This is a genomic window from Paenibacillus chartarius, assembly GCF_042432825.1.
In the GTDB taxonomy this organism is placed as follows: Bacteria; Bacillota; Bacilli; order Paenibacillales; family NBRC-103111; genus Gordoniibacillus; species Gordoniibacillus chartarius.
In genome coordinates this window covers 1-51,876 of sequence record NZ_JBHLWN010000125.1, presented here as the reverse complement: position 1 = coordinate 51,876, position 51,876 = coordinate 1, and the positions used below count along the sequence as shown (strand labels likewise).

At 55.8% G+C, this 51,876-nt stretch carries 32 protein-coding genes and 1 pseudogene; 24 read left to right on the top strand and 9 right to left on the bottom strand.

What is annotated here, in order from left to right:
- The first annotated feature begins 383 nt into the window (after positions 1–383).
- From ACFFK0_RS30580 to ACFFK0_RS30515, 14 genes are all read left to right on the top strand, one after another.
- A complete protein-coding gene (locus ACFFK0_RS30580; protein ID WP_377475232.1) occupies positions 384–872 on the top strand; it encodes a hypothetical protein in 489 nt (162 codons plus the stop codon).
- Positions 872–1,378, top strand: coding sequence for a hypothetical protein (locus ACFFK0_RS30575; RefSeq protein WP_377475230.1), 507 nt, complete (start codon positions 872–874; stop codon positions 1,376–1,378). Before ACFFK0_RS30580 ends, ACFFK0_RS30575 begins: the two co-directional genes overlap by 1 nt.
- 106 nt (positions 1,379–1,484) lie before the next feature.
- The gene (locus ACFFK0_RS30570) at positions 1,485–2,834 is read left to right on the top strand and encodes an ABC transporter substrate-binding protein (RefSeq protein ID WP_377475228.1); all 1,350 of its coding nucleotides are present in this window, start codon (positions 1,485–1,487) and stop codon (positions 2,832–2,834) included.
- A 118-nt stretch (positions 2,835–2,952) separates the two neighbouring features.
- Positions 2,953–4,734: a cache domain-containing sensor histidine kinase gene (locus tag ACFFK0_RS30565; protein ID WP_377475227.1), complete on the top strand. Its 1,782-nt coding sequence runs from the start codon at positions 2,953–2,955 to the stop codon at positions 4,732–4,734.
- Between the two features lie 6 nt (positions 4,735–4,740).
- Positions 4,741–6,357, top strand: a complete 1,617-nt coding sequence (locus ACFFK0_RS30560; RefSeq protein WP_377475226.1) for a response regulator transcription factor — start codon at positions 4,741–4,743, stop codon at positions 6,355–6,357.
- 157 nt (positions 6,358–6,514) lie between these two features.
- On the top strand, positions 6,515–8,374 hold the full coding sequence (locus ACFFK0_RS30555) for a GH32 C-terminal domain-containing protein (RefSeq protein WP_377475224.1): 1,860 nt from the start codon (positions 6,515–6,517) through the stop codon (positions 8,372–8,374).
- Between the two features lie 38 nt (positions 8,375–8,412).
- Entirely contained in the window at positions 8,413–9,321 is a 909-nt protein-coding gene (locus ACFFK0_RS30550) for a carbohydrate ABC transporter permease (RefSeq protein ID WP_377475222.1), read from the top strand.
- Positions 9,322–9,342: 21 nt separating this feature from the next.
- Positions 9,343–10,170 (top strand): carbohydrate ABC transporter permease, encoded by an 828-nt coding sequence (locus tag ACFFK0_RS30545; RefSeq protein ID WP_377475238.1) that lies wholly within the window; start codon positions 9,343–9,345, stop codon positions 10,168–10,170.
- Positions 10,171–10,198: 28 nt separating this feature from the next.
- Positions 10,199–11,173 carry a carbohydrate kinase family protein gene (locus ACFFK0_RS30540; RefSeq protein ID WP_377475220.1) on the top strand — a complete coding sequence of 325 codons (975 nt, stop codon included), beginning with the start codon at positions 10,199–10,201 and terminating at the stop codon, positions 11,171–11,173.
- A gap of 25 nt (positions 11,174–11,198) precedes the next feature.
- Positions 11,199–12,701: a glycoside hydrolase family 32 protein gene (locus tag ACFFK0_RS30535; protein ID WP_377475218.1), complete on the top strand. Its 1,503-nt coding sequence runs from the start codon at positions 11,199–11,201 to the stop codon at positions 12,699–12,701.
- 494 nt (positions 12,702–13,195) lie between these two features.
- Entirely contained in the window at positions 13,196–13,651 is a 456-nt protein-coding gene (locus tag ACFFK0_RS30530) for a VOC family protein (protein ID WP_377475216.1), read from the top strand.
- Between the two features lie 12 nt (positions 13,652–13,663).
- On the top strand, positions 13,664–14,368 hold the full coding sequence (locus tag ACFFK0_RS30525) for an SDR family NAD(P)-dependent oxidoreductase (RefSeq protein WP_377475214.1): 705 nt from the start codon (positions 13,664–13,666) through the stop codon (positions 14,366–14,368).
- Positions 14,369–14,592: 224 nt separating this feature from the next.
- Positions 14,593–15,258 carry an NAD(P)H-dependent oxidoreductase gene (locus ACFFK0_RS30520; RefSeq protein ID WP_377475212.1) on the top strand — a complete coding sequence of 222 codons (666 nt, stop codon included), beginning with the start codon at positions 14,593–14,595 and terminating at the stop codon, positions 15,256–15,258.
- 45 nt (positions 15,259–15,303) lie between these two features.
- Entirely contained in the window at positions 15,304–15,660 is a 357-nt protein-coding gene (locus ACFFK0_RS30515) for a winged helix-turn-helix transcriptional regulator (protein ID WP_377475210.1), read from the top strand.
- A 10-nt stretch (positions 15,661–15,670) separates the two neighbouring features.
- Here ACFFK0_RS30515 and ACFFK0_RS30510 read toward each other — a convergent pair whose 3' ends face one another.
- The gene (locus tag ACFFK0_RS30510) at positions 15,671–16,549 is read right to left on the bottom strand and encodes a LysR family transcriptional regulator (protein ID WP_377475236.1); all 879 of its coding nucleotides are present in this window, start codon (positions 16,547–16,549) and stop codon (positions 15,671–15,673) included.
- A gap of 112 nt (positions 16,550–16,661) precedes the next feature.
- Here ACFFK0_RS30510 and tkt point away from each other — a divergent pair, with 112 nt between their 5' ends.
- The 3 genes from tkt (at position 16,662) to ACFFK0_RS30495 (ending at position 20,849) form a co-directional block, all read left to right on the top strand.
- The gene (tkt, locus tag ACFFK0_RS30505) at positions 16,662–18,653 is read left to right on the top strand and encodes a transketolase (RefSeq protein ID WP_377475208.1); all 1,992 of its coding nucleotides are present in this window, start codon (positions 16,662–16,664) and stop codon (positions 18,651–18,653) included.
- Positions 18,654–18,689: 36 nt separating this feature from the next.
- Positions 18,690–19,355, top strand: a complete 666-nt coding sequence (gene fsa / locus ACFFK0_RS30500) for a fructose-6-phosphate aldolase (RefSeq protein WP_377475206.1) — start codon at positions 18,690–18,692, stop codon at positions 19,353–19,355.
- Between the two features lie 393 nt (positions 19,356–19,748).
- The gene (locus tag ACFFK0_RS30495) at positions 19,749–20,849 is read left to right on the top strand and encodes a GGDEF domain-containing protein (RefSeq protein ID WP_377475204.1); all 1,101 of its coding nucleotides are present in this window, start codon (positions 19,749–19,751) and stop codon (positions 20,847–20,849) included.
- 135 nt (positions 20,850–20,984) lie between these two features.
- Here the strand turns inward: ACFFK0_RS30495 and ACFFK0_RS30490 are convergent, their stop codons facing one another.
- Complete coding sequence (locus tag ACFFK0_RS30490; RefSeq protein WP_377475202.1) at positions 20,985–26,333, bottom strand: diguanylate cyclase domain-containing protein; 5,349 nt, start codon at positions 26,331–26,333, stop codon at positions 20,985–20,987.
- A gap of 383 nt (positions 26,334–26,716) precedes the next feature.
- Here ACFFK0_RS30490 and ACFFK0_RS30485 point away from each other — a divergent pair, with 383 nt between their 5' ends.
- On the top strand, positions 26,717–31,414 hold the full coding sequence (locus tag ACFFK0_RS30485) for a rhamnogalacturonan lyase family protein (protein ID WP_377475200.1): 4,698 nt from the start codon (positions 26,717–26,719) through the stop codon (positions 31,412–31,414).
- 318 nt (positions 31,415–31,732) lie between these two features.
- Entirely contained in the window at positions 31,733–32,899 is a 1,167-nt protein-coding gene (locus ACFFK0_RS30480; RefSeq protein WP_377475198.1) for an oligogalacturonate lyase family protein, read from the top strand.
- A 99-nt stretch (positions 32,900–32,998) separates the two neighbouring features.
- Here the strand turns inward: ACFFK0_RS30480 and ACFFK0_RS30475 are convergent, their stop codons facing one another.
- The 6 genes from ACFFK0_RS30475 to yicI form a co-directional block, all read right to left on the bottom strand.
- Positions 32,999–33,883, bottom strand: a complete 885-nt coding sequence (locus ACFFK0_RS30475) for a carbohydrate ABC transporter permease (RefSeq protein WP_377475196.1) — start codon at positions 33,881–33,883, stop codon at positions 32,999–33,001.
- Between the two features lie 16 nt (positions 33,884–33,899).
- Complete coding sequence (locus ACFFK0_RS30470; protein WP_377475194.1) at positions 33,900–34,790, bottom strand: ABC transporter permease; 891 nt, start codon at positions 34,788–34,790, stop codon at positions 33,900–33,902.
- A gap of 66 nt (positions 34,791–34,856) precedes the next feature.
- Positions 34,857–36,563: an extracellular solute-binding protein gene (locus tag ACFFK0_RS30465; RefSeq protein ID WP_377475192.1), complete on the bottom strand. Its 1,707-nt coding sequence runs from the start codon at positions 36,561–36,563 to the stop codon at positions 34,857–34,859.
- Between the two features lie 179 nt (positions 36,564–36,742).
- Entirely contained in the window at positions 36,743–38,188 is a 1,446-nt protein-coding gene (locus tag ACFFK0_RS30460) for a response regulator (protein WP_377475190.1), read from the bottom strand.
- Positions 38,185–39,921, bottom strand: a complete 1,737-nt coding sequence (locus ACFFK0_RS30455; RefSeq protein ID WP_377475234.1) for a sensor histidine kinase — start codon at positions 39,919–39,921, stop codon at positions 38,185–38,187. The genes ACFFK0_RS30460 and ACFFK0_RS30455 overlap by 4 nt, the downstream gene beginning before the upstream one ends.
- Positions 39,922–40,064: 143 nt before the next feature.
- Entirely contained in the window at positions 40,065–42,395 is a 2,331-nt protein-coding gene (yicI, locus tag ACFFK0_RS30450) for an alpha-xylosidase (RefSeq protein ID WP_377475187.1), read from the bottom strand.
- A 132-nt stretch (positions 42,396–42,527) separates the two neighbouring features.
- Here yicI and ACFFK0_RS30445 point away from each other — a divergent pair, with 132 nt between their 5' ends.
- The 4 genes from ACFFK0_RS30445 to ACFFK0_RS30430 all read left to right on the top strand — a co-directional run bounded on the left by ACFFK0_RS30445 (position 42,528) and on the right by ACFFK0_RS30430 (position 46,972).
- On the top strand, positions 42,528–43,409 hold the full coding sequence (locus ACFFK0_RS30445) for an AraC family transcriptional regulator (RefSeq protein ID WP_377475185.1): 882 nt from the start codon (positions 42,528–42,530) through the stop codon (positions 43,407–43,409).
- A gap of 152 nt (positions 43,410–43,561) precedes the next feature.
- Positions 43,562–44,527: an AAA family ATPase gene (locus tag ACFFK0_RS30440; RefSeq protein ID WP_377475183.1), complete on the top strand. Its 966-nt coding sequence runs from the start codon at positions 43,562–43,564 to the stop codon at positions 44,525–44,527.
- 26 nt (positions 44,528–44,553) lie between these two features.
- Positions 44,554–45,663 carry a DUF58 domain-containing protein gene (locus tag ACFFK0_RS30435; protein ID WP_377475180.1) on the top strand — a complete coding sequence of 370 codons (1,110 nt, stop codon included), beginning with the start codon at positions 44,554–44,556 and terminating at the stop codon, positions 45,661–45,663.
- Positions 45,647–46,972 (top strand): DUF4129 domain-containing protein, encoded by a 1,326-nt coding sequence (locus ACFFK0_RS30430; protein ID WP_377475178.1) that lies wholly within the window; start codon positions 45,647–45,649, stop codon positions 46,970–46,972. The genes ACFFK0_RS30435 and ACFFK0_RS30430 overlap by 17 nt, the downstream gene beginning before the upstream one ends.
- Positions 46,973–47,298: 326 nt before the next feature.
- Here ACFFK0_RS30430 and ACFFK0_RS30425 read toward each other — a convergent pair.
- Positions 47,299–47,618, bottom strand: a pseudogene (locus ACFFK0_RS30425) (IS110 family transposase); the annotation flags it as partial.
- Positions 47,619–48,084: 466 nt separating this feature from the next.
- Here ACFFK0_RS30425 and ACFFK0_RS30420 point away from each other — a divergent pair.
- A complete protein-coding gene (locus ACFFK0_RS30420) occupies positions 48,085–51,858 on the top strand; it encodes an Ig-like domain-containing protein (RefSeq protein ID WP_377475176.1) in 3,774 nt (1,257 codons plus the stop codon).
- The last annotated feature ends 18 nt before the right edge of the window (positions 51,859–51,876 follow it).

Below are 51,876 nucleotides of genomic sequence, written 5' to 3'. Positions count from 1 at the left end.
CTTGAATTAATAGTACCTTATTTCCCTAGATACTCTCCAATCCAATTAGGGGGCTTAATAGGAATGACCCCAATCGTCGGCCGATAGCGCCTTCAAAGTCCGTAATATTGCAGCAAAACCGCGTAACCGGCAAAATAGGTCCCTTACAAACCGTTAAACTTCAGACGGAAGCGTGAAAAGTGGGCGAAGGAACGGCAATTTCGATGCATTAACGTGCGGCGGATGAAATTGTAATGTACCTACAATTAAATAGTCATGTCTGCCATGCTGAGCCGCAAATCGCCTATTCAACAGTCGAGTTAATATCAGAGGAAACGGCGTCGGCAGCAAACGAGCATAAATCAAAGCATTCCAGGGAATGGTTATAGAAAACAAACAGGGGTGTGGACGCTTCCGTGGTCATCGTTATTTTCGTTTGCATAGCATGGTTCTGCATTCTCATTCAGGCGATGCTCGCGAAGAAGCTGCCGCTAGCCGTCAACTTCCTGCTGTTTATGGTGCTCGAAGCCATTCTGACCAACAAGCTGACGATTATTGGCTATAACATGAATAAATTTCAGATCAATACGCACAGCATGCCGCACTTCATCTCGTTGATATTGCATAACGATTTTACCGTAACATTCGTCTTGATCACTTTCGCCAATGTATTTCTGAATACGTCCCGATCCGTTCTGCGCTGGGCGATTACGATCTATACGTTTCTGTTCCAGCTGCTGATCGGTGCGATGCTCCGCTGGAACGGCGTGCTGACCGATAACGGGTGGACGACCGGGATGGAATCGGTGATAATCCTGTCGATGATGGCGGTTACGCTGCTGTTGGGAGGTCTGTTTCGGCGGATGGCATTCAAAGAAGGATGGGTCAGATAATGGACGACGTCGTTTACAGCACACAATTCGATGGGAACGAATGGTTCGTCATCGGCTTGACCGTAATCGGCTTTGCGGCGATCTGGATCGTTCCGCGGCGGTTCTCGCCGCTGCAAACGACGTTTACTTTGCTGATCGGGGTTGCCTTCGGTCTCGTGTTCGATCATACGATCGAGGTGCCGCCGTTCGATTTCTACGACTTAGGCGACCATTCCCGCTACGAGCTGTTTGATATGATCTCTTACATCATGTACGCGCCGTTCGGCTACTTGTTTATTTACGGGTATGAGCGGCTGCGGATGTTCGAATTCATGACAATCATTTATTTATTGATATGGGCGTGCATGGCTACGGGGCTCGAAAAGCTGGCCGTTATAGCCGGCGTGTTTCATTATAAGCACGGGTACCAATGGATGTACTCGTTTCCGATCTATATCATGGTGCTGAGCGTTCATCTGCTCATGTACCGACTGGCATTCGCACGAGATCGGCATCAGCGGTTGTGAGCATATTGCAAGTGCAAAGCAGAGAAAATTGAATTTCAAGTCCCCTCGCCTTTGTTAAGATAAGGACATGAACGAACGACATAGTTACAAGAGAGGGGACAACAAAGTGAAGAAAACATACCGACTGATGTGCAGTGCGGTTCTGCTCGGCGGCATGCTGGCCGGCTGCTCAAGCTCCGGTGAAAGCGCTAAACCTGCAGGGGAGACGAAGCAGGCCGACGCATCCGTGAACAAGGCGGAGAAGGTAAAGCTTACGTTTTGGCGGAATTCGGGCAACGATACGGAGAATGCAGCCTACGAGAAGCTCGTTGCAGCCTTCATGGAGAAACATCCGAACATCTCCATAGACATGGTACCGATTCCGTACTCCGATTACGATACAAAATTGCGGGTGTCCATCGCTTCCGGAAGCCCGCCGGACATTATGGCGCTCGATGCGCCGACGCTCGCTTCCTACGCCGACGCGGGAGCGCTGAAGCCGCTGACCTCGTATTTCAAAGCGGACGGGAATATGGACGATATTCCGAAATCGACTCTCGCCACGTACACGTATCAGAATGAAATATATATGGCGCCGTTAACGGAATCGTCGATTGCGTTGTTCTACAATAAGAAGCTGTTCCAGGCCAATGGCATTCCGCTGCCGTCCAAAAATCCGGACGAGCCTTGGACATGGGAGCAGGTGCTGGATGCGGCGAAGAAGCTGAACGACCCTGCCAAGGGCGTCTTCGGTATCGATCCGGCGCAGGGCTTCGGCAATGCCGGCGCCACCGCTTATTTCAAATATCCGATCGTTTGGCAGTTCGGCGGGGAAATCATGAGTCCTGACGGCAAGACGGCGAAGGGCTATCTCGATTCCGCGGCAACGAAGAAGGCGATTCAGTTCTTCTCGGAGCTGTATAACAAAGAGCAAGTTTCCGCGCTGGAGTACCCGCCGGAGCCATTCCCGAACGGCAAGCTGGCGATAACGATCGACGGCTCGTGGTCGCTGGCGAATTTGAAGGAGAAGTACCCGAGCTTCAAGCTGGGTGAAGATTACGACATCGCGCCGCTGCCGAAGGGCACGAAGCAGGCCGTTGCGAACGGAAGCTGGGCGCTCGGCATCTCGGCGAAAAGCGGCCATCCGGATGAAGCATGGACATTCATCAACTTCGTAACCGGAGCGGAAGGACAAAAGATTTATTGCGAAATGACGAAGGACATTCCGTCCCGATATTCCGCCGCGAAGCAATTCCCCGAGCTGAACGAGTATCCGAAGAACATCTTCGTCGTGCAAAATCAGAAGTACGGCAGACCGCGTCCGATTACGCCGATCTTCCCGCAAATGGCCGATGCCGTCAATAAAATGTTCGAAGACGTGACAATCGGCAAGCGCAATATCGATACGGCCGTTGCCGAAGCCGTTACGGCGATCGACAAGGCGTACGCCGATGCGGAAGCGCAGAAGAAAAAGTAAGCGATGCGGCAGGAGACGAATCATTTCGATGATCGTCTCTTTGTCGTTGTGAGCCGGCTAAGGTGCGGTGTATAGTAAAACCATAATACGAGAGGCTTGGTCAGCGCGGGGGGAACTCATGTTTTTTTCATTAAGGAACCGGTTGATGGCCGTGTTGTCGAGCTTGCTGATTGTTCCCTTTGCGGCACTTGCGTATATATTAAGCGGCGAGGCGACCCAAATTATTAAAGCTTCGATCGAATCCTCAACGACGCAGACGATCGAGCAGTTCGCCTCCCATGCGAGCACGCTGCTCGTGCAAGTGGAGGATATGGGCAATCAGGTGATGAGCAGCCGGACGACGCAGGAGTGGCTGAAAATTCAAATCAACCCGGACCATTCGCTGCAGGATCTAGTGCCGGCCAAGCAGCGGCTGCGGGAAACCTTCTCTTCGTATGCCGTCAACAATTCGAGCGGAATATCGATCAGTGTGTTTACCGAGCAGTCGGGAGGGCTGTGGACGTCGGACCGCAGCTACCTCAATAGCGCTTGGTATTCGGCTTATGAAACGGCAAAGAGGAAGTGGACTTCCGCCCACAAAGATACGGACCAGTCGGATGACATCATGCGTTCCCGTTCGGTCAACAGCTTGCTGCTGCCGCTCGTACATCTTCAGTCGTTTCGCCAGGCCGGGTTCATCAAAGTGAATTACCCGAGCTCTTTGCTGAAGAACGCGATTGAAAAAATTCGGATCGGGAATACCGGCAAGGTTGTGCTGCTGACGCATGAAGGCACGAGCGTGCTCAATCAGGATCTGTCCGGGGATACGGACGTTCTGGAGAGGGCGATGAAGCAAATCGCCGGCTCGTTCGGTACGCAGATAAGCGGCAGTTTTCCGATTCGGTCCGGCGGCGAGACGAATTTGCTGTTCTTCCGCAAGCTGCCGGCTCAGGATTGGACGATCGTCGGCACCGTACCGGAGGCTGAAATGTATGAGAAAATTACGCAAATCCGCCAAACGATACTCGTTGTGACCGTCCTGCTGCTCGTGCTCGCCATGATCGCCGCCTTCTGGCTGTCGTTCGGCATTACGAAGCCGCTCAGCATATTGGCCAAAGCGATGAAGCATGTGGAACGGGGCGAGTTCGGACAGGCGCTGCAGTTCATGCCGAAGGTCCGCAGAGGGCACAGCGAAGTCGATTACGTAACCGGAGTGTTCGAGCAGATGACGCACAGGCTGCGGCACTTGATCGAAACGGAGTTTGAAACGAACGTACGCAGGAAAAATGCCGAGTACAAGGCGCTGCTGCTGCAGATCAATCCGCATTTTTACAATAACACGCTGGAGATTATTAGCGGCTTGGCGGCGATGAAGCGCGAGGATCTGGTGATGGACGCCACGGAAGCGCTCGGCAAAATGATGCGGTATTCGCTGAATTTGCACAGCGATCTCGTGCGAGTCAGCGAGGAGATGGCCTACATCCGCGATTATTTGTTCATTCTTCAGCTTCGTCACGAGGAGCGGCTGCGCCTCGTTATTGAAGAGGACACAGCGGCCGGACCTTATCTGATCCCCAAATTCATTCTGCAGCCGCTCGTCGAGAACGCCGTCAAATACAGCTTGGAGAAAGACGGTATCGCGCAGGTGTATCTGAAATCGCAGGTACAGGAAGATCGACTTCTGCTGACGGTCAAGGATAACGGGATCGGCATGACTGCGGAGCTTGTGCGCGATTTGTACGCCGGCTTGAATAAGGGCGATCCGGTCGCCATTCTGGGGAGTGCCGGGCACAGCATCGGACTGCGCAACGTGCTGTCGCGATGCCGGCTGCAGTACGGCAGCCAATTTCAAGTCGATGTTCAAACCGGGTTAGGCGTCGGAACGGCGATTACGCTGCTTATGCCGATTGTGAGGAGCTGACGGTGAATGTACAGGATGATGCTTATTGACGACGAAGTCGGCGTACGTAACAGCATTAAGGCGAAGATCGATTGGGCTTCCGCAGGCTACGAGATCGCGATGGAAGCTTCGGGAGGCGCGGAAGCGCTGCAGCTTCTTGCCGGCGGCCCGCTGCCGGATGTCGTCATGACCGATATCCGGATGCCCCAGATGGACGGGATCGCCTTCATTCACGCTTGCAAGAGCGAATATCCCGGCATGCCCATCATCGTGCTGTCGGGCTATTCGGATTTCGAATATATGAAAGCGGCGATTCAGCTCGGCGTCAAGGATTATTTGCTCAAGCCGGTTGTGCGCAGCGAGCTGCTGGCGCTGCTCGCGAGGCTGTCCGGGGAGCTCGAAGAGGGCCGTAACCGGGAAACCCGGCAGGCGCAAGAGGAGCTGATCCACCATCAAGCGCTGCAGACGATGCGCGAGCAAGCCATCTGGCAATTGGTCAAGGCCGAAGGGTTCAGCCAATCCGCGATGAAGGAGCGCATGCAGCGGCTGCGGCTCCCCTCGCTGGCCGTCGACGATGTGGCGGCGCAGTTCGTTACGGTGGAAATGCGGATACCGCCGGGTCGGCTGGACGATTGGAGCGAACGCAAGGACTTGCTGTACCTCGCCTTCCAATTGCTGTGCCGCGAGTCGGCGGAGCGATGGGAGCAGGTGATCCCGTTCTATGACGCCGGTCGTCCGTCGATTCTGCATTACCTTGTGCTGCTGCACGGCGATACGAACCGCGATAGCTTCGTGCGAAGCTTCGTGCGCGAGCTGAAACGCAATTTGAAGAGCTATTTGAAGGTAGACAGCGTCGTCGGCATCGGGGAGCCGATTCTAGGGCTCCGTCAGCTGAAGGACGGCTACGCCTCCAGTATGCTGTCCTGGAGCCGGAGCACGATCGATTCGGCGCATACCGGGAGCCAAATGCTGGAGCTGACGCATGCGTTCACGCCCGAGGCGGAGCGGAAGCTGGTGCAATCGATCGAAAATGTCGATATGAAGGCGTTCATCCACCATATGCAGACGATTTTCGCGGACGGGCAGCATACGCCGATGTTTGTATTTACGTTTATGGCGCTGCGGATGATTTTGCTGTTTCATTCGGTTGCCAAAAAATTTGAGCTCGGCGACACGTCGCTGCAAAACTATTTATGGAGCTGCCAGCTGACGGTGAGGGATTACTCATCCCGGGAGCAGGTGCTGGAGCAGCTGCACGAGATGGCGCAGCTCGTCATGAACGAGGTGCAGAAGACGCGCTTTTCCAGCGGCCAGCAGATGATGGAAGCAATACGTAAATATGTGGATGAAAATTTCTGCTACGAGCTGACGCTATCTTCGCTGGCCGACATGTTTCACCTGAATGAAACGTATTTGTCCGGACTGTTTAAGCAAAGCGCCGGCATGACGTTCAGCGATTACGTGACGAAGCTTCGGCTGAGCAAAGCTGTGGTCCTGCTTAAGGATCGTGAGTTGAAGCTGACCGATATTGCGACTCTTGTCGGCTATTCCAGCTCCAGCTATTTCAGCACGGCGTTCAAGAAGTATTACGGGAAAGGTCCGAAGGAGTACCGGGAAGAGCTGCTCCGCAGCGATGCGCAGTGACATGCGCCGGACACAGCTTGCGAGCCCCTGCTTATGCAGCGGGCTTTTTTTGATCCAAAGAAATTGAAAAACGATATCCGAGCATATTGGAATCTTTGCGAATACGGCTCCGTTACAATGACGATATCGGCACGGATGACGAATGTCTGGAGGTAGCATGAGAAAGAGCAAGCGGTTATGGTTAGCCGGCGCTGCTTCAGCGCTTGTATGTGGAGGAATCGGAGGGGCGGTGCTGATGGATCGTTACGAGGATGTGCGAATATCGTCCGAAGCTCGGGGGATTACGTATTCGAGTGATCCGAATGCGTATAAGGAGCCTTACCGTCCGCAATATCATTTGTCGCCCGTCTCCGGCAATTTGAGCGATCCGAACGGGATGGTTTATTTCGAGGGCGAGTATCACCAATTTTATCAGAACAGCGGTCAATGGGGGCATGCCGTCAGTCGCGATTTGCTGCATTGGGAGCATTTGCCCGTAGCGCTTGTGCGGGATTCGCTTGGGGAAATATGGTCGGGCAGCGCCGTCGTCGACGCCCGCGATACGAGCGGATTTTTCGGCGGCAAACCGGGCTTGGTGGCCATATTCACGCATTTCAAAGGCGGCGTCCAATCGCAGAGCATAGCGTACAGCTCAGACCGTGGGCGGACGTGGACGAAATACGAAGGCAATCCGGTTCTTCCGAATCCCGGACTGAAAGATTTCCGCGATCCGAAGGTGTTTTGGCACCAGCCGACGCAAGCGTGGGTGATGGTCGTTTCCGTCGACAACCGGGTGCGTTTCTACACGTCGCCCGATCTGAAAGCGTGGACGATGAGCGGCGAATTCGGCAGCGAACACGGCTCGCACGCGGCGGTGTGGGAATGCCCGGATTTGTTCGAGCTGCCTGTCGAGGGAACGAAGCGGAAGCGGTGGGTGCTGGTTGTCAGCATCGGCAACAACGACGCGACGAAGGGCTCCACCGCGCAATATTTTATCGGCAGCTTCGACGGGAAGACGTTCCATAACGACAATCAGCCGTCCGACGTGCTCTGGACGGACTATGGGAAAGACTTTTATGCGGCGGTGTCGTATTCGGACATCCCGGCGAAGGACGGACGCCGCATCTGGCTCGGGTGGATGTCCAATTGGCGGTATCCGTTTGCGATGCCGACCGGGGGCTGGAAAGGAAACTTGTCGATCCCTCGCGAGCTAAGGCTGAGAAATATCCCGGGGCAGGGCTTGCGGCTGATTCAGGAGCCGGTCAAGGAACTGCAAGCGCTGCGAGGCAAGCAGGTTACGCTGCCCAAACAGCAGCTCGCCGCCGGACGCAATCCGTTTGCCGGTATTAGAGGGACGTCCTACGAGCTGGCGGCGGACTTGACCGTACAGCCGGGAGCGATAGCGACCTTCAAGCTGCGGCAGGGAGCCGGCCAAGAGACGGCCGTCAGTTACGACGCGGCTGCGGAGAAGCTTAGTCTTGACCGCACGAGGTCGGGCAGCACCGCATTCGAGAAAGGCTTCGCCGAGGTCATGACGGCGCCTCTCCGGCTGAAGGAAGGCAAGCTCAAGCTGCGCATGTTCGTCGATGAATCCAGTATCGAGGTGTTTGCAAACGACGGTGAAGCCGTCATGTCCGCCATCGTCTTCCCGGATCCGACGAGCAGCGGCTTGGAGCTGACGGCGGATGCGCCGGAAGCGGGGGGCGTCATTCTGAACGAAGCTCAGTATTATCCGTTGAGATCGGTATGGCGCGATGAGGATCCCGACGGCGATAAGCCGCTGCGAATCGTGCTTGGCAAAGCTTCTTTGGATGTGCCTGCAGGCGAGGCGATGCGGGTCGAAGCGGCCGTCATTCCGCTCGGCGTTCCGCAGACGCTGCAGTGGCGGTCCAGCGACGAAGCCGTCGCCGTCGTCGCGGCCGCGGAAGGCGGAGCGACTGTTACCGGCGTGAAGCCGGGGCAGGCGGAAATCCAAGCCGTGAGCGGGGATGGCCGCATCATGTCGAAGCTGAACGTGTTTGTGTTCGAACAGAAATAAGACCTAACATCCGGTGTGTGGTAGAGGAGAGATGTACGATGGATTCCACGTTACGACCGAAGCAATCATCGCAGCGATTCCGCAGGCACGAGCAAGCGACGGCCTTCTGGTTCCTTGCTCCGGCGTTCGCCCTGCTGCTCGTATTTGTTTTTTATCCGATGCTTCAAGCTCTTGCCATCAGCTTCAGGAACTACTCGCTGGTCGGAGCGGGCAACGTCTTCGTCGGGCTGGACAACTACAGACAGCTGCTGGGCGACAGAGCTTTTTACAACAGCTTGATCCATTCTTTTCATTTCGCCTTGATCGTCATACCGGTTCAGACGAGCATCGCGTTAGGAATGGCACTGCTCGTTCAGAAGAAGACGGCTGTGTCCGGGCTGTTCCGCACGCTGTTCTTTATCCCGGTGATCATTTCGACCGCGGTTGCGGCGACCGTCTTCAAACTGATCTACAACAAAGATTACGGCCTGCTGAACAGCTTTCTTAAAGCGCTCCATCTGCCGATCACGGAGTTTTTATCCGACCCGGATACGGCGATGAACGGCATCATTGTACTGGGCATATGGAAGGGTGCGGGATTTTTCATGATTATTTTCCTGGCCGGGCTGAATCAAATTTCCCCGGAGCTGTACGAAGCGGCCCGGATCGACGGTGCTTCGCGGCTGCAGCAGTTTGTCCGCATAACGCTGCCGCTGCTCAAGCGGACGACCGCCTTTGTCGTCATCATTACGACCATCGATGCGATCAAGCTGTCGGGACTCGTATTCGTCATGACGAACGGGGGGCCGAACGGCTCTACGGAGACGATCGTGTACTACATTTACAAGCAAGCTTTCACCCAAATGAGAATGGGCTATGCGACCGCCGCCGCCTTCGTGCTGTTCGCGATCGTCCTGACGATTTCCTTGATACAGATGAAGCTGTTCAACAAAGACGCGGAGCAATAGGAGGCGGCAACCTTGAATAAAGTGTATGGACTGTTAACGATGCTGTTGATGATCCTCATCGCGCTGATCTCGATCGGACCGATCGTGTGGATGGCAGCCGGGTCGCTGCGGCCGTATCAGGAGCTGTTCAAATATACGTCGATTGAGCTGCATTTGCTCGTTCCGGTCGAGTGGACGCTGAAAAATTACCAGAACGTCATCTATAACCCGCGCAATCCGTTTCTTCGTTATATCGGGAACACGTTCGTCGTAGCTTCCGCAGTAACGGCGCTTGTTCTGCTGATTAACTCGATGGCCGCCTTCGCCTTCGCCAAGCTGCGGTTTCGCGGCAAGCCGATCGTCTTTGCCCTGTTCATGTCCGCGATGATCATCCCGGGCGAAGTGATGCTGGTGCCGAACTATTTGCTTATGCACGATTTGGGGTGGCTGAACTCCTACAAAGCGCTCATTGTGCCTTCGATGCTGTCCGTGTTCGGTATTTTTATGCTGCGGCAGTTTTTCGCGGAGGTACCGGATGAAATGATGGAAGCGGCCCGTATCGACGGGGCCGGCTTGCCGAGAACGTACGTATCCATCGTGCTGCCGGCGGCGGTTCCCGCGCTCATTACGTTAGGGCTGATCACGTTTCTGGGCAACTGGGATTCGTATTTGTGGCCGCTGATCGTGATCAACGACCAGAGCAAGCAAATGATTCAGGTCTCCATTGCGGCGTTCTCCTCCAACCAAGGGACGAACTGGTCCAACGTGCTGGCGGCGAATACGTTGTCGACGGCGCCGATCCTGGTGTTGTTCTTGTTCTTGCAGCGGTATTACATTCAAGGGATTACGATGTCGGGCATTAAAGGCTGATGTTCGTTATGTGGAAAGGATAATTGCGATGAACTGCGATATTGTGGCTTTGGGCGAAGCTTTAATTGATTTTACACCTTACGGGACGTCGGCCGAGGGGCAGCCGCTGTTTGAACGTAATCCCGGCGGTGCGCCGGTGAACGTGGCGGTGGCGGCGGCGAAGCTCGGGAAGCGGGCGGCCTTCATCGGCAAAGTAGGCAAAGATCCGTTCGGCGCTTGCTTGCGGCAAACACTACAGGAGCACGGCGTATCCTCTACCGGACTTATTGAGACGGAAGAAGCGCATACGACGATGGCCTTCGTACAGCTGGATGAGCGCGGCGAGCGTTCGTTTCATTTCGTCCGCAAGCCCGGTGCCGACCAGCTCCTGCGGGAAGAAGAGCTGAGTGCCCAGCTGCTTGCGGACACGCGGATCTTTCATTTCGGTTCGATCTCTATGATTGCCGAGCCTAGTCGAAGTGCAACGATTGCGGCGGCAAGGGTTGCCAAGGCTAATGGGGCGCTGATCTCGTTCGACCCGAACTGGCGTCCTGCGCTGTGGAATCATGAGCGCGAGGCGCTGGAGATGATGAACGCGGGAATCGGGTTGTCCGATGTCGTCAAAGTATCCGAGGAAGAATTACATTTCTTGACCGGGATGCCGAACGTGGAAGCCGCTTCGCAGAAGCTGACGGACAAGCACGCGATCCGGATGCTGCTGGTGACGGCCGGCGAGAGAGGGTCGTACTTCCGCATGAACGGCTGCTGGGGTCATGTCGAGAGCTGCGCTGTTCAGACGATCGATACGACCGGAGCGGGGGATGGCTTTCTCGGCGCTCTGTTGTATAAGGTGCTCGAGCTGGATAAGCAGCTTGCGGCTTGGAGCGAAGCGGAGCTGCGCGATGCGCTGCGCTTCGCGAATGCGGCCGGCGCTCTAGCGGCGACCCGCAAAGGAGCGATTCCGGCGTTAGCGTCGAAGGACCGGATCGAAGCATTGCTGCAGCAGGCGGAGCATTCATCATAAAGATGATCTAGGAAGGTGGATATAGGTGGAACGACAAAAAGAAGAGCAATTGCAAACAAGTCACACGGAGCGGCTGCGGCAAGCCAATGCGGCGCTGCAGCGGGCGGCGGCCGAGCTCCCGGACGAAGATGGTTACCGGCTTCGTTACCATCTGATGCCGCCGGCCGGCTGGATGAACGATCCTAACGGGTTGATTGTGTATAAGGGCGAATACCATGTGTTCTATCAGCACAATCCGTACGAGCCCCGGCATGGTCCCATGTATTGGGGGCATGCCAAGAGCAAGGACCTGATGCGCTGGGAGCATTTGCCTATCGCGTTAGCGCCGTCCGAAGAATACGATTCGGGTGACTGCCGGGGTTACGGGTGCTGGTCGGGCAGCGCTGTCGACGATCAAGGCCGTCTTACGCTGATCTACACTGGGCATGTCGATGGCCGCACGCCGGAGGAGGTGCAGTGCGTCGCGTCGAGCTCCGACGGCGTCACGTTTGAGAAGTCGGCTCATAATCCCGTTGTCGCCGCTCCACCGGAGACAGGCGGCTTTGGCTTCCGCGATCCGAAAGTATGGCGGCATGAAGGGCAATGGTACATGGTCGTCGGATACGGCAAGGACGGCTTGGGCAAGGCGCTGCTGTACGCATCGCCGGACTTGCGGCAGTGGACGTACGCCGGGGTTGCGGCTGAAAGCGACGGGACGATGGGCAACATGTGGGAATGCCCGGATTTGTTCGCGCTTGGGGGCGGCGGTGAGCATGTGCTTATTTTCTCACCGATGAATATGGGCGATACGAAGACGATGTATTTGTCCGGCCGTTTCAACTACGAAACAGGCAAGCTGGATGTGCGCTATAGGGAAAGGCTCGAATACGGCTATGATTTTTATGCGCCGCAGACGTTCGAGGACGAACGGGGAAGGCGCATTCTGATCGGCTGGATGAACATATGGGGGGCACGCATGCCGGAACAGGAGCGCGGCTGGATGGGGACGTTTACGCTTCCCCGCGAGCTGACGCTGGCTGCGGACGGCACGCTGCGCATGAATCCGGTGGAAGAGGCGAAGTCGCTGCGGGGCGCGCATCATGCGTTCGGCATGATGACGATGGGTGCCGATACGGTTGTGCCGCTTACCGGTGCGTATGGCGACGCTCTGGAGATCATGGCGATCTTCCGTATAGCCGATTCGGCGACCAGAAGTGAGTTTGGTTTGCAGCTCAGGTGCTCCGAGGACGGCGGCCAGTTTACCGAAGTCTCGTATTGTTGGCCGGAAGGCAAGCTGCGGATGGACCGCAGCCGCTCCGGCGCGGGCGAGCTTGGCTGCAGCGAGCTGGAGCTGGCTCCGCTGCCGGGCGGCCGCATTGTCATTCATCTGTACCTCGACCGGTCGTCGGTGGAGCTATTTGCCAATCACGGAATGAAGACGGTCACGAACCGGATTTATCCCGACCCGGCTAGCCTTGGCCTTCGTTTGTTCGCCAGGAAAGGCGAGGCCGTCCTTGAATCGCTCGATGTATGGGAACTAAGCCTGTAAGCCGGATAGCATAGAATCGCAAATCGTCTGAGTCCCGAGGAGGAGGGGAATCGACATTGGAGCAAGGCTTAGGCCATCGTGCCTAAGCCTTGTCTGCTTGGCCGTTCCTTGAACCCGGCAGGAGGACGGTTTGCGAAGCCGAATGAACTCATTGACAACGCTTTCCATTCATGTGTATGATGTAAGCGTACTAACAGGATCACGGAAAAGGCTGGAAGTTGCGAGCGAGCGACTAAGGAATTGTCCCCGCTGATGCATGCGGGCGCGACTTTGACTATGTATTGCTGAAGGAAATGTACGCGCGTTCATCGCCGCCGAGAAATGGTCTAAGTCACACTGCCGGAGGGCAATCCATTGCGTCTTTGAAAGCGCATACTCTTTTGGCGACACTAGGTAAGGTGGAGCCTGGACTAGGTTCAACCCGGTCCCTCTTCAAGGCGGTAGTCGAAGTTATCGTAAGTTCATTGTATTTTCCAATCGAAAGGATGATCGGCATGTCAGGACTGCTGGGCACTAACGTCATTACTCAAATTGGCATTCTCGTTCACGATATTGAGAAGGTCAGCCAAGCTTACGCGGATTTCTTCGGCGTGGCCAAGCCGCAAGTAATTGTCACCGATGTGTGGGAGAAAGCGCAAACCGAGGTTAACGGTTCACCCAGCGAAGCCCGCGCGAAGCTCGCCTTCTTCGATATGGGGTCGCTGCAGCTGGAGCTGATCGAGCCTGACGAGCATCCGAGCACTTGGCGCAGCTACTTGAACGAACATGGGGAGGGCCCGCATCATATCGCATTCGTCATCGAGGGTATGAAGGAGAAGATTACGCTGCTTGAAAGCAAAGGCTTCCCTCTGCAGCAGAAGGGCGAATATACGGGCGGCAGATACGCTTACATGGATACATTCAAAGAGCTGAAGGTGCTGGTTGAGCTGCTGGAAAACGACAAAGCCTAGGGAGCGAGCGGTATGAACATCCTGATCACCGGCGCAAGCCGCGGTCTCGGCTGCGAGATGGCCGCCGCGGCTCTGGAGCGAGGTCATGCCGTCATTGCCGGCGTACGTGCTTCTGGGGCCGATAACGACAAGCTGACAGCGCTTGCCGCGGCGTACGGGAGCCGAATGACCATTGCGGAACTCGAAGTTACGGACGAAGCGGGCATTGCCAGGCTCGCCGGGCAATTGCAAGCCGAAGGCCGGACGCTCGGCGCTATCGTAAACAATGCGGCCATCCTGACAGCCCGCAGCACTCCGATCGAGCGGCTCGATATGGACGCGGTCGTGAAGTCGTTCGATGTGAACTTGTTCGGCCCGATGCGGGTCGTCAAACATATGCTGCCGCTGCTGACGGTGAAGGGTGCGTCGATCATTAACATTTCCTCGGAAGCCGGAAGCATGACGAATGCCTATCCCGGCGATTATCCCTATGCGATTTCGAAGTCGGCGCTCAATATGTTCGGCGAGCAGCTGCATGCCTATGTCCGGGACCGCGGCATTCAAGTGCTGAGCGTTCACCCCGGCTGGATGAAGACGGATATGGGCGGGGAGAACGCACCGACCGATCCTCGGCAAAGCGCGAACGGCATTCTGGATCTGATTGAACGTAAGATCGTGCCTGACGCAAGCTCGAAGTTTCATTTTGTCGATTACACGGGAAAAATGATGCCGATCTGAGCGTAAGCAAACGGGGCAAGAAATACAGAAACGGCGGCGGATCTATGAATCCGGCCGCCGTTTGTATTCCACCGGGATGTAACAGTATAAAAAAGTATACTATATACCATAAATGTGCGTACTGTTAATTATTGTATTTATGGACTATACTGGGTTTGCAAGCCGGCAAACTGTAAACATATGGGCTCGATAGACGAAAATATATGAAAAAGGATGGGAGTAGGATGACGGAGAATCGTAAAGAGGAGATTTTGGAGGCGTATCGCTTTCGGCATGCTTGCAAGGAGTTCGATCCAACGAAACTAATAAGCGATGACGATTTCGCGTTTATTATGGAGACGGGGCGGTTATCTCCCAGCTCGTTCGGGTTTGAGCCGTGGACGTTCGTTGTTGTCCAAAACCGGACCATTCGCGAGAAGCTGCTTCCCGTTACGTGGGGGGCCCAGAAGCAGCTGCCGACATCGAGCCATTTTGTCATTATTTTATCCCGTACACTGGCCGATTTAACTTCGGATTCCCCGCATATTCAGAAAATGATGGCGGAAGTTCAGCTGCTTCCCGGGGAAGCCCGGCAGCGCAAAGGTAACGTGTATCATAACTTCCTGGAGAACGATTTTAAACTGCTCGGCGACGAACGGCTTGCGTTTGAGTGGGGCTGCCGGCAATCGTATATCGCACTGGGCAATATGATGACCGCCGCCGCTCAAATCGGCATCGATTCGTGTCCGATCGAAGGGTTCGACAAAGAGAAGGTTGAACAAATACTGATCGAAGAAGGAATCATGGACGATCGTTTCGGGATCGCCTGCATGGTTGCTTTCGGCTACCGGGTCCGGGAGCCCCGGCCGAAGACGAGACAATCGCTGGAACACATCGTAAAATGGGTGTAACGATGTGAGATTCAGCTGCTGAAATAGGGGAGGGTGCCGTCAGTCATGAATATACGAAAACCACGCTTTCGCGGTGATCCCGCGGGTGAAGGATGTCCGGTTGAATATACGCTGGACATCATCGGCGGGAAATGGAAAGGCGTTCTCCTGTATCACCTGATCGACGGTACGAAACGTTTCAACGAATTCCGCAAAATTTGTCCTAGTATAACGCAGCGCATGTTGACCCTGCAGCTCAGGGAGCTGGAGGAGGACGGAATTGTTTGCCGCGAAGTATTTCAGCAGGTCCCGCCGAAGGTGGAGTACTCATTAACGGATCTCGGCCGGACGCTGGTACCGATTATTCTTCATATGAAGCAATGGGGCGAATCGTTTAGGAAATGTGAGCAATTACCTAAGTAATTCGTTCGCCCTATGACATAAGCTCCATAAACGTCTTGGCGCTGATCGAGAGAGGCACGCTGCGCATTGTCATGATGCCCACTCTCGACGGCGGCAGCTGCACGTCCAGCTGAATTTCAAAGAGCGATCCCTCCTCCAGCTCCTTCGAAACAAATTCCCTCGTTACGTAAGAGATCCCGAGCCCGTTTCGCGCGAATTCGATGAGCAGATCTACGCTTCCGACCTCAATCTCGGGCTTGATCGTATAGCCGTAGCTCTGAAACAGCTCCGTGATCCCCATTCGAGCCCGGCTGTTGCGGGAGAACAAAATGATCGGGTGCCGAAGCAGCATCTCCAGCGATAACACGCTCCCCTTGAGTTCGGCGTAACGGGTCCCGGCCACAAAGCAGTCCTGCAGCTGGATGCTCTCCTTCACTTCAAGCTGGGCGTCGACGATCGGCATGCGGACGACGCCCATATCAATGGTCCCTTCCTTCAGAAAAGCGATAATTTCCGGCGTCGTACCGTGCTTCAGGTGGAGCTTGATCCCGGGATAATCGCGATGGAACCGTTCCAGGTACGGCAGCAAATAATGCTTAAACAGCGAATCGCTTCCGCCGATGCGCAGCTCGCCGCTGTCCAAATTTTTCATGGCGGTCATTTTCTGCTCGGCCAGCGACAGCAGCATTTGAGACTGCTCGATGTACGAATACAGGACAGCGCCCTCCTGCGTCAGCTCGACGCCTTTGGCATTCCGGTAAAACAGCGTGATGCCGAACCGGTCCTCCAGCTGCTTGATCGAATGGCTGACGCTCGGTTGAGTGAGATACAACACTTTGGCGGCCTGCGTCAGGCTGCCTGTTTTGGCTGCCCAATAAAACACTTTATACAGCTCGTAGTTAATACCCATAGACATGGTCTATAGCTCCTATGAAATATATTCATTACTCGTATGGAGGATAATCGTATTATATTGGAAATGCAAACGTGAAACTAGTGCTGCCAGGAGGAGATGTACCAATATGCCTGTAACCCAAACGATTGAGCAGTTAGCAATAGATACGATTCGAACATTGTCCATCGATGCCATCAACAACGCCAATTCCGGTCATCCGGGGCTGCCGATGGGAGCTGCGCCGATGGCTTACGCGCTGTGGGCCCAAGAGCTGAAGCACAATCCGAGCCACTCCAAGTGGTTCAACCGCGACCGTTTCATTTTATCCGCAGGACACGGTTCCGCCATGCTGTACAGCCTGCTGCATTTGTTCGGCTACCAAGTGACGCTGGACGATGTCAAGCAATTCCGCAAGCTGAACAGCAAAACGCCGGGACATCCCGAGTTCGGCCATACGGACGGCGTCGATGCAACGACGGGGCCGCTCGGACAAGGATTGGCGATGGCGGTCGGGATGGCGATGGCCGAGGCACACCTGGCGGAGAGATTCAATCAAGACGGGTTCCCGGTGATCGATCATCATACGTACGCGCTCGTCGGAGACGGCTGCCTGATGGAAGGCATCTCCTACGAGGCGATGTCCATGGCCGGACATATGAAGCTCGGCAAATTAATCGTATTGTACGATTCCAACGATATTTCCCTGGACGGACAGCTGAATCTGTCGTTCTCGGAAAATATTCAGCAGCGTGCGGAGTCGGCGCACTGGCAATACCTGCGGGTCGAAGACGGGAACGATATCGGGCGCATTGCCGAAGCGATCCAAGCGGCGAAGCAGAACGACACGCAGCCGACGCTGATCGAAATTCGGACGATTATCGGGTACGGCAGCAAAGCTGCAGGAACGAACAAAGTACACGGCGCCCCGCTCGGCAAAGAAGAAGCGAAAGCGACGAAATCGGTGTACGGCTGGCACTATGAGGAAGAGTTCACCGTTCCGGAAGAAGTGCGGGCTCATTTCGAGCAGCTGAAACGGAAGGGCGAGGCTCAAGAAGAACAATGGAATACATTGCTAGCTTCATATAAAACGCAGTATACTGAGCTAGGAAGGGAGCTTGAACAAGTCATCGAAGGCTCCGTATCGATCGATGCCTCCGACATCTTGACCTTCGACGCTTCCAAGCCGGTGTCCACACGTGTCGCTAGCGGTGAGGCCATCAACCATTATGTGAAAATCGTTCCGTCGATCTTCGGGGGCAGTGCGGATTTGTCGCATTCGACGATGACGGACATTCGGGGCGAGCGGAAGTTCGCCGTAGAATCGTACGCAGGCCGCAACGTCTACTTCGGCGTCCGCGAGCATGCGATGGGCGCCGCCGGCAACGGTATGGCGCTGCACGGAGGCGTTAAGCCGTTCGTCAGCACGTTCTTCGTATTCAGCGATTACTTGCGTCCGTCGATTCGGCTTGCCGCACTGCAAAAGCTGCCGGTCATCTACGTGTTTACGCACGATTCGATCGCCGTCGGCGAAGACGGACCTACGCACGAGCCGGTCGAGCATTTGGCCGCACTGCGCACGATCCCGGGACTTACGGTCATCAGGCCGTCCGACGCCAATGAAACGGCGAGCGCATGGGCGTACGCCCTGCAGCAGCAGGAAGGGCCGGTAGCGCTCATCCTGAGCCGGCAAAACCTGCCTGTCTATGATGCGACGAAGGGCAATGTGGCGGAAGTGGCCAAGGGTGCCTACATCTTGGCGGAAACGAACGACCGGCCGGATGTGATCCTGATCGCCACCGGCTCCGAGGTGTCGCTCGCTGTGAGCGCCAAAGCGGAGCTGGAGCGGGACAGCATCTCAGTTCGTGTCGTGGCTATGCCGTGCCGGGAGCTGTTCGAGCGTCAATCCGAGGCTTACAAAGAAAGCGTACTGCCTTCTTCCGTTACGAAGCGGATCGCGATGGAGGCCGGCATTTCGTTAGGCTGGGATCGCTATGCAGGACCGAAAGGCACCGTCTTGTCGATCGATACGTTCGGCGCTTCAGGCTCCGGACCGGAGGTTATGGAATACTTCGGCTTCTCGCCGAGCAACGTCGTTCGTCTCGCCAAACAGCTGCTGTAGGTCAATCATCTATTCATAAAATGGAGGTAATATTCGATGAAACTGTTTATCGACACTGCCAACCTGGAAGACATTAAGAAAGCGTACAAAATCGGCGTCCTGTCCGGTGTAACGACGAATCCGTCCCTGGTTGCCAAAGAAGGCGTGAAATTCGAAGACCGCATTGCCGAGATTTTACGAGAAGTGCCTGAAGTGGAGTCGGTTTCGGCTGAAGTTACGCCGGACGCGCTTACGGCTGAAGAGATGATTGCCCAAGCGAACGAACTGATCAAAATCAATAACTACGACAAGAACATCACGATCAAGCTGCCGATGACGCTGGCGGGCCTGGAAGCTTGCCGTTATTTGAGCAAGAAAGGCGTAAAGACGAACGTCACGCTGATCTTCACCGTCAACCAAGCGCTCTTGGCCGCTCGTGCCGGCGCAACTTACGTATCTCCGTTCCTTGGCCGTTTGGACGACATTTCGGAAGACGGCGTTCAGCTGGTTTCGAAAGTTGCGGAACTGTTCCGTATCCACAACCTGGATGCGCAAATTATCGCCGCATCGGTTCGCCATCCGGATCATGTGACTCGCGTGGCAATGGCCGGCGCTCACATCGCGACGATTCCGTTCTCCGTCATCGAGCAAATCTCCAAGCATCCTCTGACGGATGCGGGCATGGAGAAGTTCGCTGCCGACTGGAAGAAAACTCAAGCCTAACCAACGCATCTTTTGGCGTAAATAGCAAGCCGGCTTCGGGGTTAAACCCGGGCCGGCTTTTTGTTGTTTAGGAAATTATAGTAGCAGCTTATTTTTCGAAACCGTTATTTGACTCGAGACGGGATGAAAAGAGCGATCGCAGTAAAATACGTCACTCAAAATCCGCTAACGTAAATCGCTGAACTCAATAAATCGGCTTATATTTTACCGGGGACATGCACGTATGGAAAACTGCGAAAGCCGATTTTTTTTGCATGGCTGCTTTGTTTGGTTACGTGTCGAATGTGAGAGGTATATGAAGCTTTTTGTCGAATGGGTTCATGAAAGTGCATAAACATCCAACATCCGCTTGACCTTCCATATATTCAACAACTTAGATTGGCGGTGCCTTGCATGCTTCAGACCCTGTATCAAGCGATATCGATCAACTTTTTTACGACGTTTTTCTTTTTTCATATTTTTTTTCGTTATCAGCAGCGGATTACGTCACCCGCGTTGAGATCGGTCATACTGGGAATCGGGTTCGGCATAGCCCAATACATTTACAGACAGTACCCGATTCATGAGGGAATGTCCGAACTGATCATTCTCGGAGGAACTACGTTTATTACTGCAGCCGTATTCGGCGGGGGGATCGCGGCGTTCGTTTCTACGTTCTCGCCACTGTTCTATGAATGGATGTTCCACGCAGGCCATCATCCTGTAACGCTGTACGACGGCGCCTTTAACTTGCTCATTGCCTCCGTTGTAACGGTTGTTTTTTCGTTGGTGCGCTGGAAGAAATGGATTCTGTGGACCGCTCTACATGTGCTGTTTCATATTCATTTGTTCCTGATTACGGATCCGGAACTTTCCTTTGCGCTGCTCCGGTTCGCTGTTGAGCTTGTATGCGGAGCTCTTATTTATTATTTTATTTCCTACATGCACGAGTCCAACGAGTCCAGAAGAAGGCTCGAAAGCCATGCCATAACCGACGGGCTGACCGGGTTGTACAACGCCCGTTTCTTTCAGCAAGCCATATGCAAATCATTTGAGAGTACGCGCAGAAGCGGTGCGGAGCTAGCCCTGTTATTGCTCGACATCGATCATTTCAAGAAAATAAACGATAGTCTCGGGCACCCTACGGGGGATCTTGTGTTAACGGAGTTCGCTTCGCAGCTTCAACGCTTTTTCCATGAGCGCGGCGGCATCGTTTCGCGGAACGGGGGGGAGGAGTTTTCCGTGCTGTGCCAAGGGCTGCCTAGCGGAGACGTAATTCGGGCCGTGGAGGATTTCCAAGCTTTAGTCCGGACTCGATTATTTATCGCCGAACACAAGGACGGGCCGCTGCGGCTTACGTTTTCCGGCGGACTGGTGTTTCGCTCAACCGAACATGCCGATGCGAAATCGTTGTATGAGGCTGCGGACGAGGCGTTATATCATGCGAAGAGAGACGGAAGGGACCGGGTGTGCGGAGCCGGTTTCGGCGAAAAGGCCAAGTCTGCGCACTCGTAAAGCCAGCAGCTGGAAGCGCTTAGCGAAGCGGAGGGGAAGGGAGGGGCTGAACTGTTCCTCTAAAAAAACAAAGCATAACTTGGGCTTATTCAGAAGTCCGAAGTTATGCTTTGTTTTTTTTGCCAACTGTTCTGTTTATTGCCGGCTGTAGAAGCTGTATCGATTTTTTCCTTGCTGTTTAGCTTGGTACATAGCGGCATCCGCTTGCTTGACGAGACTTTCGGAATCATGCCCGTCGTTCGGACACATGCTGATCCCGATACTGGAGCTAATCGATATTTCGATATCCCCCATACGGCACACAGGCCGGAAAGCTTCAAATATGCGTTCCGCCAAGAGCCGGACCTCGTCCTTGTCCTTTACACCGGTAAGCAGCAGCGTAAATTCGTCGCCGCCCAGCCTTGAAACGAGATGCTTCTCCGGCAATGCCGACCGCAGTCTTGACGCTACTTCGCAGAGCAGCTGATCCCCGATTCTGTGACCGTAGGTGTCGTTCACTTGTTTAAAACCGTCCATGTCCAGAAACATCACGGCCAGTTTCGAATCGCTGCCGGAGGAAATATGATCGATTTCGCGAATCAGTGCTTCCTCGAACATTTTCCGGTTCGGCAATCCGGTCAAGGCGTCCAAATAGGCCATGTTCCGAACCAAGTTTTCCGCGCGTTTGCGTTCCGTAATGTCCAGTATGGAGACGACGACATCCGTTGTGCCTACAATCGTACTGACGGTCATCCAAAAATCGCACAGCCTCCCCGCAGCCGTCACCGCTCTGACCTCGTAGGAATGGCGCTGGGCGGAGGTGGTGACCTGCAGGCGTAGGGCGCGTTTCTGCGCTACGATGTTGATATCTTCCTCGAAGATGAAATCGGTCCATCTGCGTCCGACAAGCTCGCTGAGCTCCGTCTCCATGATTCTGGCGAACTCGGTATTGGCGAGCGAGATGCGGCCGTCTTCCGCTACTATCAGCATGGCCGTTCCCGTATTCTCGAAGATGGTCCGATAACGCACCTCCGAAGCTTCCAGCTGCACGTTCAGCTGCTGCAGCTCCTGCGTCCTGACTCTGACTTTATCCTCAAGACTGGCATACAGCGAAGCATTCTCGATCGATATCGCCATCTGCGCCGACAGCAGTCCGAGCATTTCCAGATGTCTGGCCGAGAAGGCATGGGTCATCCGGTTATTTTCCAGATAAAGAACTGCAATCAATTGTCCTTGTTTCAGTACCGGCAGGCAGATGACCGAGCGGATGCCGCACCGGACAATATATTCGTCCTGAGTGAACAGCCCCGCTTGGCATGCATCGTCAAGGATGATGCTCTTCTTGGAACGGGCGACGTAATAAAATATCGCTTCCGGCCTGTCGGACCGGTCGATCGGCTCCATCGGGTGGGCGATGCGGACGGACTGCTCGTGCAATTCACCTTCGGCGGCGACGATCCATTTGCCGTCCTGCCGGATCGCCAGAAATCCGTTCTCGGCTCCGGCGTGCTCGAATACGACCGTCAAGAGCTTATTCAGCATCCGATCGAGCTGAATTTCTTCGGACATCGACTGGCAAGCCTTAACAATTGTTGCCGAATCAAACAACTCTAAGGAGGATAACGTCGTTGCGGCGGAAGCGGGCATCCTGCCGCCCGGCGTCAGCCATTCGGGATACCGTTTCGCCAGCGACGCCGCCTTGGCCGCGGCTCCCCACATCAAATAAGCCTTGTGGGCTTCGGTGAAATACATCTTGGCTACGAGCCGCAAACCTGCGCGCTCATAATGCGCACCTGCGCATTCCGTCGAAATCGCGAAATCTTTCCAGTTTCCGGCCGCCCTTGCGGATTCCGCGGATTGATGATACAGCCGTTCGGCTTCCGCCCTGTCTCCCCGAATCCGGGCCTGCTCCGCTTCGAGCAGCTCGGCTTTATGGAGGAAATTAGACGGATTGTGCCCGGCCCATCTCTTCAGCTGGGCGGACTGAGCATTCAGTTCGGTCAACAAGGCGGGTTGGTCGGCCTGATCGGCGGCATCGTACAGGGCAGCGTTCGTTAAGCCCTGGATGAAAACGTCCTCTGCCGTGATCCAATACTCCGCAACGACTCCGGCGTTTCTCAGCTCGTTGCAGGTCGCCGCAAGCTTGCGGGCTTCCGTATAGTTTCCGAACAAGTACTGAAGCGTCATTTTCAGAGAAGCGTAGTAGCGCAGCGACATCTTCTCCGGCGAACGGGCCAGCTGCTCCGCGAAAGCAAGCTCTTCTTCCGGACTGCTTCCGAGGATCGGCGCATCAGGCGTACCTGCTTGGAGTTTATCGCTCATTCTGCGGAAGCTGTCGATCAAATGAATCGTACTGTTTTTCGTTCTTTGGACGAAGCTGTAACGGGCGTCTATCGTTTCCTGCAGCTTTTCGAGCGGAACACCCCGATAGTAGTCGATTGCGCACCGGACTACGGCGGCATATGTTGCGTACAGCAAATTGCCGCAAGCCTGTCCTTCCCGATACGCTTGATCCAATGCTTCAACGGATTCTTCGACCGGGCTGACCCAATGGGACAAGGAGGCTCCCAGCATGAACCGGCTCGTGCAAGCGAGACGATTGTTCCGGTACGTGTCCGCCACGCCGATCGCAAGACGGCCGTAAGCATAGGCCTGTTCATAGGCGCCGAGTCTGGCGAGAACGACGGCGTAGGTGATGTATCCGGCCGAAGATTCCGCCTGATTGCCGTATTGCATGGACAAATTTACGATGCGCAAGCTGACGAGCGTGTACAAGCGCATGTTGATCATATAAAGCGATGTTAATATACACGCATATAGCATCAGCACTTTTAACATTTGCCGATCGGTCATGGCAGGAAGCGCGAGCAGCTCCGGTATTTCCCGACCGTTCATGAAGCTGCCGGCCTTAGCGAGCTCGACATTGATCTGCGCTTCGACATCTTGATCATGCAGATCAATTCCGAACATGCCAAGACCAATGCTGGCGATTCGCACGGCTTCCTGAAATTGCCCCAGTGACGTACACATGCGGACCAATAGAACATAGATATCCGCCGTTTCTTCCGGCGAACGGAGGTGCGGAAGCAGCGCCTCCAAGCCGTTCTTCGCTTCCTCGTGCCGGCCGATCCAGAACAAGCATTCGGCAAGCTCTTTTTCCAAAGCAACCGCTACGTCGTATCGCTGCGTCCATTCGTCATCGCCCATTAAAGATTTGGCCCGATGCAGCAGATTGACGGCCGTCTCATAAGCGGCGGTTTTGCTCGCTTTGAAGCCGGCCTCTGCGAAGATGAGAAGAGCTTCCTCCCGCACGGCTGTCCCGGAGTTCTCGATATAGGCCGAGGCACATTCCAGATGATGGGCGATTTCGAAGATCCGGTTGTCTCCTCGGTATTCGGCAGCTTCATCGGCCGCCTCTTTCAGAACCTTGGCAATCTTCGCATGCACGCTGACCGTACGTTCCGGATCCGCAAGCCGATAGGCCGCTTCCTGAATTCGCCCATTGGCGAAGGCGTATCCTTCCGTTGACTTCACCAGCAATCCCGCTTGCACGGCTGGCCATATCCGGGAAGAAGCTTCTTCCTCGGCGAGCGCGCAGACTGCGGCCAGTACGTTCGGGTCGAAAGAAGTACCGAGCGCTGCCGCAGCATGGAGCAGCCGCTGCAATTCCGGGGACAAGCTCGTTAGATTGCGAATTACGGACTCGGTCACATTTTCCGTAAATTCGAGTTTAAGAATGCGCTCCGTGTCCCATTGCCATTGCCGGGCTTGCCGGTCGTAACGGAGAAGTGCTTCCTGAACGATCCTTTGCAAAAACTGGCCTGCGAAGAACGGGTTGCCCAGCGTCTTCCGGAAGACTGCGCCTGCGAGCGGCAAACAGGCTTCGGCGGACATATCCAGCGCACCGGAGACGTATTGAAGGAGCTGGGATTCCGTCCAATCCGAAAGAGCGATGCGGCACACGTACGTTTCTTCGGTTTCGGCGGCATGCATAACGTGTGCCAACGGCGCACAGGGAGAGACGGCATCTTCTCTGCAGGCGAATACCAACAGCAGCTTGCCCGGCATATCGTCGGTTAAGAGACGTTGGAGCATCCGAACGGAGCCCGGGTCCGCCAAGTGGAAGTCGTCCAGCCACAGAACGAGAGCCGGACCGTGCTGCACGATGGCGCTGACAAAGCAGCGAAACGCCTTGAAGTACAGCTCTTCCTTCGATATGGCAATCGAATCCCCGGAAGCCGCGGCGCCGGTAAAGAGCCAGGCCGAATCCGAGAACGTCTCGATCATGAGTGCGGCTGCGTGACCATCAAGAACTTCGGCCATTGTGCGTTCCCAGAACCGGATCTCGTCTTCGCCGGCCAGCAGGAGAGAGTCGAACCATTGGCGGATCGCGAGGCGAATGCCTTCATAAGGGACCTGCTTTTTGTTATGGTCGAACCTGCCCGAGAGGAAACGGCCTCCGCGCTGCAGTACAGCACTTCGGAACCGCTCCATCAGCTCGGTTTTGCCGACGCCGGCACTTCCCGTAATCGCCGCAAGTCCAGAGCCTCCCGCTTCAATCCGGTCGTAACTATCCGAAAGGCGCTCCCACGCCGCCGACTTGCCGAACAGCGGCTGTAGAAGCCGAAGCTGACCGGGCACGTCATCAACCGGCGGAATGACGGTCCGTACGGCCCCCGTCCGCCGCCATTCTTCATATATGGCTTCCAGATACGACACGATGCAGGCGGCGCTGCGATAACGCTCCTCGGGGTTTTTGGCCATCATCTTCATGATCATCGCGGAAAGAACTTCCGGTATTGACGCATCGTATTCATGCAGGGGGACCGGAGCTTTGGTCATATGGGCGAAGGCCCACCCGAGAGGATCACTTGCCGTAAGGGGCAGCGTGCCGGCGAGCATTTCATAAAACACGATTCCTAGCGAATAAAAATCCGTACGGTAATCGAGTGCGCGGTTCATTCTCCCTGTCTGCTCCGGCGACATGTACGGAAAAGCGAGCGAAGCTCGATCCTCGATTTCCGGCAGCGTGTGGACGGAGCAGATCGGTTCGGACATACCGAAATCGATGAGCCGAACCGATTGGCCCGTCCCGGTTACGATGAAATTGCCGGGATGAATATCTTTATGAAAGATGCCGCAGGAATGAACGGCATGAAGCTCGTTCGCCATGGAAAGCGCCAGCGGAAAAAAAGCCGGCAGATCCAGCTTTTTGCCGGTCATATAGCGGCTTAGCGGGGGTCCCGGTATGTACTCCAGGATCAAAGCCGTTCCCTCGGGAATCTGAACGACCCCATAGGACTTGCGAATGCCCGCTGAAGCAAGAATATTGCTGAATTGATGCTCATGAGCGAGCAGGCTCTCCGCAGAATGGAAGACCGGGCTCGGATGGAGCAGTTTGATGATGACGGGCGAGGGGGATTCCTTACCGAACGTACCTCTGTAAATGGTCGTACGGGAGCCCTCGGTTAGAAGCTCTTGGATGGTTACATTGGATTCGATCAAGTCGACTTTCACTTCCATCGTATGTGGTAACGAACGTTTTCGACGGATATTGTCGAATTCCTTCTACATTGATGATACGGTTTACAATGCCTTAAGGTAAATCTCTACTATTTTTTAAAATAAACCAGGCGGATCCTGCCACTGTCGTTCCATGATGTATTTTTCACTGTTATTTAACTGAGAAAGTCGGTTTTTTATAGGGGATAAATATCCTGCGATATCTATAATAAAGAATGTCTTTTCTCTGTGAAATGCAGACTCGTCTTACGTTGAAAGCGTTTCAATATCCGGTGGTAAGGGGGAATCAGCAATACACAGTTTTGTAACCGGCTACAAACGGTAGTTTGTTCTCACCCATCATGGAATAGGAGGTCTTAAAACAAATGAGCAGTAGACGATCAATGAGAAATTCCTTCGCAACGAGGCTGTTTACGGTGCTGCTGACCGTCGTCATGGCTTTACCGCTCTACGTCGTTCCGGCGAGCGCTGCGGACACGGTGCTGGTTAACGAAGATTTCAGTACATATCCGCCTAGTCCGATCGTAATTGGAAGCGGTAACAGTTGGACGAAGGAAGGCACGGCACCGCTTTTTGAAGTCAATACCGATACGGTAGCGGGCATTACATATGGGGCTATCCACCATCCGGCTACCGGTACGTCGTACTTGGGACAGCGGTTTACTCCGCAAACCGGCGGCATGATCATGGAGTTTGACGTCAATCTTCCGTCCGACAAAGGCGGTACGTTCTGGGTGATGGACGGGAAGGTCAATGCGACGAACGCAGGGGCCATTCGGTTCGTAATGGATCAAGGAGTTTTGAAGCGCCATAACGGCCCGACCTTGATCAGCTACGACAAGACGCTTTGGTATCATTTTAAGATCGTCTTCAATATTCCAAAAAATACGTACGAGCTCTCTATTATCGATAAGTCAACCGGAGCTGAGGTGAAGGACAAGCAAAGCTTCTACTCCGCCCGTCAACGTCTCAGCAGCTTCTCGTTCGTTCCAAATGCAGGCGGCGGCAAATTCAATATCGCCAATGTGAAGCTGACGGTAATGGACTTGGCTTTGAGCAGCCTGGAGCTGGATGCGGGAGAAGTGAAGCCGGAGCTTGCTTTCGATCCGGCGGTGGAGAGTTACTCAGTGGCCGTTCCGTATTCCGTGAATACGATCTCGGTTACGCCGACTGCGAGCAATGTCGAAGGAACCGTCCTGAAGGTGAATGGCAGCACGGTAACAAGCGGCTCTGCTCTGCCGGTTGCGGTTACGGGAACGGCTTCCTCGATTGACGTCACCGTTGCATCGTCCGTGTATACGGATGTGTACCGCACTTACAAAGTTGCGGTGACGAAGCTGGAGAAGTCCCCGCAGGTGACGAACCTGGCCGCGGAAGGACGTGACGGCGAAGTTCGTCTCGGCTGGACGAAGCCGGCTGACCCGGCGTACCAGAAGGCGAATATTTATATGGTGAACCCTGATCAAACACGCACACTGGTAACTTCCGTACCGAAAGGTACATACATTGCCTCCGTACCTGGTCTTCAGAACGGAACAACGTATACCTTTGACGTAACAGCCGTATATGAATATGAAGGTGAATCGCCTTCGGAATCTGCAGCAGCGACGATAACGGCGGCACCGGCGCTTCATCCGGCAAGACAAATGGAAGCGCTTGATCGCGGCTTGGTCGCCGTGAAACAGGCGGATCATGTGTATGTCGGATGGCGCCTGCTCGGTAGCGACCTGCCGAACACAGCGTTCAATGTGTATCGTGACGGAGTGAAAATCAATTCGGCCCCGATTACGCAGAGCACGAACTATACGGATGCCTCGGGAACGGTTCAGTCGAAATATTCGGTAAGACCGGTGGTGAACGGCGTCGAGCTGCCGCCATCGGAAACCGTAACGGTATGGGGCGCGAACTATGTGGATATTCCGCTTCGAAAGCCTGCAGATGGCGTGAACATCAAAGGAGAAAAATACTCTTATCGGGCTAACGATGCATCGGCAGCCGACCTTGACGGTGATGGTACTTACGAGATCGTTCTAAAGTGGGATCCGACCAACTCCAAAGATAATTCCCAACCGGGAGTTACAGGAGTGACTTACGTAGACGCTTACAAAATGGACGGCACGTTCCTGTGGCGCATCGATATGGGCGTTAACATCCGTTCCGGCGCTCACTATTTGCAACCGATGGTGTACGATCTGGACGGCGATGGTAAAGCGGAAATCGCGATGAGAACGGCCGACGGTACGGTGGACGGCACAGGTGCGGTTATCGGCGACGCGCAGAAGGATTACCGCAATGCGGACGGATATATTTTGGAAGGACCCGAGTACTTGACCATCTTTGACGGACTGACAGGTAAAGCTCTCGCTACAACGGACTACGATCCGCCAAGAGGTACAGTCGGCAACTGGGGCGATACGTATGGCAATCGGGTTGACCGCTTTGGCGCTGCCATCGCTTATTTGGACGGTGTGAGACCGAGCGTTGTTGTCCAGCGCGGTTATTATACTCGCATGACGTTTGCGGCTTACAACTGGAGAGACGGCGAACTGACGAAATTGTGGACGTTCGATTCCAATACGCCCGAGAATAGCGGGTATGCCGGACAAGGCAATCATCAGCTGAGCGTTGCGGATGTGGACGGCGACGGCAAGGATGAAATCTTTACCGGTTCCGCTGCAATCGACAATGACGGTAAAGGTCTGTGGACTTCGGGTATGGGCCATGGCGATGCGATGCATCTGAGCGACCTGATCCCGGGGCGTCTGGGCTTGGAAATTTGGACTGTACAAGAGGAAACGGGCAGACCGTACTCGGCAATCATGAAAGATGCCAGAACCGGTGCGACGCTGTACGGACAGCCTCAAGTCGGCGCGGATACGGGCCGGGGCCTGGCGGCGGATATTGACCCAAGGTACCCGGGAGCGGAGGCTTGGGCGATCGACGCAACGAAGTCGTCCAGCACGGAGAGCAACTTGAACGGCTTCCTGTATACCACCGACGGCGTCAAAATTTCCAATGAAATCCCTACGTCGAACTTCGCGATCTGGTGGGACGGCGATGTAAGCCGAGAACTGCTCGATCACGATTGGAGTGCCGCCGAGAATAAGGGCGTTACGAAAATCGACAAGTGGAATTATGAAACGAACAGCTTGGAGCGTCTTGCTACGTTTACCGGCACAGCTTCCAACAACAGCACCAAAGGCAACCCGTCCCTGCAGGCGGATTTGCTAGGTGACTGGAGAGAAGAGGTCGTCGTTAGAACCGAAGACAGCAGCGCACTGCGGTTGTATACGACGACCGATGTAACGGATCGCCGCATTCCAACGCTGATGCACGACCCGGTATATCGCTTGGCTGTCGCTTGGCAGCTGACCGGCTACAACCAGCCGCCGCACACGAGCTACTTTATCGGTACGGGGATGAGCGAGCCGCCGATGCCGAATATGTATACGAATGAGATTCGTGCAGCTCACATTACGGTGTCCAGCGGCACGTATGAAGTTGAAGCAGGCGGTAAGCTGCAGCTGTCGGCCATCTTCACGCCGGCGGCGACGACGAATCAATCGGTAACATGGTTCGTCTATAACGAGGACGGATCGAACACCTGGAACGCTTCGATCGATGCTAACGGGCTGTTGACAGCAAATGCCGCTGGCAAAGTCAAAGCTGTGGCGAAAGCGAACGACGGTTCGGATGTGGAAGGATATGCGATCATTACCGTGAAGCCGGCATCGGACGATGATGACGACGACAGTGGCAACGGTAATGGAAACGGTAATGGAAACGGTAACGGTAATGGTAACGGAAATGGCAACGGAAATGGTAACGGTAATGGGAACGGAAATGGTAATGGTAACGGAAATGGTAATGGTAACGGAAATGGAAACGGCAACGGCAACGGTTCGGCCGATAAGGAAGTAACGATTACGAAGCCGGCTACTGTCGATCCCGAAGGTAAAGCATCGGTTAGTGTTACCGCAGAAGAGATTCGGAAAGCAATCGCTTCAGTAACCGGCGCGGAACAAGTAACCATTTCCGTCCAGCCTGCCCAAGCCGCCAAGGAAGTGGTGGTATCACTGCCTGTGAAAGAGCTCAACGAAGCAGCAGATCGGAAGGTCGAAACGGTCAAGGTTCAAACAGGGCTGGCCACGATCTCGATTGATCTGAAGCTGCTGGGCGATGCCGGCAACACATCATCCAAGGTTGAGCTTCGCACGGCGAAGGTGGATACAGCGAATTTGTCCGCGGAAGCGCAGGCTCGAATCGGCGGCAGCACGGTGTACGATTTTGATCTGACGGTTGACGGCAAGAAAGTAGAGAAATTCGGAGGCGGCGTCAAGGTTGAAGTGGCATATACGCTGAAGCCTGGCGAGAATCCGAACCACGTAGTTGTATATTATATCAATGACCAGGGCCGCCTGGAAGTCGTGAAGAACGGCAAATATGATCCGGCAACAGGCAAAGTAACGTTCAAGCCGCAGCACTTCAGCAAATACGCAGCGGCAGTGGCTCCGGTCAGCATGAAAGATATTGCGGCGGTTGACTGGGCGAAGAACAGCATCGAAGCGCTCGTCGCAAGATCGATCATTGAAGGTGTGGGCAACGGTGCGTTCGAGCCGAACCGTAACGTTACGAGAGCGGAATTCCTGAAAATGCTCATGCAAGCGTTCGAGCTGTCCGACGAGTCGGCAAAGAGCACGCTTAGCGATGTGCAGGAAGGAAGCTGGTACTACAGCCCGGTAGCAACAGCGCAAAAGCTCGGTATCGTGCAAGGCAAAGCGGACGGCAGCTTCGGCGTGAACGAAACGATTACCCGCCAGGATATGGCGGTAATGGCGTACCGCACGGCACAGCACTTGCAGATGACGATCGGTTCGGAAGCTTCTTCCAGCGATTTCAAAGACAATGCCGAGATTGCTTCTTATGCGGCGGCCGCCGTGAAGCAGATGAAGTCCGGCGGTGTCATTGACGGGGTCGGCGACGGCATCTTCTCGCCAAACAGCGAAACGACGCGGGCACAAGCAGCCGTTATCATTCACAGGCTGTTCAATCTTGCGGAGTAAATAATTCACCAAACAAAGAGATGGTTTCCGGATTGACGGAAGCCATCTCTTTTTGTATAAGTGTCATCACGGTTTTTTAAACAAAACTCATCTGATTTTTAACAAGCCATTTCGAAACTGAACAAGTAAAATGAAGCATACTGGGCGATCCCCAGTGGTCGAGCAGGCGGTTTCATTCAGCGGTCCTATTCTTGCAAGGGCTTACATATTACGGCAACACATTGATGATGGCGGCACATGGCTTAGTTGCCACAGCAGCATGGGCCCTAAATGTAAAGAACCACTATGACTTTATGATACGGAAAGAGGGAAGGACTTATGAAAGGAACGATTTGGCCATCCGAGTGGAGCATTGTGCATGATCTGATAACGGGATTGCCGATGCGGCAATTAACGAATTATTTGGCGCACAGCTATCATCTGTATTTTACGAATGACGGCTGGGTGGACGGCGGGCGAAAGGTGCTGTTCGGATCGGAGCGCGCAAACGCGTCCAATTTGTTCTGCCTGGATCTTGGCAGCGGCGAAATTCGGCAGCTGACGGACTATCGGGACGGCAAGACGAATTTTCAAAATGCCTACGTAAACCCGAACGGCGGCGAAGTGTATTTTACCCGGGAAGCTCATATTGTCGCGCTCGATCTGGACAGCCTGGCGGAGCGCACGGTGTACGAAGCGCCAAACGGGTACGGGCTGGGGAATGTGAGCTGTACGGCGGACGGCCGCTTGATCTGCTTCAGTCTGAAGGAGGATTTGTCGGATCGCATCCGCACGTCGCTGGGGGCCGGGTATGTCGGCTTCGAGGAGACGGCGCGGGCCAAGCCCCATTGCCAGATCGTTGCCGTTCCGGCGGCGGGCGGCGAGGCGCGGGTGCTGCACGAGGAGCGCTGCTGGATCGGCCATGTGAATGCGTCGCCGACGCAGCCGGAGCTGTTAAGCTTCTGCCATGAAGGGCCGTGGGATCTCGTCGATCACCGGATCTGGTGTCTGAACATCAAGACCGGCGACGTATGGCGGATTCGGGACTCCGGGGACCGGGTCTTCGTCGGCCACGAATATTGGCACGCCGACGGGGTCCGCATCGGCTATCACGGCTACACGGAGTCGCTGGACAACGCGGACGGCAAGTTTATCGGGTCGGTCCGGTACGATAACACCGGGCGGGAAGAAGAGTCGTTCCCGTTCCAGAACATGCATATCCATTCCAACAACGCGGAGCTCATTGTCGGTGACGGCCAACAGACAAGCGCTTATCACGGGGAACAGCGGCAGGATACGATCCGCCTATGGAAGAAGATCGGCGGCCGGCTGGAAGGGCCTCGCCTCCTGTGCCGTCACCGGGGCAGCTTCCAATCGCAGAAGGTGCATGTGCATCCGAGGTTCAGCCCGGACGGCAAGCACGTGCTGTTTACGAGCGATATGAACGGCTACGGCAATCTCTATTTGATCGAGGTTCCGGATTTCGAATCGCTGCCTACCGCTTAAATTTCCACAATGAACCGACAAAAACAGCGGCATTCCAAGACTTCGCAATCGTCGTCTTCGGAACGCCGTTGTTTTGTTGTACGACGAAACCGTGTTCAGTTACTCCTTCACGGAGCCTAACGTAATCCCATGGATGAAAAACCGCTGCAGGAACGGATACACGACGAGCACCGGCAGCATCGCGATGAAAATTTTGGCGGCGTTCAGCGTCTGATTCGACAGCTCGCTCATCCGCTTCAGCTGCTCCGTGTTCATCGTATTGGCGTCGATGATGACGACGAGCTGCTGGATGTACGTTTGCAGAGGGTAATGATCGGCTTTGGACATGAGCACCAGCCCGTTGAAAAACTCGTTCCAATGATACACGATGCTGAACAGCGTAACGGTCGCCAATACGGGAACGGCAAGCGGAATGTAGAGCTTCGTCAGCGTGTACCACGGCCCGGCCCCGTCCACCAGCGCAGCTTCCTCCAGCTCCTTCGGCAAATTGCGGAAAAAGTTGACGACAAGAATGACGTTGAACACCGGAACGCTGTGCCCGAGCACGAGTCCCCAAATGTTGTTGATGAGCCCGAGCGCTTTGACCGTCTGGTACCAGGGAATGAGCCCGCCGTTAAACAGCATCGTAAAGACGAGAATCCACATAAACACATTGCGCAGCGGAAAATCTTTCGTATGCTTCGATAGCGGATAAGCCATCAGTACCGTAACGATGAAGTTCACGGCCGCCCCGAGCAGCACCCGCTGTATGGAAATGCCGAAGGAATTGAAAAACTTGCGGTCGCCCATAATTTCGTAATACGAGTTCAAGTTGAAGCCGATCGGCCACAGTCGAACGAGACCGGCCGCCGCCGCCGATTTCTCGCTGAACGAGACGGCCAGCGTATACCAGATCGGCAGGATACATAGCAGCGAAATCCCGACCAGCAGCACCAGAAGCGCAGCATCGAACGCCCTCGAGCCGAGCGAAGTTTCTCTTACCATAACGATGCTCCTCCTTCTAGAAGATCCGGTAATTGGCGAATTTGGAGGCCAGGTAGTAGGACGTTGCGATGAGAATGAAGCTGATGACCGACTTCATCAAGCCCATTGCCGTCGCAAGGCCGTACTGTAAATTCACCAAGCCGGTCCGGTACACCCATGTGTCGATAATATCGCCGGTCGAATAGACGAGCGGATTGTATAAGTTGAACACCTGATCGAAGCCGGCGTTCAGCACGTTGCCGAGACTGAGCACGCACAGCAAAATGACGGTCGTAGAGATGCCGGGAAGCGTAACGTTGGTCAGCCGCTGCAGGCGGCTGGCTCCGTCGATGGAAGCTGCCTCATACAAAGCGGGGTTAATTCCGGTTAGCGCCGCCAAATAAATAATCGTGTTGAAGCCGAATTCCTTCCAAACGTCGCTGCCGACAATCAGGAAAGGGAACAAGTCCGCGCGTCCGAAGAAGAGCACCGGCTCCAGGCCGATGGCTGTCATCAGACTGTTGACCGGTCCTTTATAGGCGAACAAATCCAGCAAAATACCGGAAAGAATAACCCAGGACAAGAAGTGGGGCAAGTAGACGACGGTTTGAATCCACCGCTTCAGCACCTGCAGGCGAAGCTCATTGAGCATAAGCGCGAATATCAAAGGTACGAGCAAATGGGCGATAATTTTCATAACGGCGATCACAATCGTATTGCGGAACACGGTGGCGCTGTCGCTTAAGGTCAGCATATACTTGAAATGCTCCAGCCCGATCCATTCCGAATGCAGGATGCCAAGTCCCGGATTGTAGTCCTGGAAGGCGATCACGAAGCCGAACATCGGGACGATGCTGAACAGCGTCAGCCACACCATGCCCGGCAGCAGCATCAGATAGTAATGCTTGACGAAGCCTTTGGTTTTCATAACGGTTTCTCCCTCCCGACCCGCCGATGCAAAGGGCGCCAACCGCAGTCGGCGCCACAGATCGCTCTATTGCTTGCTGGCTTCCTCGACTTCGGCGGTAATTTGGTCGCCGCCTTGCTTCTTCCAATCCTGGACGAACTGGTCGAACGCTTCCAGCGGAGCGGCGCCCATGATGATCTTCAGGAACGTTTCCTTCTCCAGCTTATCAAGCGTAGGCCACTTGCTTTCCATCGATTTCGTTTGCGAATACGTCGCGCTGTACGTTTTCTTGTAAGGCTGCTGCAGCGCGGCGACGCCGACGAAGGTGGAGTACATGCGCTTCCATATGCCGAGGTCCGCCGTCGGATTCCAGTACTGAATATCGACTTTGTCATACGGCTCGAGCTTGACCTTCTTGATGTTCTCCGCATCGGCCCGCAGCAGCTTGTAGCCCGGCAGATCAAGCTCCTCCGGCTTCTTCGTGCCGGCCAGCACCTCCTTGAGCATCTTCAGCGTTACGTCCATCTCGTCCATCGGGGCGAATACGACGCGCAGCGGATAGTTGGAGACGGCGACCTTGACATCGAACTTCGATTCGTCCCGCAGCAGCAGGTTGACCATCTTGAGCGCCGCTTCCGGATGCTCATAGCCTTTGCGTACGACCAAATATTGGTTGGACGGCGTTCCCATGTGCGGGGTAAACTCGCCCTTGGCGTCGAGCGGTACGGCGTACGCCTGCCAATTCGCCTGCGGGTTGTTCTTGATCGCGTCGCCCAGCGGGCCGTACCCGCCCCACCACATGCCGAAGTAGATGCCGGATGCGCCGCTCTTGATCAGCTCCGCCGAATCCTTCCGCACGCTCATTTCCTTATCGATCAGTCCCTTCGCGTACCAATCGCGAAGCTTGGCCAAGGCTTGCTTCGTCTCCGGAAGAATCGAGCCGTACGAAATTTTGCCGTCGTCACCCTTGATCCAGAAGCCGGGATACGAATGGTAGGAGGAGAACACCGGATCGAAGCCATAGTTATTGTTGTTCGGCGTAATGAAATTTGCGTGAAGAAGGCCGCCGGACTGCGGACCTACGATACCGATCGTATCCGCCTTGCCGTTGCCGTCCGGATCCTGTTCCACGAAAGCCTTGGCAACTTTCTCGAGCTCTTCAACCGTCTTCGGAACGGCCAGCCCGAGCTTGTCGAGCCAATCTTTGCGAATCCACATCAGATGCACCATGTCCGATTCGGTCGTGACGTTCGGGATCGCCATCATTTTACCGTTGAAGGTCACGGCTTTCGTAGCGAGACCCTTCGTCGTATCGATGATCCCTTTCATCGCAGGAGATGCGTATGTGTTGTACACTTCGGTCAAATCCGCCAGCTGGTTCGCTTTGACCATCTGCCGCAGCTGTGTGTCGTTGACGACCATGGCGTCCGGCAAATCGTTGCTGGCGATCGACAAGTTGACCTTCTGGTCGTAGTCTTTGCCGGTCGCGGCCTGCCAGGCGATCTTCGTCTGAATGTTAAGATTGTCCTTGACATAACGGGTGTACTGGTTGCTCTCCGGCGTATCGCCCGGCGGCAGCGTTTTGTCGGACGGGTCGACGCTAGCGCCGATGTTGATGGTAACCGTGTTCTGGTATTTGCCGAACGGATCGGCGGGGCCTTGCTGGGTATTCGCCGCTGCCGGGTCGGTGGTCGAGCCGCTGCCGCCGTTTGCAGGCTCTTTGGCGGTACAGGCCGGTATGACGGCAAGGGCGGCGACCAGCATCAGCTTGATTGTTGCATCCATCTTGCGCATGGATTCCCCTTCTTTCGTTTCGATATCGCTTACATGTATGAGGTTATCACGAAACCGGCGCGGGGCCGGATAGACAATCGTTACAAGGTAGGGGAGGGGATTGACCGGAGTTGCGGCGGTTTGGGCCGGCCGCCGGCTCCATCAGCGAACAATGCTCTACCTTGCAGACGGACGATCGTCTACCCTTGGCGCCGGGATTGGCGATATTCGCTCGGCAGCATGCCGGTCTGGTCGCGGAACGTGCGGCTGAAATATTTTTCATCCAAGTAACCGGTGTTCTCGGCAATCCACTGAATCGTCTTCGTCGAGTAGAGCAAATATTGTTTCGCCTGTTCGATGCGGCAATAACGCAAGTAATCGTTAAACGTCCTGCCGATGATGTCGCGGAAGCATTGGCTGAAGTAGCTGCGGCTCATGTTGACCCGCCGGGCGACGTCCCCGGACGTGAGCTGCTGATGAAGCTCCTGCTGAATAATGCCGACAGCCTTCATAACGGCTTGAGCGACTTCCGGCGAGTAGGAAGGCTTGTCCAGCCCTTGACGTATACGCCCTCGTGCCTCGGCAAGCCAGCGCTCCACCTCGTGCCAGGCGGTGAACGGCTTAAGCGGCTGCACCTGCCGGATATCGCTCGTACCGAACAGACGCTTCCAGCTGTCGAGCAGCGAGTAGAGCAGGCCGATCAAGATCGTTTGCGGGAGCCGCAGTCGCCTCAGCCGACCGATGGAATCCCGGAACACGGTATCGTTGTAAATCCAGTCCCAGGCTAAGAAGACGCTCTTGAGCTCCGACAACAGCGCTTCCGGATCGGCCGGTATGTCGAGGCGTTCCCGCCGGCCGAATTCAAGGGCGATGAGCGGAGTGCGAGGGTCGAAATCGTAAAACAGCTCTCTGTCCCGGTATTCCCGCAGCCACTGCCTAACCTCCTTGCGCGAGGCGCCGCGAACACCGCTTAGCTGAAGGATCGCCGAGCCGGGTTCCGCTTGGATTCCCGTCCTGCCGTCGTCCTGCAAATGAAAGACCTCATGAAGCGGAACTCCGTCCAAAGCAGCTGGTGCAGGATCATCGCCCGCCGCTATCCAAATCCGGTCGTCCAGCTCTTCCCACGCGCTGAGTAAGGTCTGGGGACTGCTGCGCAGCCATTCGTCGCCTTCATTCGGCTCCAGCCTCATCGTGATGTAGGCGGTATCGTAGGTGAAGCATTCGCTTCGTTCAAGCTTCGGCTCGGCTCCGGCGTGCTCCTTCGACTCTGCGATACGCGTCGAGATCCGCTCCAGCACTTCCTCGAACCGTTCCCGTTCGAGCTGCACCTTGGCGATATAATCGATCGCTCCGAGCCGCAGCGCCTCTTGCACGTATTCGAAATCCTGATGCAGCGTCAGGACGACGATGTGCAGCCGCGGATACCGCTTGCGGACAATCCGCATCAGTTCAATTCCGGACATGACCGGCATCGCCAAATCCGTCAGCAGCAAATCGACGTCGTGCTCCTGCAAATAGTCCAGCGCCTTCTCGCCGTTGCTCGCCTCGCCGACAACCTCCATGCCGAATTCGCTCCAAGGCATGGCGGAAATCAGCCCTTTGCGCACGAGCTTATCGTCGTCCACGACGAGTACCCGAATGGTCATATCGCTTCAGCCTCCTGTATCGGCAGGCGGAGCAGCACCTGCGTGCCCTGCCCGATGACGCTGTCGATGTGCAGCTCGGCCTGCGTCCCGTATTGGGTTTCCAGCATTCTTCGCACATAGCTCATCCCGATGCCCATCCCCACTTTGCGTTGATCGCCGCCCTGCTGCTCCAGCAGCTCGCGGATCGTCTCCTTCGACATGCCGCTTCCGTTGTCGCCGATCGTAATGTCGATCCGGTCCCCGTCACCCCGTACATTAACTTCGATGTATCCGTTATCATCCAAGCCGTGATAAAGCGAATTTTCCACAATCGGCTGCAAAATAAACCGGGGAACCGGCGCCTTCAGCACCCGTTCGTCCACATGGATCCGCACGTCGAATTCAAAATCGTAGCGAATCTGCTGCAGCGTCAAATATTGCCGCAGCGCATCGAGCTCTTCCTCGATCGTCGCCGTTTGCCCGAGCTTGCCCAGGTTATAATAGAGCAGCTTGTTGAGCGACAGCACCAGCCGGTCGATTTCGGTTTGGCCGTTCATGACGGCCAGCCAATGGACGGTGTCCAAGGAATTCATAAGAAAATGCGGGTTAATTTGATACAGCAGCTTTTCCACCTCGAGATCGACGCGGCGCTTTTCCTTGAGCTCGATCTCCGAGAACAGCGTCCAGATCTGCTCCTTCATCTGCCGGAACTGATGGAGCAGCACGTCGAATTCCGGGATATGGGTCGCCGCCGATTTCGTCTCGTCCGGCGTCTGAGGCAGCGTCCGGCTCTGGGTCATGAGCTTGATTTCCTTGTTGAACTTGTTCAAGGGCTTGTACACCATCCGCCACAGCAGCCAGGCCAGCAGCAGGCTGACGGCGAGCAGGACGAAGGCGAACAGGGCGATCTGGACGAACCAGCGGTTCAGCTCCCGGCGGTAATCGGCGGCCGGAATCAGCGAGACGATGCTCCAGCCTTGATTGCTCCTCTCCTTGAACCATACATAGCCATGCGCCTCTCCGGACTCTTCCGCGGATAGCCCGGCGGGAAACGGTGCGCCGCGGGGGAAGGCGTCGCCGCGCTCGCTGTAGACGATTTTTCCGTCGTTGTCCAAAAACAGGTGGGATACGGCGCCGCCGAACTGGTCGTTATCCAGAATCGCCTGTGTCAGTTTGAAGCCGGTCTCGATGTACACGTAGACGTCTTCCCGCTGCGGGAGCGGCACTTTGCGGACGGCGGACAGCACGTATTGATTGTCGAACCGGTTGTTGCTGATGTGGGGGCCATAATAGGAAATGCCGTAATACTGCACGAGAAGGGGAAGCGTATCGAGAGTGAAGCCGTCTTTCACCGCCAGATTCTCGAACCGGTAGCTGTTATCGTCCTTAAATACGTACATCGTCAGACCGATAGAGGGGTTGGTGAACGTAATCGTCGAGATCTCATTGCCGAGCTCTTCGGTGAGCTTCAGCCTCTCGAACGGATGCTCGGCGGACAAAATTTGACCGAGCTTTTGTCCGGCGGAGCCTTCGAAAGCGAGCTGCTGGGGGACGAGCTGCTGCGAAACGTGGTTGAGGTTCGTGATCGTATTCTGCAGCGACAGCTCGACTTGCCGCAGATTGCTTTGCATCCCGGATTGCAGCTTGTTTGTCACAATGGAGTATATGGTCACATACGAAATGGCGATGATACCGGCGAACGGAACGAACGAGCTGACGAGAAACAAAATAATAATGCGGCGCTTCAGCGTCAAGTATTCATACAGACGGGAGCGCCGCCGGTGGAGTGAGGTGGACCCCAAGCGGCCGCACATCCTTCCTTAAGTTTGTTGTCATACGCAGTTTCACGGGATAAAGACGAGCAAGGACTGCCGTCGGCAATCCTTGCTCGGTATGCTTAAAGTTCAAGGGTCATGTTGGAGGCGCCTTGGGCGAAGCTGGCGCTGATCCCGTGCTTCCCGAGCTCCCACGTTCCGCCGTTGACGGAAGCGGCATGCCGGATACCCCGCAGCACGATCGAGAACGGCTTGCCGCCTTCAGGGGCTTCGCTGCGATCGATGCTGATGCGGCTGCCGGACCGCTCGATGCGGACCGTCAGCTCCGGCTTGCCGCCGACGCTGCATACGGTCGTCTCGGCGCTTGCCCCGTCCTCCAGCTCGAACAGATGCAGGGTTACGCCGTCAGCGTAATCGTAATCGGGCTTCTGCTCGTTCGTGCCGACCGCCAGCAGGCTGTTAGGCCGGACGAGCAGCGGCAGCGTCATGTAGCCGTGCTCCTCCTCGTACCATCGCCCGCCCTCGCGTACGTCTCCGGTGAAGAAGTCGGTCCATCGTCCTTGCGGCACATAATAGGAGGCGAGCCCGCGGTCGTTGAAGATCGGAGCGACGAGCAAATTGTCGCCCAGCATATACTGGGTGTCGAGTCCGCGGCAGTTCCGGTCGGCGGGGAATTCAAGCACCATCGCGCGCATCACCGGCAGCCCCGTCGTTGTCGCTTCCACCGCTTTCGAGAATAAATACGGCATGAGGCGGCACTTCAGCTTTGTAAAATGGCGCAGCACGTCAACCGCTTCTTCGTCGAACAGCCAAGGGACCCGGTACGTCTCGTTGCCGTGCAGGCGGCTGTGGGACGAGAGCAGGCCGAACGCGACCCAGCGCTTGTAAATGTCAGGCGGCGCTTTCCGTTCGAAGCCGCTGATGTCGTGGCTCCAGAAGCCGAAGCCGGACAGTCCGAGCGACAGCCCCCCGCGCAGCGTCTCCGCCATCGAATCGTAGTTGGCCGAGCAGTCGCCGCCCCAATGAACCGGGAACTGCTGGCCTCCGGCCGTTGCCGAGCGGGCGAACAGCATCGCTTCGTTCTTGCCCAGCTTCTCTTCGAGCACCTCGAACACGGCCTTGTTGTACAGGAACGTATAGTAGTTGTGCATCTTCATCGGGTCCGAGCCGTCGAAGTAGACGACATTCGTCGGAATTCTTTCGCCGAAGTCGGTTTTGAAGCAGTCGACGCCCATGTCCACTAGACGCCGCAAATAATCCTTGTACCATTCGACGGCTTCGGGGTTCGTGAAATCGACGAGGCCCATGCCGGCCTGCCATAGATCCCATTGCCATACGTCGCCTTCCGGCGTTTTGACCAAATACCCCCGCTCCATTCCTTCCCGGAACAGAGGCGACTTCTGGGCAATGTACGAATTGATCCAAACGCAAATTTTGAGTCCGCGGTCTTTCAGGCGCTTGAGCATTCCGGCCGGGTCCGGGAACATCTTCGGATCCCACTGGAAGTCGGTCCATTGATATTCCTTCATCCAGAAGCAGTCAAAATGGAACACATGAAGCGGAATATCGCGCTCGGCCATGCCGTCGATAAAGCTGTTCACCGTCGCTTCGTCGTAATCGGTCGTGAACGAAGTCGTCAGCCAAAGGCCGAACGACCAAGCCGGCGGCAGGGCGGGCTTGCCCGTGAGCGCGGTATAGTTGCCGAGCACGTCCTTCAGGCTGCGGCCGCCGATAATGAAGTATTCCAAGCTTTCGCCGGGAACGCTGAACTGAACCTTGGAGACGACCTCCGAGCCGACTTCGAACGAAACATGCTCCGGATGATTGACGAACACCCCGTACCCGGCGCTCGACAAATAGAAAGGAACGTTCTTGTAGGCCTGCTCGCTGCTTGTGCCGCCGTCTTCGTTCCAGATGTCGACGACCTGTCCGTTCTTGACGAAGGGCGTGAACCGCTCGCCGAGGCCGTATATCGTTTCGCCGACCCCGAGATCAAGCTGTTCGCGGACATATACGGCTTTGTCCGCCGTCGTAATATGAGCGGCGCCGCGATGGCTCGTCCCGGTCAGCCGCCGGCCTTCATAGGCGAATTCCGCTCCCCATGTGCCGCGCTTGCTGAGCTTGACGCTCAAGCTGCCGCTGGTCAGCGTAACGTGGTCGGGCGTTTGCTCTGTGGAAGCGATTCCATCTTGAAGCTGGTGAAGCTCGAAAGCGGGACCCCTTTGCCGCATTCCTGCATGCCGCGTCCATCTGACGCGGATGACGTCGGGCATCGGTGAGCTGAATTCGCCTGTCAGCATTGCGCCGTTCAGCGTATCGCCCTTGTGCCGAACTTGACGGGTCGCCGCATAGACCGTAACGGTGCCGCCGCTCGTGTTCACTTCACGAACGTCGATCGGGTTCTGAATCGTATACCCTTCCTTAGGCATCCAATAGCCATGAGAAAACTTCAACTCGAATCTACCTCCAGGTGCATAATTTATTTATAATAATATTGATATTAAGTTCACGATTCATTCGAGATTTTGCCAAATTATATCAAGATATTGACATGTTTCAGTGCGGGAAGGAGTGCAGCCGGCAGCATGAACACGCCTCAGCTTAAGGAAGACCGGATTCACGGCTCGCCGCAGTTCCCGGTCAGTGTATACGAAATCACGTGTGAGCCCGGCCAGCAGCTGCTCGAGCTGCATTGGCACGACGAGCTGGAGTTTCTTATGATTACCGAAGGAAGAGCGGTGATGAGAGTGAACCTCAGCGAGTACGAGCTGGGAGCGGGGGAAGCCGTATTCGTGAACGGCGGGGAGCTTCATTCCGGGACCGTTGCAGACGCCAGCCGCTGTTCGTTCCGCGCCGTCGTATTCCATGCGGATTTGCTCTCCCATGGTCCGATCGATCCGGTACAGGAGCGCTATGTGCGCCCGCTTCTTCGCCGGCAGCACGTTGTGCCCGTCCGGCTGACGGGGGACAGCGAAGAGGAGCGATCGATCCTGCAATTGCTGGATCAGGTGTTCGAGATTAATCATAATGCGGCGCCTGTGTACGAAATGATGACGAGAGGACTGCTGCAGCTCATGGTGGCCAAGCTCATTGCGATGGGAGAGCGGCGCCGGCAGCAATCCGTGAGCCCGGCCGAGGAGCTGAAGCTGGAGCGCCTCAAGCTCGTTATCGAGTACATTCAGGAGCATTACAGCCGGCCGATCCGGCTGAGCGAGCTCGCCGCACTCGTCCGGGTCAATGCGTCGTATTTGTGCCGTTTTTTTAAGGAAATGACGACGTTCAGTCCGCTCGATTATTTGAACCAGGTTCGGGTACAGAAAGCGGCCGGTTTGCTCAAGGAAGGCAGATCGACGGTGATGAGCGTTGCGCTGGAAGTCGGCTTTCACAGCCAAAGCTATTTTATTACGGTGTTTAAGCGTTACTTCGGCGTGACTCCATCGGAATATCGCAAGCGCGAGGGGAGGTAAGGGCGGAAGGGGGATAACGAGAAATATTTCGCCTGGCCCCCGCTCGAATGGGCGGGCAGCGAGGGAGTCTTTTTCTTTGTCAGCTCAGTTGGAATCGTTTACAATAATAACGAAGCGGAACTTGAGGCGGAAGGCAGAAGGAGGAGCGGAGGATGGCGTTGGGACGACAGGATGTGTATCGGATGCTGCAGGCCATGCGCCAGCAGACCGGAAAAGTTGTAGTCGGGAAGGAAGAGACGGTGGATCTGCTCTTAACCGCGCTGCTGGCGAGCGGTCACGTGCTGCTGGAGGACGTGCCGGGCACGGGCAAGACGATGCTGGCGAAGACGCTGGCGCGAACGCTTGGCGGGGTGTTCAAACGAATCCAATTCACGCCGGACCTGCTGCCATCGGATATCGTTGGAATTAACTTTTATAACCCGGGGATAGGCGGGTTTGAATTTCGGCCGGGACCGGTGTTCGCGAACGTGCTGCTGGCCGACGAAATCAATCGGGCTACGCCGCGGACGCAATCGAGCTTGCTGGAATGCATGGAGGAGCGGCAGGTGACGATCGACGGGGAGACACATGTGCTCGAAGCACCATTCCTCGTCGTTGCGACGCAAAATCCGGTCGATCACCAGGGCACGTTCCCGCTGCCGGAAGCGCAGATGGACCGCTTCTTGATGCGAATCGGACTCGGCTATCCAAGCTTTCAAGAAGGAATCGACATCCTGAAGCGGTTCCGCGACGCGAATCCGCTGGATGAGCTGGAGCCGGCTGCAACGGCGGAGGCCATTGCGGCGGCGCAGCGGCTCGCCATGTCGACGGCCGTTCATGACGATCTGCTGGCTTACATCGTGCAGATTGCAGAAGCGACCCGGCGTCACCCGGATGTGGCTTTGGGCGTAAGCCCTCGAGGCAGCCAGGCGCTGCTGCGGGCGGCTCAGGCATACGCCGTAATCAGCGGCAGGGATTACGTTACCCCGGATGACGTGAAGCGGGTAGCTGTGGCGACACTGGCCCATCGGATCGTGCTGCACCAGGGCATGCGGCTTAATGCCAAACGCGGCGAGGAAATCGTACTTCGCGTGCTGGAGGGAATCGAGGTACCCGCCGAGCAAATAGGGCGCAGTTAGAAGGCGTTGGGAGGCGGTCGGTTCATATGGAGCTTCATATGCTGTTCCTGATTACGCTGGGCACAATAGCTGTTCTTGCTTTACTATACCGGCGTCAGGCGCTGCGGGACGTCACTTATGAGCGGGAATTCTCGACCGGATCCGCCTATGAAGGGGATTCGATCGAGATGATCGAACGTATCGGCAACCGGAAGCTGCTTCCGCTGCCGTGGCTTCGGCTCGAATCGCTGTTGTCCGGGCGGCTGGTGTTCGAACGTCAGGCGAGCCTCGATATTCGCAGCGGCGACATATTGCAGAATCATATCAGCTTATTTAGCCTGCGGCCTTATAAGCTGATTACCCGACGCCATCGGGTGCGCTGCGCGGCAAGGGGCTGGTACCGTCTCGAATCGGCGACGATGACGGCGGGCGATCCGTTCGGGCTGATGAACGTGTCGAAACGCTGCCCGCTCTCCCTGCAGCTGCTCGTATACCCGAAGCCCCTGCCGATGAGCGAGCTGCCGCTGCCGAGCCATAGCTGGCTCGGGGACATCACAGTGCGCAGATGGATGATGGAGGACCCGTTCTTGACGACGGGCACTCGGGAGTATCGCCCTGGCGACAGTTTCCGATCGGTGAATTGGAAGGCGACTGCCCGCACCGGAGAGCTTCAGGTGCACAAACGCGACTATACGGCGGATCATCGGCTTTGGATCGTGTTAAATGTAGAAGTAAGCGAGTCGATGTGGAAGCAGGTTACCGATCCTCCCCGGATCGAACGGGCGATACGGTATGCCGCTTCGGTCGCCCACTACGCGCTAGGCGTCGGTGTGAACACCGGTTTTCTAAGCAATGGCTGGGTAGCGGACTGTACGCTCAAGTGGCCGGTCCGGGAAGAGCCGGGCGGCGGAACGGAGCAATTAAAGACGCTGCTGGATTCTATGGCGAAGCTGGAGCTCGAATCGGTTATGAGCTTCCCGGAACTGCTGCGCTGCGAGCTGGACGCCGGGACGCAAGGCGCCGATTTCCTGCTGATTACATGTCACACGGACGGCGGTATGGACCTTGTGATCGATGAATTGCGGCGGCGCGGCAACGGAGTTGAGATCATGTACGTACCGGGCGGGGAGGGGACGCGCGATGCAGCATCCTCATGAGCAAGCGGAAGCTGGCGTTCTTCACGGAGCGCTTAAAGGCTGGCGTGACGCCATAATTGAGCAGCTGCTATTCGTCCCGGTATGGCTGGCGGCGGGATTGTACATGCTGCCTGACGAACGTTGGCGGGCCCTGTGGCTCTTCACCTTACCACTGCTGGCGCTGTGCGGTACGGGGATCGCTTACGGGACAAAGCGCCGGTGGTTACGCCTAGTAGCAGCGCTTCCGCCGGCAGCGGCCCATGCGGCAGTGTTCGGCGGCGGGAAGCCTGCTTGGATGGTTGCGCTGCTCGCACTTGCGGCCTGTGTAGCGGTGCTGCGGGGAGCTGCTGTCACGGGGGCGGCGGCTAGAGCTGCCGTCGTGCAACGATACACCATAGGAATCGCTTGCTATGGCATCGGATCGATTGTCGCAAGCCGCCTCCCTGAATGGATCCCCTATGTGCCTCTGCTCACCGCGATGGGCGTCTTCAGCTTGGCGGTTTTGCTGTTCACACTGAATCGGCGCATGCTGCAGCGGGAGATCTTTTCGTCCGAACGCGGAGCCGTAACCGCTTCTACACGCAGGCACAATCGGTTGTTCGTTACGGTTACGCTGGCTGCTGCGCTGGCTGTAACCATCTTGGCTGCGGGCGCGATGGGGAATTGGGTATGGAGCATGGTACGCAGCGTACTTCAGTGGCTATTTTCAAGTCATAGCGAACCGCCTCCCCCGCTTCCGGACGAGCCGAAGCCGCCAGCCGCTGCGCCGACGCTGCCCGCCGGTGAACGCGGCTGGCTGAGCGATGTGCTGGATGTTTTGCTGTACGGCATCGGCGCCATTTTGCTCATAGCTGCTGTTTGGTTTGCGCTTCGCGAGACGTACCGCCGCAGACAAGCGATTATCCGTGCCATGCTCCGCATAGTTGCCCGCCTGGCCTCTTACTTCGGACGCATGAACGCAATCGACCGGGATACCGGATATGTCGACGAAGAGACCGATCTTCCGCCTGCGGAACGGCTTGACAGCGGGAGCCCTGGGAAGGGGTGGCTGGGACGGTTGTTTAAGAGGCGTGCCGGACGCGAGCGCTGGGGGGATCAGGCCGACAACCGGGCCCGCATCCGCTACTTGTATCGGCAGTGGCTTCGCGCCTGGACGGAACGGGGAGGGACGATCCCGCCGAATTTAACGCCTGAGGAGCTGCGGCGCCATGCAAACGATGCGGAAACGGCGGAGCTCATCCGAGTTTACTATAAGGCGCGTTACAGCGACAGCGAGATTACCGGCGACGATCTGGAGGCTGCGGCTTCAACAAGAAGCCCCGGCGGCTAATAAGGCGTGTACACGCACTGGTGTCGACATGCTAATGGGGATGCCGCGGCAACGGCATTACAACAAGCTGCCTCCTCTTGGTACTTCATGCAAGAATTGATCTGCAAGGATGGTTTACTGCTTAACCAACTTCGAGAAGCGTAGTGTTCATTTCATAGTTTAATTTGTAATACCAATGCAACAAATTTATATCCCCCATTTCAAAACTTTTATTCTATCCTGAAAATTAACTCGCAGTAACTTTAAAAAAGACAATATAAAACTAAACCTGGCAAATCCTTGTTTTTCAAATGGACCCGGCTGCCCTATCACGATCCGATATCGGATTAATCAGTTACAGAATCGATTGCTGTCTTGTACCCTAAAGATTCCAGTTTCTTAATGGATTGCTTCATGACTGTATCGCGCTTGCGCTCTTCATAATACGTTGCGCCGAGTTCGATATACGGTTGTTTCCGAGTCAATATATGATAAACAATGGTTAGAATGCTATGCGTCACAGCAACCGCTGCTCGGCTCGCTCCACGTCGGGCAGCAATGCGATGATATTGGCTCGATAGATACGTTTTTTTGCTCTAGCGGCCCCTCTTGCCGCTTCAACTAAGGCGCTTCGCAACTTTTGGCCCTTGCGGGTTCGTCCTGACTCGTGCAACAACCATCCGGGTTAATCGTGTTTCCGAAGAGGAGCAACAATCTGTGGTGCACCTGGTCGCTGGGGTTTGTCTAATTCACGGGCTCGCGGCACCAAGAAGACGCGACCTCCCTTAGCCAGCCGTAAAAGTTACTTCAACGAAGATCCCTTTTTATCCTTCTGATGGTGCCGCGTCAGCCGTATGGATGTCTAAATGGAAATTTAAGGAATCACTGAAAATCCTTGAAAAGACTCGTTTTCTTCATTACAACACATAAAAGTCTCTCATCAATACATGCACAATAACAATTCCATATCCCTCACCATAACTCGGGTTAGCCATTGTGAAAAACGGTTTGTATGCCAGAAGAAAACGGGTTTGCCGTTGTTGAGATCTACTTATAGAAATGGATAAGCAAACCGCCTATCGTATTTGTATGCGCTGCCATAGCGCAAAACTAATAGGAAAGGTGGTTTTTTAATGCTTCGAAGACTTTGCTTGGTCCTGCTCGTTATGTTGACGTTTGGCTGGTTGTTTCCTCCCGGCTGGGGCCCGGCGAGAGCTCCTTCCGCACAGGCAGCGGAAGAGAATCTGATCCAGAACAGCTCGTTCGAGACCTACACCACAGATTCCCAACTCGGCTGGACAACGAGAAGGGCAGCCAACTGGCTGATCTGGGTGGACACGGCAAACACGCCGGTCGCCCCGACGGTCACTGTGGAAACGTATCACGCGAGTGCGGGCAGCCGTTCTGTAAAGATCAGCTCGCCTGCACCGAACAGAAGCAGGTTAACGGTGTATCAAGGGAATATTCCGGTTGTTCCCGGCCAGGAATACCGGTTATCCGGCGCATTCAAAACCCAGCAGATTACAGGAGCGACCACCGCTTACGGCGTCAATATCCGGGTTGCCTACCTCAACTCGAATGGGCAGGTGCTGCGGATGGATTATTTGCTTCCTTCCACTAAACCGGTCCGGGGCACCGTAACGGACTGGCCCAGCTACGCCACGGCAACGATTGCTCCCGCGGGGGCCGTCACGGCGAGAGTCGATCTCGATTACAACCAGGTTTATGGCTACGCCTGGTTTGACGACATTCAATTCAAACCATGGACATCCCTGAAGGGTCTCTCCTTTCAAGAGCAGGGGGCCATGATCCGTGTCGGAGATACGAAGCAGGCACCCGTTCAGCTCGCGCCCGCCAATCCGTCCAATCCCAGCTTGAGCTGGGCTTCGTCCGCTCCCGGCGTGGCGACCGTTGACGCACAAGGCGCGATTACCGGGGTTGCACCGGGCCTTGCCACGATTACAGCCACCTCGGCCGAAGGCGGTTATACGGCTTCCTACCTCGTGGCGGTAGCCCCTGCCGGGCTTGTGAAGAACAGCGGCTTTGAAACGGTGACAAGCGGATCGCAGAACGGCTTTACGAATAAGACCCCTTCCTTCTGGTCGGCTTTAACCCCTTACGGAAGCCCGGTCGTTACGGTCGATGAAGCCGTATACGGAGCAGGAGGCCGCTCGCTCGGCATCAGTGCTGCAGTTAACAGCAATGCTTCCGCCGTGCAGTATAATATGCCGGTGACCGAAGGCCATTGGTATCGCTGGAGCAGCCTGATCGCGACAGAATCGCTAACCGGCACCGGAGCCTCTCTCCGATTGAAATGGAGCGGTTCGGGAGGGACTGCGATTAGCACGGAATACTTGCCGGCGACAGCCGTGAAAGGCACGCAGCCCTGGAAGAACTACGGGGGTCTCGTTCAAGCGCCTTCGGGTGCGACCGGGGCCAGCTTATACGCGAATTATGAGAAAGGAACGGGAAAAGCCTGGTTCGACGACGTGCAGCTAACGCCATGGGTTCCCGTTACTGGGCTCATCGGGGACGTCCCTGCTTATCAAGCCCTCAATCCCGGCGAAAGCGTAACGCATGCCGTGTATGCCGCCCCCTCGAACGCGACGGATAGACGGGTGTACTGGTCGTCCTCCCAGCCGGAGGTTGCCGCCGTCGACGCATCCGGCAAGGTCAGCGCCAAAGCGGATGGCCAAGCGGTCATTACCGCTGCGTCCGCGGAAGGCGGCTGGTCGAAGTCTTACACGGTGATTGTGTCGGGGGCTTTTCCCAACGGGGGGTTCGAGACGACCGTCGCTGCCACCTCGACGGATTGGCTGAACGGGATCCAACCGGACAGCTGGACCAAATATTTCGGCACGGGGACCCATCCTCAATTATCGCTTGATTCGACGGTGAAGAAGGAAGGCGCGAAGTCGTTCAAGATCGAAGCTTCCTCCCAAGGAAAGGCGGTTCTGTACAACAATATCGTTGGTGCCGCAGCCGGCAAGAGCTATCGGGTCGGCGGCTGGCTCAAGCAGGCGAACGGCGGTACGAATGTCAGCCTGCGACTGGTCTACCAGGATAATAACAATGCGATTATTTCGAAGGACGGCAATGTCTATGAGAAGCTTCCCGCCATCGGAACGACAGGCGCGGACGGCTGGAGCTATTACGAAAAAATCGTCACGGTCCCTGCGGGCGCCACGAAAGCGCGGCTTGAGGTTGCCTTCGAGCTCGGTACCGGTACGCTGTGGGCGGACGATATCCAGGTGATTCCGTGGGTTCCGGTATCCGGCATCCAATTGGATAAAAACAAGGGATTGATCGGCGTCGGCGAGAGCGTGGCCTTGACGGCAACGGTGCTGCCCGCGAACGCCACCAATCCGGTCGTATCCTGGGAATCGAAGAATGAGGCGGTAGCCGTCGTAGAGGCGAATGGAACCGATCCCTCCAAGGCTACGGTCAGGGGGGTCGCTCCCGGCATCGCTGCAATCAGCGTAAAAGCAAAAGAAAACCCGCAAGTTTCTGCAACTTATGCCGTCGTTGTAGGGACGGATTCGGACATTACCGCTTCCGACGAAACCGTCGTTGTCAACGAGGATCAATCGATCAGCCGTCCGATACTGGCAACCGACGCAGCGGGAGACCCGCTTACCGCATCCGTGCTTTTGGCACCGTCGCATGGTACGGTCGCAGCGCGCGACAACGGAACATGGACCTATTATCCGAATGCCGAATATAACGGAGCGGATACGTTCACGCTGCTGATCGCCGACGGCCATGATCACTTTGCTTTCTCGGTCATCCAGGTCAATGTCGGGTCGCAGCAGGATGCCCCGTCCATGGATACGCTGCAAGTCAACGTAGGTACGGTTCGGGGTCAAGTCGTGTCGGGTCGCGTGACGGCCAAAGACAAGGATGGCGACCCGTTAACGTTCGCCCTCAAAGCGGACCAGGCATCCCAGCCCCAGCACGGCAGCGCTGCCGTTCAGTCGGATGGCGATTGGACGTATACGCCTGCGGCGGGTTATACGGGCTACGACGCTTTTCAGATCGAAGTATCCGACGGACAGGGCCATACGGCCAGCGCCAAGGTCGTCGTTTATGTCGGCCTGCCGGGGGCGGAAATGATCGCTTCTCTCGTCTCCAGGCATTCGGCGCCCGGGTCGGCTCACCCCCGGTTGTTTGCCACAGGCGATGACTTTACGCGAATTCGCGGGCTTATTCAGACAGACCCGATCATGCAGGAGTGGTACGCCAAAGTGAAGGTCGAGGCGGACAAGGTAGCCGCCGATGGCAAGATCTTCGAATACCGTACGTCCAGCTCGGGCGCCAACATCAATATCGTCAATCTGGCGGATGATCTGAGGCCGCGGATTGAATTGCTCGCCCTCATGTACCAATTGACAGGCGATACCAAATATTCGGTTCCCGCTATCAATCAGTTGAATGTAATGGTGGATTATAAGGACTGGCATGGCGGCGCCAAAAATTTCCTCAGCATTTCGGAGATGGGGGTCGTGGCTTCCATCGGCTATGACTGGCTGTACGATGCGTTGACGCAGCAGGAGCGCGACCGTCTCCGCGCCAAAATGATTCAGGAAGTATTGATCAACGCGAAGTACGAATACCTGCAGGGCGGAGCCAAGAACAATGCCTGGTGGACGGTGGACCCGAGCAACTGGAATCTGGTGGTCAATGGCGGCATCGTGACAACCGTCCTGACCATCGGAGACGAAGCGGATGCCAACCGCGTCCATACGGAAGCGTCCGATCCGCGCTTCCAGGTTCCGATCGCCGAGTCGGTGCTCGAGGCGGCACTGTCCTCCACGCAATACGGCCTCGGCGCCTTCGCCACCGCTGGCGATTGGCCGGAAGGGACCACTAGCGTTGCAAGAAACCTCACAGAACAGACGAAACCTTAATTATTGAAAAATTTTACA

Coding starts and splice junctions, on each gene's coding strand:
- ACFFK0_RS30525 (WP_377475214.1), top strand. CDS start 13,664: ATGAACATCCTGATCACCGGCGCAAGCCGCGGTCTCGGCTGCGAGATG.
- ACFFK0_RS30510 (WP_377475236.1), bottom strand. CDS start 16,549: ATGGGTATTAACTACGAGCTGTATAAAGTGTTTTATTGGGCAGCCAAA.
- ACFFK0_RS30550 (WP_377475222.1), top strand. CDS start 8,413: ATGGATTCCACGTTACGACCGAAGCAATCATCGCAGCGATTCCGCAGG.
- fsa (WP_377475206.1), top strand. CDS start 18,690: ATGAAACTGTTTATCGACACTGCCAACCTGGAAGACATTAAGAAAGCG.
- ACFFK0_RS30520 (WP_377475212.1), top strand. CDS start 14,593: ATGACGGAGAATCGTAAAGAGGAGATTTTGGAGGCGTATCGCTTTCGG.
- ACFFK0_RS30460 (WP_377475190.1), bottom strand. CDS start 38,188: ATGACCATTCGGGTACTCGTCGTGGACGACGATAAGCTCGTGCGCAAA.
- tkt (WP_377475208.1), top strand. CDS start 16,662: ATGCCTGTAACCCAAACGATTGAGCAGTTAGCAATAGATACGATTCGA.
- ACFFK0_RS30465 (WP_377475192.1), bottom strand. CDS start 36,563: ATGCGCAAGATGGATGCAACAATCAAGCTGATGCTGGTCGCCGCCCTT.
- ACFFK0_RS30480 (WP_377475198.1), top strand. CDS start 31,733: ATGAAAGGAACGATTTGGCCATCCGAGTGGAGCATTGTGCATGATCTG.
- ACFFK0_RS30540 (WP_377475220.1), top strand. CDS start 10,199: ATGAACTGCGATATTGTGGCTTTGGGCGAAGCTTTAATTGATTTTACA.
- ACFFK0_RS30495 (WP_377475204.1), top strand. CDS start 19,749: ATGCTTCAGACCCTGTATCAAGCGATATCGATCAACTTTTTTACGACG.
- ACFFK0_RS30560 (WP_377475226.1), top strand. CDS start 4,741: ATGTACAGGATGATGCTTATTGACGACGAAGTCGGCGTACGTAACAGC.
- ACFFK0_RS30555 (WP_377475224.1), top strand. CDS start 6,515: ATGAGAAAGAGCAAGCGGTTATGGTTAGCCGGCGCTGCTTCAGCGCTT.
- ACFFK0_RS30440 (WP_377475183.1), top strand. CDS start 43,562: ATGGCGTTGGGACGACAGGATGTGTATCGGATGCTGCAGGCCATGCGC.
- ACFFK0_RS30470 (WP_377475194.1), bottom strand. CDS start 34,790: ATGAAAACCAAAGGCTTCGTCAAGCATTACTATCTGATGCTGCTGCCG.
- ACFFK0_RS30485 (WP_377475200.1), top strand. CDS start 26,717: ATGAGCAGTAGACGATCAATGAGAAATTCCTTCGCAACGAGGCTGTTT.
- ACFFK0_RS30515 (WP_377475210.1), top strand. CDS start 15,304: ATGAATATACGAAAACCACGCTTTCGCGGTGATCCCGCGGGTGAAGGA.
- ACFFK0_RS30435 (WP_377475180.1), top strand. CDS start 44,554: ATGGAGCTTCATATGCTGTTCCTGATTACGCTGGGCACAATAGCTGTT.
- ACFFK0_RS30565 (WP_377475227.1), top strand. CDS start 2,953: ATGTTTTTTTCATTAAGGAACCGGTTGATGGCCGTGTTGTCGAGCTTG.
- ACFFK0_RS30445 (WP_377475185.1), top strand. CDS start 42,528: ATGAACACGCCTCAGCTTAAGGAAGACCGGATTCACGGCTCGCCGCAG.
- ACFFK0_RS30575 (WP_377475230.1), top strand. CDS start 872: ATGGACGACGTCGTTTACAGCACACAATTCGATGGGAACGAATGGTTC.
- ACFFK0_RS30420 (WP_377475176.1), top strand. CDS start 48,085: ATGCTTCGAAGACTTTGCTTGGTCCTGCTCGTTATGTTGACGTTTGGC.
- ACFFK0_RS30475 (WP_377475196.1), bottom strand. CDS start 33,883: ATGGTAAGAGAAACTTCGCTCGGCTCGAGGGCGTTCGATGCTGCGCTT.
- ACFFK0_RS30430 (WP_377475178.1), top strand. CDS start 45,647: ATGCAGCATCCTCATGAGCAAGCGGAAGCTGGCGTTCTTCACGGAGCG.
- ACFFK0_RS30530 (WP_377475216.1), top strand. CDS start 13,196: ATGTCAGGACTGCTGGGCACTAACGTCATTACTCAAATTGGCATTCTC.